Consider the following 56,943-nt stretch of genomic DNA (forward strand, 5'->3'; position numbering starts at 1 on the left):
TGGGATGTTCCCGCCTGAAAGCCTTCTGGCTGGTGACGATGCCGCTGTCCAAGCAGGGGATCATCGCGGGATCGTTCCTTGTGTTCATCCCGGCCATGGGTGAGTTTGTCATCCCGGCCCTTCTGGGCGGATCGAAAACCCTGATGATCGGTAAGGTCTTGTGGGAGGAGTTCTTCTCGAACCGCGACTGGCCGGTTGCCTCTGCGGTCGCCGTCGTCCTTTTGCTGCTTCTGATCATCCCCATCGTTCTGTTCCAACGGAACGAAGAAAAACAGCGGGAGGCCGAGAAATGAGGCGTCTATCCTGGTTCAACACCGTATCCCTGACGCTGGGCTTTGCGTTCCTCTATATCCCGATGATCATTCTGATCACCTATTCGTTCAACGCAGGCAAACTTGTCACCGTCTGGTCGGGCTTTTCGACCAAGTGGTATGGCGAGCTGTTCCGCAACGAGGCGTTTCTGGACGCGGCATGGGTCACGCTGAAAGTGGCTGTGATGTCGTCGTCCATTGCCACCGTTTTGGGCACCATGGCCGCTTATGTCATGGTGCGGGCGGGCCGCTTCCCCGGTCGCACAGTGTTTTCGGGCATGATCTATGCGCCCCTCGTGATGCCTGAAGTCATCACCGGTCTGTCGCTGCTTTTGCTGTTCATCGCAATCGGGTTGGATCGTGGGGTGCTGACGATCGTGCTGGCACACACCACATTCTCGATGTGTTTTGTGTCGGTCGTGGTGTCATCGCGCCTTGTGACCTTCGACCAGTCACTGGAAGAGGCCGCGCTTGATCTGGGCTGTACGGGGTTTGAGGCGTTTCGCCTTGTCACCCTACCCATCATCATGCCGGCGGTCGTATCGGGTTGGCTGTTGGCCTTCACCCTATCGCTGGACGATCTGGTGATCGCCTCGTTCACCTCGGGCCCAAGCTCGACGACTTTGCCGATCAAAATCTTCTCGGCGGTGCGTCTGGGGGTCAGTCCTGAAATCAACGCCCTGTCCACGATCATGATCGGCCTTGTGACAGTGGGTGTGATTGGTGCCTCGCTCACCTCGAAACGATCCATTGCCAAACGTCAGAAAGACGAACAAGAGGCCATCCTATGAGCGATTTTCTTGAGGAATACGCGCAGTATTGCAAAACCCATGGCCGACCGGACCGGCTTGAGCTGATGTTGTGTGACATCAATGCCGTTCTGCGGGGCAAATGGCTGCCGGGCGATGACGAAAAGAAGCTGACGGAAGGTGCCGTGCGCCTGCCCCATTCGACCTATGTGCCGAATATCTTGGGCGCAGAGGTGACAGAAACCGGGTTGGGCATCGTTGTCGGCGACCCGGACGGACGCATCGTGCCGATCCCCGGATCGCTGAAACCAGTGCCGTGGGCCAAAGGCAACATGGCGCAGGTTCAGGTCGAAATGCTTGACCCGGATACCGGCAAGATCAGTGAATTATCCTCGCGCAAGTTGCTGGCAAACATGGTTGACCGGTTCCACGACAAAGGTTGGCATCCTGTCTTGGCGAGCGAGCTGGAATTCTATCTGATCCAACCGCGCCAGAGCGAAGACGAACCCCCAACCCCGCCCGACCGCAGCCCGGACGCGCAGAACTATGACCTTGAGGTGCTGGAACGCACCCAAGATGTGTTGGACGACATTCTTGAGGTTTCGGCCATTCAAGGTATCGCCACCGACACACTGATCGCCGAATACGGCCCCGGTCAGTTCGAGGTGAACTTCCACCATACCGATGACGTGATGAAGGCCGCCGACACGGCGTTGTTGTTCAAGCGGCTGGTGCGCGGTGTCGCACGCAATCACGGGATGGAGGCCACGTTTATGGCCAAACCCTATGCCGACCACCCCGGCAATGGGATGCATCTGCACGCCTCGGTCGTGGATCGTGAGGGCAAGAACATCTTTGACGATGGCAGCGGAGAGGCGTCTGATACGCTGCGCGCAGCGGTGGGTGGGTCGCTTGACACCATGCGCGATCTGCAGGCCATCTTTGCGCCGCACCTGAACTCCTATCGCCGCTATCGCCCGATGAGCTTTGCCCCCTCGGCCCCCGATTGGGGCTATGACAACCGCGCCGCCGGTGTCCGCCTGCCCGAGATCTCGGGCCCCGGTGCCCGGTTGGAGCACCGCATCGCGGGGGCAGATGTGAACCCCTATCTGGTGATCACCGCCATTCTCGGCGGCATTCTGCATGGGTTGGAAACGAAACCAGACCTGCCGTTGCCCTTGGATGACCCAAACGCCGAGACCGCACCACGTTTGACCGCAGACTGGATCCGCGCTGTCGACCGGTTCTCGCAATCCGACATCGCCGCCGACATCTTTGGCGAACGCTACCGCGACATCTATTCCGCCGTGCGATTGGATGAAATCGACCAACTGACCAATGAAATCAGTCATGTTGAATATCGCGCCTATCTTGGCCGCCTCTAAGGCCCATGACGCGCCGTATTTACGAAGACTACGCGTATTCCGGCGCCGCACGGGCCGAATGTATCTGGCCCGTGCCGCAAGGGGATTGGCCGTCGCTGGAAGGTGATGCCCGCGCCGAAGTGGCGGTCATCGGCGGTGGCTATACCGGTCTCTCTGCCGCGCTTCACTTGGCGCAAGCGGGCGTTCAGGTCACTCTGCTGGAAGCGCATAGCCCCGGTTGGGGCGCGTCCGGTCGCAATGGCGGGTTTTGCTGCATCGGCGGTGACAAGCTGGGCCTTAGCGCGATCCGGAAGCGCTTTGGCGCGGACGCAGCACAGGCCTATTTCGACGCCCAGCGCGATGCGATTGATCTTGTGGCCCACCTTCTGGACACCCACGACATAGATGCCGACACCCATTCCAATGGTGAACTGCAACTGGCCCACCATCCCCGGATCATGTCCGATCTGCGCTCTGAGCAGGAAGAATGGGCAGCCTATGGCGTAAGGGCCACGCTGATCGAACGCGCTGAACTGGCCGCACGCGGCATGGCTGGCACCTTTCATGGCGGGCTTCATGTGCCGTTGGGCTTTGCCCTAAACCCCGGAAAATATGCGTCTGGCCTAGCTGACGCAGCCCGCAACGCCGGAGTAACCGTTCATGCAGATAGCCCGGTGGTGAACATCACCCGAACGGACAACGGTTATCTGCTTGAGACGCCAACCGGACGACTGACGACCCAAAAGCTGATCCTTGCCACGAACGGGTATGGCACCGACGGCCTGCCGGATTGGATGACCGGGCGATACCTGCCGTTGCAATCCAACATCCTCGTGACCCGTCCGCTGAACGAAGACGAGATCGCCGCGCAAGGCTGGACCACCGATCTGATGGCCTATGACAGCCGCCACCTGCTGCATTATTTCCGCCTTTTGCCCGACCGGCGTTTCCTGTTCGGTGCGCGCGGAAATGTGGGGGCAAGCGCGCAGGGGCAAGCCGCAATGCGCGCGCGCCTGAACAGAGAACTCGCGGCCATGTTCCCTGCTTGGTCCGATATCGAAACGCCTCATTTCTGGTCCGGCCTCGTCAGCCTTTCGCGCGATCTGTTGCCCTATGCTGGGCCGGTCGGCGATTGGAACAATGCTTGGGCTGGCATGAACTATCACGGCAACGGGGTCGCGATGGGCACGTGGGTGGGCGCACGGCTGGCGGATATGGCACTTGGGCGCGGGGTCGAGCTCCCCGTCCATACCCGCACCCTGCCCCGCTTTCCGTTCCCACGGCTGCGACGCAGCTATTTGCATGGGGCGGTGTTGGGTTACCGCCTGAAGGATGGTCCACCGCCCAAGCCTTAAGCTTTCAGCACATCCGCATAGGTCTGGCGCATCACGTTTTTCTGCACTTTACCCATCGTGTTGCGGGGCAGCTCGTCCACGATGATTACGCGCTTGGGCTGTTTGAACTTGGCAAGTTTGCCCGCAACGCCCGCCATGATTGCGGCTTCATCCATGGACGCGCCCGGCTGCGCGACGACCACGGCGACAACGCCCTCGCCAAAATCCTCATGCGGCACGCCGATGACGGCGCTTTCCAGCACGCCCGGCAGATCGTCGATGACGGCTTCAACCTCTTTCGGGTAGACATTGAAGCCGCCTGTGATGATCAAATCCTTGCCGCGCCCGACGATGGTAACATAGCCATCTGCGTCAATCATCGCCAGATCGCCGGTGATGAACCACCCATCAGGCCGCAATTCTTCGGCAGTTTTGTCGGGCATCTGCCAATAGCCCGCAAAGACATTGTCGCCGCGCACTTCAAGCACGCCAATTTCACCCTCGGGCAAGGTCGCACCAGTGTCGGGGTCACAGACTTTCACCTCGACCCCCGGCAGTGGCAGGCCCACTGTTCCCGCGCGGCGGTCGCCATCATAGGGGTTCGAGGTGTTCATGTTCGTCTCGGTCATACCGTAACGCTCTAGGATTGCGTGGCCTGTGACCTCGCGCCACCGGTCGTGGGTTTCCGCCAAAAGCGGGGCCGAGCCTGACACAAACAGCCGCATATTCTTTGACGCATCCGCCAAACGCGGGTCTTTCAAAAGCCGGGTATAGTAGGTCGGCACGCCCATCAACGCGGTCGCCTGCGGCATGGCGGCGATGATTGCGTCGGCATCGAACCCCGGCAGAAAAACCGCTGATCCGCCGCACATCAACGTCACGTTGGTCGCGACGAACAAGCCATGGGTGTGGAAGATTGGAAGCGCGTGGATCAAAACGTCTGTGTCGGTAAACCGCCAGTAATCACAGAGCGTTTCGCTGTTTGAGGCCAACGCCCGATGAGTCAACATCGCCCCTTTCGATCGCCCTGTCGTGCCCGAGGTATAGAGGATCGCGGCGAGGTCCAGCGGGTCGCGTGCGATGGGCGTGAACCCAGGGGCTTGCGCGTCTCGTGCGGCGACCAGCGTGCCTTGCTCTCCAGCCCCCAACGTCAGAATATGCGCCACGCCTGCGCCTTGGGCGACAGGGGTTAACGCCTCAAGCGCTTCAGGTGCGCACACGAAGACGCGCGGGGTGGCATCGCCCAGAAAATAGCTCACCTCGTCCGAGGTATAGGCCGTGTTCAGCGGTAAGAACACGCCCCCCGCCAGAACAGTGCCGACGTAAAGCTCCAGCATTGCAATCTCTTTCGGGGCCTGAACGGCGACGCGATCACCCGGCACCAAACCCAGCGCCACCAAGGCGGCCGCCATCCTTTCTGCGTTGGCCCAGAACGCCCCATAACTTTGGGGTCTGCCCATCTGCTGATCAAACAGAAAGATCGCGTCATGGCGCCCGTCCGAGGCCCGTGAAATAGCACGGGCCAGATAGTTATCGTCGTACATTGCGGTCCTCTTTGACGCGCGCGTGATCGCCACGCAGGCTGCTTCGTTTGCTCTTGCCCAAGTTAGCCATATCCACGCGCCCGATTAAAGCGCTTCGTCTTCAATGGGTTCAATCAATTGCGGCCCGGTCGCCCGGTTGGAATTCACCTTCGTCGAGACACGGCGCATGACAAGCACATCATCAGCCGGCGGCACCATCAGGACCGCCGCGCCGTGTCCGTCCTCGCCCAACCACTTGCCCCAGTGATCGCGGTCAATCACCACCGGACATCTGTGATGAATGCTGGACAAGGGGGCGGGGGCATCCGTTGTGACGATGGCAAAGCTCGACAGTGTTTCGCCGTCGTGGTCCCAGTCCTGCCAAATGCCAGCGCAGACCAAAGGCGCGCGGTCTTTTCGGGTGACGAAATAGGGCAGCTTCCGATCACCGTCTCGCAGCCATTCATAGAACCCGTCCATCGGGACAAGGCAGCGGCGGGTCCGGCAGGCTGCACGAAACGCGGGTTTTTCGGCGATGGTTTCGGCGCGGGCGTTGATCAACAACGGCCCATCATTGAGTGCCTTATACCAGCTTGGCACAAACCCCCAGCGCATCGGGGCCAAGCGCCGCGCGCCACCCATCAAGGACACAACCGAAACTTGCGTTGTGGGGCACACATTAAAGTTGGGCACCGACGGCAAGTTGTTCGATGGTTGCGCCGAGAAGAGCTGCGCCATCGCGTCGGGCGGAAGGGTCACGGCGATACGTCCACACATGGGGCGATCCTAGCTTGCCTTTGACTTCGCCGCCAGTTTCGTCATCTTGGCTGCATGAAAAACACTTTGATCTGCCTGCCTTATTTCTCGGGCTTTGGACACACGGAACGGATCGCTTCTGCCATCGCAGAGGGGATAGCCGCGAGCGACACCCAGCTTATCGACGTGGCGGATATGACAGCGCTTGATTGGCAAGCACTCGATCGCGCCGATGCCATCATCTTTGGGGCGCCCACCTATATGGGATCCGCTGCCGCACGGTTCAGCCTGTTCCTTGAGGACGCGGCTGAGCGATGGGAACACGCGATCTGGGTCGACAAGCTGGCCGCTGGGTTTACCACGGCGATCCATCCGTCGGGCGATAAGCTGGCGACCTTGCAACGGCTTTCGGTGTTTGCTGCCCAGATGGGCATGGTCTGGGTTGGGCAAGCCGAAATCGGCGCGCCCGCCAATCCTGACAAGCCCGGCGTGAACCGCGACGGAAGTTGGCTGGGATTGATGGTGACCGAGCAGCTTGGAGCGGAAGAAGACCTGCTCGAAGACGATCTGGACACCGCCCGTCGCTTCGGTGCACGGGTTGACGCGGCGACGCGCCGTTGGGCGCGGTAACCGCGCCGACACAGTGATGGCCAGCGCCGTTTCGCCGCGATCAGCGCGCGACACCGCGTGAAAAAGCCCCCGCCAGTTTCCCGACGGAGGCTTGGTCAGGTGATCAACCACCTTATTTCTTGGTGATGCGCCCATCAAGCACGGGTGCCATCGCTCCCATATTGGCCAGATACTCGGCCGTTACATCCGCAAGGTCTGGGCCGAAATCATAGGCGTTTTCTGCCGACCGGAACATCTTGTAGCCGTCTCCGCCGTTTCGAACATAGTTGTTGGAAACAACGCCATAGGTTTTGGCCGGGTCGATTGGTGCAAAGGCATCACCCTCCATCACCATCACGTCCGACACACGCTCGCCTGCCGGTTTCGCCGGATCAAAGGTGTATTTCATACCCGCCACTTGCGGGAAGCGGCCGGCGGCCTCTTCATACTGGCTTACGCCGTTTTCAAGCGCCTCAAGGATGGTTTCACCGCTGACCTGGAAGGTCGACAGCGTGTTTTGGAAGGGCAGCACCGTCAGGACTTCGCCCATCGTCACTTCGCCCGCGTCGATCGAAGCCCGGATGCCACCACCGTTTTGCAGCGCGATCTGGATGCCCTGATCCTTCACACGCGCCAGCATCGCATCAGCAATGAGGTTGCCCATCGCGCATTCCTGCGCGCGGCACGACCCCCGTTCGCCGTCGATCATTTCGGAGGTTTGGGCCACGACCTTGTTGCGGATCTCATCCAGCGGTGCCGCAGCTTCGGCAATGCGCGCAACGGTTGCTTCATCCTCAGTGACGGCGGCGTCCATGATGATCGGCTCACCCTTGGCCTCGGTGATGTTGCCGTCGTCGTCAAAGGTGACGTTCAGTTCGCCCAGAAACTTGCCGTAGGCATAGGCGGACACGATCGCGGTCGACCCGACCATGGTCGGATACGGCCCTTCGGCGCGCTCGTTGGAATTGGACAGCAGCGTGTTGGTGTGCCCACCCACAATGATGTCCACGCCCGTCGTGCCGGCCGCCACTTTCTGATCGACGCCATAGCCCGAATGGCTCAGCACGATAATCTTGTTCACACCCATTTCGGTCAGTTTATCGACCTCTCCCTGCACCGCGCCAACCGGATCAGTGAAGACGATCTTGTCTCCGGGGCTGGCAAGTTCGTCGGTGTCTTGTGGTGTCAGACCGATCAGACCCAGTTTTTCACCGCCGCGCTCGATCACGGTCGATTTCGCAAGTTCGCCCGCCAACAGCGGCTCACCCGAGACATCAGCGTTCGACATCAGGACCGGGAAATCTACCGCATCCATAAAGCCACGCAGAACTTCGGGGCCGTCGTCAAACTCGTGGTTGCCCACGGTCATCGCATCATAGCCCATCTTGTTCATCATTTCGGCGGCAAGCTTGCCCTTGTAATAGGTATAAAACAGCGTGCCCTGGAACTGGTCGCCTCCATCCACAAGGATCGAGTTGTTCGAGCGCGCGCGCGCCTCGGCGATGGCGCTGACAAGGCGTGCAGAGCCGCCAAAACATTCGCCCGCAGTGTTGTCTTCCGCGGAGCAGCCGGAATCGTATTTGCTGATCGGTTCGAAACGGGCATGGAAGTCATTCGTGTGCAGAACAGTCAACGTATAGTCTGCCGCCGCTGTGCCAGCCGTAACGGCCAATGCCGCAACCGTAGTCATGAAACGCGTAATCATGGGATCCCCCTGGTTTTAATGGTCTGCAAACAAGGTGACGCGAGTCGGGTCACCTTGTCAAAGATCACGATCTGCACAGCACGTTGACGTAACGGGAAGGATGCGGACAAAATGCGAGGCTTTTGTGCAGATCGACCAATGTTACTTGACGACGAAGCCCCTGCGCGGCACATGAAGGCCATGCAGATTTACAAAATTTTTCGCGCCGATGAATGGCAAATGTTTCAAGATACAGGCAAAACGCTGGGCGCCCCAGTCGATCTTGCCGATGGCTTTATCCATTTCTCGACCGCCGAGCAGGCCCAAGAAACCGCAGCAAAGCATTTTGCCGGTGAAGACGGGCTGATGCTGGTTGCCTTTGATGCACATGCGTTGGGCAGCGCTCTGAAATGGGAACCATCACGCGGTGGCGCATTGTTCCCACATCTTTACCGTGACCTCATGCTGTCCGAAGCCCTGTGGCACCGCGCCCTGCCCCTTGGCCCCGACGGGCACATCTTTCCAGAGACATTGGCATGAACCTGATCGAAAAAATCGCGCTGAAGGCGCTTCACCAAATCGACCCGGAACGTTCGCACGGATTGGCACTGATGGCGATGAAAGCGGGCGTTGTGCCTTTTTCTGGCTTGGTAACGACCGACCGTATCAAGACGACGTTTTGTGGCATGGATCTTCTCAACCCCATCGGGCTTGCTGCAGGCTATGACAAGAATGCCACTGTCGTCGACGCCTTGACCCAAGCCGGGTTCGGTTTTGTCGAAGTCGGCGCGGTGACCCCGCGCCCGCAACCCGGCAACCCCAAGCCTCGCCTTTTTCGACTGTCCGAGGACCAAGCCGTCATCAACCGCTTTGGCTTTAACAACGAAGGGATGGAGGCCGCAGCCGCCCGTCTGACCCGCCGGTCGCGTCGCCGTCCGGTGCCGGTTGGGCTGAACCTTGGTGCAAACAAGGACAGCGACGATCGCGCCGCCGATTTCGTGCGGGTGTTTGAAACGTGCGGACCATTCGTGGATTTCGCCACCGTCAATGTCAGTTCGCCAAACACCGAGAAACTGCGTGACCTGCAAGGGGCAGATGCGCTGCGCGGGGTGTTGTCCGCTGTACTGGGCGCACGCGAAAAGCAGGACAAATACACGCCAATCTTCTTGAAGATCGCACCCGACCTGACCGATGCGGAATTGGCCGAACTGGCCGCTGTGGCGCAAGAAGTCAACGTGGACGCCATCATCGCCACCAACACCACTTTGTCGCGCGACGGGTTGCAAAGCCGTCATAAAACCGAGGCCGGTGGTCTGTCTGGCCCGCCCTTGTTTGAGAAATCGACCCGCGTTCTGGCCCGTCTGTCCGAATTGACGGACGCCAGGATGCCCCTGATCGGGGTGGGCGGCATTGCGTCGGCCCAAGATGCCTATCAAAAGATCCGCGCCGGTGCCTCTATCGTGCAGCTGTATTCGGCGCTGGCCTATAAGGGGCTCAGCTTGGTGGAAGAGATCGCCTTGGGGCTCGATAAGCTTTTGGAACGCGACGGCTTTGATCATGTGTCAGACGCGGTCGGCACTGGTCGAAAGGACTGGCTATGACCGAGATTTGGCACAATCCGCGTTGCTCAAAATCGCGCCAGACTCTGGCGCTCCTTGAAGCGCGCGGCGAGGATGTGACCATGCGCCGCTATCTTGACGACGCCCCGGACGAAACAGCCCTGCGCGCGGTGTTGACCGCGCTTGGTGTCAGCCCAATCGGTATGATGCGCAAAGGCGAAGTGCTGTTCAAAGAGCTAGGACTGTCCAAAGACACACCCGCCGACGACCTGATCGCTGCCATGGTCACGCACCCCAAACTGATCGAACGCCCCATCGTGATCAAAGACGGCAAGGCCCGCATCGGTCGCCCGCCCGAAAGCGTGATCGACATTCTTTAAACCGCTGCCTCTAACGCCGGATAGCGCAAACCAAGTGTCACGCCACGTGCGATGAATGAAATCAGAAGCGCCAACCAAAGACCGTGATTGCCGAACAAGGGCATCAGGGTCAGCACCGCGACGATATAGATCACGGTGGACACCACCATCATGTTGCGCATGTCAGCCGTGCGGGTTGCACCGATGAATATCCCGTCCAACATCCATGACGGCCACCCCACCAATGGGGCCAACACCATATAGACAAGAAACACCCGCGCCATTGCCCGCACGTCTTCTGCGGTGGTCATCAGGTCAATTGCCATCCCGCCAAACAATAAAAACCCCAGCGCCAACACGCCCGATATGCCTGCCCCCCATTGGCTGGACATGATCGCGGCCCGGCGCAGCCCCGCCTTGTTGCGTGCGCCCAGCGCCTGCCCCACGAAGGTCTCGGCCCCGAAGGCGAACCCGTCCATCGCATAGGCGGCCACATTCAGGAATTGCAGTAAAATCTGATTGGCCGCCAGCTCTACGTCCGAGAACCGCGCACCGAAAAACATGAAGCTGGTGAAGATCGCGGTCAGCATCAGCGACCGGATCAGGATGTCCGAGTTGACCACCGCCATGCGCTTCAATGTCATTGTATCCAGCACACGCGCCCGATCACGCCATGCGGCATTGGCAAACACATCCCGGCACAGCCAAAGCGCCAGCACCGCGCCGCCAAGTTCGGCGATCAGGCTGGCAACAGCGACCCCTTCAATCCCCCAACCAAGCCCCAGGACAAACCAGAAATCCAAAACAAGATTGACGCCGTTCATTGCGACCTGCAGGACAAGCACAGATTTGGCACGCTCCAAAGCGATCAGCCAGCCGGTGAAGGCAAAGATCGCAATGGCAAACGGCGCGCCCCAGATGCGGATGGCAAGATAGTCCCGCGCCATGCGCTCGACCTCGGCTGAGGCGGGTGCCGCTTTGAACGCCGACCAGAACAACGGGACTTGCAGCACGATCAGCGCCAGTCCCGCTGTGGCTGCAATCAACAACGCGCGCGTCAGCATGGCTGACACCTCGCCCGCACGCCCCGCGCCATAGGCTTGCGCCGTCAGGCCGGCGGTGCCCATTCTCAGAAACCCGAACAGCCAATAGAAGCTCGACAGGACAACGGCGCCGATCCCAACTGCACCAATCGGTGCCGCTTGCCCCAACTGCCCAATGACGCCTGTGTCGACCACTCCCAAAATGGGCACGGTGACATTTGACAGGACAATCGGTCCCGCGACGGCCAGAATGCGACGATGCGTGATGGGCGAGGTTCGGGCAGCGGCCCCGTTCATTTCGTAGGCATCAGGAAATGGCCCGTGGCCTGCGCATAAAGCTTGTTGCGGTTGTCTTGCCACGCCTCGACATGGACGGACGCGTAACGTCGCCCCTGCCGCACGATCCGCGCCCGCGCATAGGCGTCGCGCGGCAGACCGGAGCGCAGGTAATCAATCGAGAAGTCGATGGTCTTGGGCAGATATGGCAGGTTGTCCGGCCCCAGCGTGCCGGGGTCCAACTTGCCCGTCTCCATATCCTCCCACAGCGAGACCCAGCTGAGTTCGATCACCGCCGCGGTTTCCAGAAACGCAGCCGTGACCCCGCCGTGAATAGCAGGCAGCAACGGGTTGCCGATCAGCTTGTCCGAAAACGGCAGGATCGCCGTCAGCTCGTCCCCGTGGCGTTCGATGCTGATCCCGAGGAAGGTCAGATAAGGCACGCTGTTGACCAGTGCAGACAAGGTGGCATCGCGGCGCTGCTTGACCACTTCAACGGGCTCGGGACGGGGGCGCTTAGGCGTGCCGCTCATGGCTTTTCGCCTCCGCTGATCTCGGCTGAGATTTCGGTGGAGCGCCGTCTTGGGTCGCCGTCCGCCGAAAATGCGCCTGTTGCGGTCGCGACCGGGCGACTTTCGTCTTCGTCCAGCGCCACCGCACGCACAAACGCGACCGAGCGCGTGACGTGGTAGCAGGTCGCACGGGCAGTGATCTTCTGGCCGGGTGTGGCAGGGCGCATATAGTCGATGCGCAGGTCAATCGTCGCGGTGATCGCAGGCGCGTCGGGATGGCTCATCACCGCAGATCCGCAGCAGGTGTCCATCAGCGCCGACACTGCACCGCCGTGGATCACACCCGAGCGTGGATCGCCGATAAAGCGTTCATCATAGGGCATGGACATCACCGCCTCGCCTTCGCCCAATGCGTCAAGCGTCATGCCCAAGGCACCGCAATGAGGGATCGCTTCGGTAAATTTCCGGGCAATTTCAGCCTTTTTCTCTGGCGTCAGATTCTTGATCATCCAAGTTCCCCTTTGGCGCTTCCTGCCTTTTATTGGCCCTTGCAATTGCCGCGTCCAGCCCCTACTTTCGCAATTAAGAATTATTCGCAACTAAAAGAGTAGTCATGACTGACGCAACAGCCATTACCGCCCCCGTGGGGACGTTTCGCCCTAGGCGCCTGCTGGTGCTGGCTATCATGGCTGTTCTGGCGCTTGCCCCCGGCCATCTGGGTGAATTGACACGCGAATTGATGACCGATGCCTATGTGCAGGTATCGGTTTTCGTCGCCGCCACGCTTTTGATCTTTTATGGCGCAGAGCGACTGTTCGATTTTGACATCGGTGAAAGCCTGTCCAGAGCACGCGGAGCACAGGTGCCGCTGGCGGCACTTCTGGGCACCACACCGGGCTGTGGCGGTGCCGTTGTCGTTGTCGCGGCTTATAGCTCGGGCCATGTTGGCTTTGGCGCCGTGGTCGCGACACTGACCGCCACCATGGGTGATGCGGCCTTTCTGTTGATCGCCACCCGCCCCGATGCAGCCCTTGTGGTGCTGCCTTTGTCTCTGGTCGTCGGCATCTTGTCGGGCTGGCTGGTCGACCACTTCCATAAAGTGGAATACCGCGCTGGAAATCTTGCCAGTTGCGAGCTTGCCCCGCTGATCGGGCGCACCCGCTTGCAAGACATCGCGTATCTGTTGCTCGCCATTCCGGGCTTCACGGTTGGCGCTGCGCAGTTGGCACAGGTCGAAATCAACGCAATCTTCGGGATACCGGTCCAGTGGCTTGCCCTGACCGGCACCTTTCTGGGCCTGACAATTTGGGCCACGTCGAAACTGGCCGCGATGACCAACGCCAAAGACAGCCCCATCACACGGATGGCCGAAGAAACCAGCTTCATCTCGGTCTGGGTGATCGGTGCCTACCTGGCGTATGACTATGTGGCGGAGTTCGCGGGTCTGGACATTGAATTGCTGTTCCAGTCAATTGCGCCGCTTCTGCCGCTCATGGCCATTATTGTGGGCCTGATCCCCGGTTGCGGTCCGCAGGTTCTGGTCGCTACGCTATTTCTGAATGGCGTCATTCCGTTTGCTTCGCTTGTCGGGAACGCCATTTCGAACGACGGAGACGCATTGTTCCCAGCGATTGCGCTGAACCCCAAGGCCGCCATTGTGGCGACGCTTTATTCTACCATCCCAGCGCTGATCGTCGCTTATACGTTCTATTTTCTGGCACCCGGTTTCATGAACTGACGGGCATGGGCGCGCGCCGCAGGTGGTTCTACGCAATTGCACCATGCGCGCGGGTCCATTACGCTTGCTGTTGAAAAGACCGCAAGGGAATCCTCATGGCCGAAGACCGCCTGACCTTCAAGGAAATGTGCGCCAAGTTCGACGTTACCCCGCGCACGCTCAGATACTACGAATACATCGAATTGCTGAGCCCCGAAAAGGAAGGCCGGTCGCGTTTCTACACCCCGCGCGAGGTTGCTCGCATGACGTTGATTCTCAGGGGGCGACGCTTCGGGTTTTCTTTGGAAGAGCTTCGACAGTGGCTTTTGATCTACGATGAAAAGGGAACCGAGGCCCAGAACCGCGCTTGGGTCGAGCTTGCTGACCGCCAGCTAACCGATCTGCGCGCGCAATTCGACCAGCTGTCTGAAAGCATCGAAGATCTGCAAAAGCTACGTGACGATGTTGCCAAAGCGCTGGGCTAGACCCGCCTGATTCCCTTGTTTTCCTGCTGCTCTGGCGGGTTTGTGCTTTTTTGAGCAGTTTTTGACTTACCTAGCGTAAGTTGATTTTTATATGAAAAACATACCGTTACGTCACCCTCGATTTTCGAGACGTGACGTTACGACAAGAAAAACCCTGACGCCACGTTACATTTACGTAAACGTAAAGCTACATTGTAAGAAGACCCGGTTAGATCATGTTGCCGGTGTCGGGTAGTGATTGGAGATAGTATGACCGACGAACTCATGACCATTCGCCAGATGTGCGAGGCTTTCAATGTCACCGCGCGCACGCTCCGCTTTTATGAAGCGAAAGAGTTGATCGCGCCGATCCGTGAAGGCCAGAAACGCTTGTTTACCAGGCGTGATCGCGCACGTTTGAAGCTGATCCTGCGCGGTAAGCGCTTTGGCTTTTCGCTGGAAGAAATTCGCCAGCTTCTGGACCTGTATCACCGCGGCGACCAACAAAAGCTGCAGCTTAAGCGGACCTACGACGTGGCTTTGGGTCATCTCGAAGACCTTAAACGTCAACGCGAAGAGCTGGATGATGCCATCGACGATCTGACAAAACAGTTGAATTGGGTGAACGAAAAGATCGCCACATTCGACGATGACAATTCAGACCCGAAATAAGGACGACCTCTATGCCCAGCTACACCGCTCCGACCAAGGACATGGCCTTCCTTCTGCATGAAGTGCTCAAGGCAGACAAACAAGACATCCCCGGATATGACGAACTGGAACCCGATTTCACGGGTGCTGTTCTGGAAGAAGCCGGCAAAGTCGCGAGCGAGGTTCTTACGCCCTTGAACATCACCGGCGACCATGAAGGGTGCCGTCTGGAAAATGGCGTGGTTTATACCCCCGCTGGCTTCAAGGCCGCGTTTGAGCAAATGAAGGAAGGTGGCTGGACTGGGCTGGACATGCCCGAAGAATTCGGCGGTCAGAACATGCCCGTTCTGCTGGGCACGGCTGTGGGCGAGATGTTCTCGGCCGCAAACCAATCCTTCACCATGTATCAGGGCCTGACTCACGGTGCCGCGTCGGCCATTTTGGCGCACGGCACGGACGAGCAGAAAGCGACTTATCTGCCCAAGATGGTCAGCTGTGAATGGACCGGGACGATGAACCTGACCGAACCCCATTGCGGCACCGATCTGGGTCTGATGCGGACCAAGGCCGAACCGCAGGATGATGGGTCCTATAAAATCTCGGGCCAGAAGATCTTCATCTCGGCCGGCGATCACGACATGTCGGAAAACGTCATCCACCTTGTGCTGGCGAAAATCCCTGGTGGGCCTGACGGCATCAAGGGCGTCTCGCTGTTCATCGTGCCGAAGTTCAACCTGAACGAAGATGGCTCGGTCGGGTCACGCAACGGCGTGACGGTCGGCAATATCGAGCACAAGATGGGCATCCACGGCAACGCGACCTGTGTCATGAACTACGACGAGGCGACGGGTTATCTGCTGGGTGACATGCACAAAGGCATGCGCGCCATGTTCACCATGATGAACGAGGCCCGTCTGGGCGTGGGCATGCAAGGTCTGGCGCAAGCCGAAGCGGCCTATCAGAACGCCGTGATCTATGCCAAGGACCGTTTGCAAGGGCGCGACGTGACGGGCGCGAAAAACCCGGACGGCCCCGCCGATCCGCTGATCGTGCACCCGGATATCCGCCGGTCGCTGATGGACCAGAAAAGCTTTATCGAAGGCGCGCGCGGCTTCCTGCTCTGGGGCGCGCTGCTGATCGACCAGGCGCATCGTTCGGGTGACAAAGAAGCGGACGGCCTGATCAGCCTGATGACACCTGTCCTGAAAGGCTTCCTGACCGATCAGGGCTTTGACATGACGGTGCTGGCCCAGCAGGTCTTTGGCGGCCACGGCTATATCGAAGAACATGGGATGAGCCAGTTCGTCCGCGACGCTCGTATTGCCCAGATCTATGAAGGGGCCAACGGCGTGCAGGCGCTGGACCTTGTGGGTCGCAAGCTGGCCGCAGATGGCGGCAAGCCGATCATGGCGTTCTTTGAGTTGATCAAGTCCTATTGCAAAGAACAGGACAGCGATGAAATGAAGGATTTCATCGAGCCGCTGAAAGAAGCGTCAAAGCACCTGCAAGCCGCGTCGATGTATTTCATGCAAAACGGCATGAAAAATCCCAACAACGCGCTCGCTGGCAGCTATGATTTCATGCACCTGTTTGGTCATGTCTGCTTGGGCTACGCTTGGGCACAACAGGCGCGCGCTGCGCTGGACGCCCTTGCAAACGGCGCAGCTGACGCCACGTTTTATGAAACCAAACTGGCCACCGCGCGCTACTATATGGCACGCCGCCTGCCCGCCACGGCCATGCATCTGTCCCGCATCGAAAGCGGCGCGGAGACCGTGATGGCTCTGGACGCTGACGCGTTCTGATCTGGGCAACCCAAGCAAGGAGAGACCATGCCGAAACGTTTCAAACTGACCCGCCGCTTCCCCTGTGCCATGACAGAGGATGGCTATCGTCGGCTCAGGCGTTTCGCGAAAGAGGCAGGGCTTGACGAAGGTGAAGCCCTGTCCTTCCTGTTTGAGCATTTCGACAGTGTAACGGACGAAGAAAACCTGACGGCCCGTTTGCGGCTGTTCAACTCTGAACTGGACGCACGCAAACGCTGATGCGGGCCACGTTCAACGGGAGGGAACGATGACGATCAAACTCTATTGCTTCGGTGAAAGCGGAAACGCCTACAAAGCCGCTTTGACACTGGAATTGTCCGAGCTGGAATGGGAACCCGTCTTCGTCGACTTCTTCAACGGCGAAACCCGCAGCCCCGAGTTTCGCGAACTGAACCCGATGGGCGAGGTGCCGGTAATGATCGACGGGGATGTGACGCTGTCGCAATCCGGCGTCATTCAGGACTATGTGTCCTCGAAATCCGGCAAGCTGGGCGGGCGTAGCGCGAATGAACGGCGTGAAATCCTGCGCTGGCAGTTTTGGGACAATCACAAGATGTCGTCGGTCGCGGGAAACACCCGGTTCTTGATGAACTTCCTGCCCGAAGACAAGCGCCCTGCCGAAGTGATCGCCTTCAATCAGGCTCGTTTGAAAGGCGCTTTCAAAGTGCTGGAAGACGAACTGAGCAAGCGCAACTGGCTGGTCGGCGACGCCATCACGCTCGCCGATATCTCGTGCTGTGGCTACCTGTTTTACCCTGAACCCTTTGGCTTTGACCGCGCCGAATGGCCCGCAATCGATGCTTGGCTGACCCGTATTTCGGAAACGCCCGGCTGGAAACACCCCTATGACCTGATGCCCGGCTCCCCTGCGGACCGCGCGTGATCTCGAAAGGACGAATGATGACCGACGCCTATATCTATGACGCCGTGCGAACCCCGCGTGGCAAAGGCAAAAAAGACGGCACCTTGCACGAGGTGACCGCTGTGCGCCTGTCCGCACTGGCGCTGAACGCTTTGAAAACCCGTAACAACCTTGAAGGCCATGCCGTCGAGGACGTGATCTGGGGCAACGTGACCCAAGTGGGTGAACAAGGCGCGTGTCTGGCGCGTTCCTCGGTGCTCTATTCCGACCTGGACGAACGTATTCCGGGCGTGTCGATCAACCGCTTCTGCGCCTCAGGTCTGGAAGCCGTAAACATGGCCGCGAACCAAGTCAAAGGCGGTGCGGGTGATGCGTATATCGCCGGTGGCGTGGAAAGCATGAGCCGCGTGCCGATGGGCATGGACGGGGGGGCAATTGCCGCCGACCCCTATCTGGCGATGAAGGCCTATTTCGTGCCTCAGGGCATCTCGGCCGACATCATCGCGACCGAATTTGGCTTCAGCCGTGACGACTGCGATGCCTATGCGGTTGAAAGCCAGAAACGCGCCGCTGCCGCCCGTGCGGACGGTCGGTTCAAATCGATCATTCCGGTGATGGACCAGAACGGCCTGACCGTCATGGCCGAGGATGAGATGATCCGCGAAACCACGATGCAGACTCTGGGCGGCCTGAACCCGTCCTTCAAGGCGATGGGCGAGGCGATGCCGGGCTTTGATGCCGTGGCATTGCTGAAATACCCGCATCTGGAAAAGATCAACCACGTGCACCACGCGGGCAACTCCTCCGGGATTGCCGATGGCTCTGCCGCCATCCTGATCGGCAACAAGGAATTCGGCGAACGCCACGGGCTGAAACCGCGGGCGCGGGTCAAAGCGACATCGAAAGTCGGCACCGATCCCACGATCATGCTGACCGGTCCTGTTCCGGCCACAGAACGCGTGCTGCAAGCCGCTGGCATGGATTTCGGCGACATCGACCTGTTTGAGGTGAACGAGGCGTTTGCCTCCGTCGTTCTGCGTTTCATCCAAGCCTTCGACGCCGACACCAACAAGGTGAACGTGAACGGCGGCGCAATCGCCATGGGCCACCCGCTGGGCGGCACTGGTGCGATGATCCTCAGCGCCCTGCTGGACGAAATGGAGCGCGCGGACAAGGAAACCGGTCTGGCCACGCTTTGCATCGGCTCGGGCATGGGTGCCGCAACCATTCTTGAACGCGTGTAAGAAGGAGACGTTATTATGGCTGATTTTCACTATTCCGTGGACGCCGATGGCGTCGCCACCATCACTTGGGATGTCCCCAACAAATCCATGAACGTGCTGTCCTATGACGCGCTTCGCGAGCTGGACGCCCATATCGACACCGTTCTGGCAGACGACGCCGTGAAAGGCGCGATCATCACTTCGGCGAAGAAGGACTTTGCCGGTGGAATGGACCTGAACGTCATCGCGCAGATGAAGAATGATGCGGGCGACAACCCGGCAAAGGGTCTGTTTGACGGTGTCATGGGCATGCACGGTGTGCTGCGCAAGATCGAACGGGCGGGCATGGACCCCAAGACCAACAAGGGCGGCAAACCGATCGTCGCCGCCCTGCCCGGCATCGCGCTTGGCATCGGTCTGGAAATCCCGCTATCCTGTCACCGCATCATTGCGGCGGACAATCCGAAGGCCAAGATCGGCCTGCCGGAAATCATGGTCGGCATCTTCCCCGGCGCAGGCGGCACCACCCGTCTTGTGCGCAAAATGGGTGCGATGGCGGCGGCGCCATTCCTTTTGGAAGGCAAGACTGTTTCGCCAGACAAAGCGAAAGCGGCTGGCCTGATCGACGAGGTTGTCGCGCCCGATGAACTGCAAGCCCGCGCGAAAGAGTGGGTTCTGAACGCCACCGACGCCGACATCGTGAAACCGTGGGACGCCAAGGGCTACAAGATGCCCGGCGGCGCACCCTATCACCCCGCTGGCTTCCAGACCTTCGTGGGGGCGGCTGCGATGATCCACGGCAAGACCAATGGCGTCTATCCGGCAGCCAAGGCTCTGCTGGCAGCCGTCTATGAAGGCGCAATGGTGCCGTTTGACGACGCGTTGCGCGTGGAATGTCGCTGGTTCGTGAACGTGCTGATGAACCCGTCATCCAGCGCCATGATCCGCTCGCTCTTCATCAACAAGCAAGCGCTTGAAAAAGGCGCTGTGCGTCCGAAAGACGTGGCTGACCAGTCGGTCCAGAAAGTCGGCGTGTTGGGCGCAGGCATGATGGGGGCTGGCATCGCGCTGGTATCCGCCATGGCCGGGATGGAGGTCGTTCTGATCGACCAAACCCAAGAAGCGGCCGACCGAGGCAAAGCCTATTCCGAGGGCTATCTGGACAAAGGCATCGCCCGCAAGAAAGCCACGCCTGAGAAGAAAGAGGCCGTTCTGTCGGCCATCACCGCCACCACTGATCTGGAGGCCCTCAAGGGTGCGGACCTGATCATCGAAGCGGTGTTCGAGGACGTGGGCGTAAAGGCCGAAATGACCAAGAAGGTCGAGGCCGTGGTGGGCCCAGACTGCATCTATGCCACCAACACCTCGACCCTGCCGATCACCGAGCTGGCAAAGGCGTCTGAACGCCCGGATCAGTTCATCGGCATCCACTTCTTCAGCCCTGTTGAACGCATGATGCTGGTCGAGATCATCAAGGGCAAAGAAACCGGCCCGCGTGCGGTGGCCAAGGCGCTTGATTATGTGCGCCAAATCCGTAAGACGCCGATTGTCGTCAACGACGCGCGCTTCTTCTACTGCAACCGCTGCATCATTCCCTACATCAACGAAGGGATGCGTATGGTTGGCGAGGGCGTCAGCCCTGCTCTGGTCGAAGGTGCCGCGAAACTGCTGGGCTTCCCGGTGGGACCGCTGCAGCTGGTTGATGAGACCTCGATTGATTTGGGTGTGAAAATTGCCAAGGCCACCAAGGCCGCGATGGGCGACGATTACCCCGACGGTGCCGTGGACGACATCATCTTCTGGATGGCGGACGAAGGCCGCTTGGGCCGCAAATCCAATGCGGGTTTCTATAACTACGACGAAAAGGGCAAGCGCACCGGACTGTGGGAAGGTCTTGAAGGGAAGTTCCCGCAGGCTGACGACCAGCCCGACCTGACTGAGGTGAAGCATCGCCTGATGATGAGCCAAGTCTTGGAGGCTGTCCGCGCGCTGGAAGAAGGTGTGTTGGAAGACATCCGCGAAGGCGACGTGGGCGCGATCCTGGCATGGGGCTTTGCGCCGTGGTCCGGCGGCCCGTTCAGCTGGCTTGACATGATCGGCGCGGACAAAGCGGTCGAGATTTGCGATGGCCTGACCGCCGCCCATGGCGCGCGGTTCACAACGCCTGCCCTTTTGCGCGATCTGGCCGACAAGGGCGACACGTTCTATGGCCGGTTCGACACCGCACAAGACGCAGCCTAACACGCGTAATCTTTAAGCACGAAACGGCCCGGATGCGACGTCCGGGCCGTTTTCAGTTCTGACTGGTGGTCACGCGGCCAGGTCAAAGGGCGACCCATGGATCAGCAAGCCGATCAAGGCCTGACCCTGGTCTAAGGTCAGATGTTTGTAGTAGCTGCGTTTTCCAGTATCAGCTTCAGCCCCATAGCAGCCCAACAAGACACCACTCTCGGCAAACACGACCTCTTCCTCTGCAAAGCCAAGTTCGATCACCTCGAGCGCCTTGGTGTTGCGATGGGCCAGTGAGACCCAGCTAATGCCGCGAAAACCCGCCAAGGCCGCGGCGGGCACCAAGACCATCGGCGCGCCAAACGCACCTTCGGCCAAGTCAGTTTCGATCAGAACGCCCTGCCCCGGCATCAAGACCATATCGGCACAATTGCCAAGCACACCGCCGGGCACATGCAGCGCACGGTCAACCGACAAGGTGCGGCGGTTCACCTGTTGCGCAACACGCAATCCGCCGTCCAACGTGTGCACTGCGTCGCCACGTGTCAGCGTCTCTACGGCGCGCCACCCGAAGGCGGTTTCGACCTTGGTGCCTGTGACAAACCCTGACAACTTGGTGTCTGCGGGGCGCATCAGCGCAGCCATTTCGACCGGCAGGGCATTGGCGAAGTCTGTTTGGGTATTCAGGAACATGGGGCTCTCCTATGGCTGTCATTGGGGTCAGAAAGCGCATCGGAACACAACGTTCTGGCCTCGTTTCAACGTGCCCAATCGGCGATTAACACTTTGGGCGATGAGACCAGAAGGTGCGGCGATTTCGCCATAAACCTGCCCATTCCAAGGAGGTTTGGTGTCATCATGCCACCCGCGCGCGCAATCGCATTTTGGGCGGGGCTTTAGCGTGAGTGGGGAAACAATCATTTACCACTTGGAAAGCATGGATTTTAACTGACCTGCTTTGTCCTGCCACAAGGTGGACACGTGGTTTTCATGATTCGAGGCCACCACACTTAAGCCATTAAAATTTATAGCTAAATCTTTGAATGTCCGGCGCACAAATTTGTGCCAACAGCGCCGCATCTGCATCCGAATAGTAAGGCCGGTAATCTGGGTCGCGATCTGACGCATTTTCATGGGTGAACGGTCCAAGGCGGACCCCCAGATGCGCCTCGAAAGGGGTGATATCAAGCGCAAGATGCTCAAGCCTGACGAACAGATCGCACCGCTCTTGCCCGCGCGCATCGGTGACATAGTCGCCAAATGGCGCGGCGGCAAAGCTGTCTGCAACAAACGGGTGGTTCAGAAACTCCGAAAAGGTCAGCACATGCGCAAGGTCGACCGCGGGGTGGTCGAAATGCTGACCCTTTAGCCAGTGGTAGTAGCTCACCATTCTGTCCCACGGGTTGCGCACCAAGGTAACGATGAAAAAGCGATCGATCTCGGCTTGTGTGACCAGACCCACGATATCGCGCAGGGTCGAGTGTTTCCAAAGGCGCCCAGCGGCAGTGATGTTCTTCAGCCGTCGCCGCCGTTTGACTGCCTTGGGCGTATCACCCAGCATGATGTCATCAGCCATCGCGCGATTTTCAAGCGCCAACGCCAGCGACGTGCCACCCGTTTTGGGCGGGTGAACAAAGATATACTTGCGGCCACGCGAAATGATCATGCAGAGAGCTTAGCGCGGTTTCACACCCCGCGCGAGCGCAGAGAGATGATGACACCAGAGATCACGATCATCGCCATACCCAACAGCATCTGAGCGCTGATCGGTTCACCGAACAGCACATAGCTCCAGCCCGCCGCAAAGGGCAACAGCACGTATTCGTAGATCGCGACCTGAGACGCATCGCCCCATTGGTATCCCTTGAAGACCAGCCCCATCGCAACAATCGATCCGACCGCTTGCATCACCGTCAAGGCAAGCGCCAGAGGCGTCGGCCAGACAGCAGCGCGCAGGATAAACCCTGCCTCACCGGGTGGAACAGCATGCGGCCAGACCGTCATGATCACGACGCCGATCAACCCGAATACACCAAGCGACATGAAGAAATAGAGAAGCATGGACAAGGCGCTTTCCCCGTCGCACCACTGGCGCGTGGCGATCCCACCGATTGCATAGAAAACCCCGGCGCTCACCGGGACAAGCGCGAACAGGTTCAATCCGTTCTCAAAGGGATCTAGCACGATCAAAACGCCGATGAACCCGATCACACCCGCTGCGATGCGGGTAGCACCCACCGGTTGCCCCAGAAAGAGCGCTGAAATCAGCATCACCCAGATCGGCGCTGTAAACAGCCCCGCCGCCACCTGCCCAATGGGCAGAAATGCAAGACAGCCGAAATAGATCAGCATGGCGACCCCGGCGAACCCGCCCCGCAGCATGACGGCCCAGCGGCGCCGAGGCGTCAGCTGTGCCCGCCCCATGCGGGCAAGAGCCAAAAGAATGGCGACGGCCAGCACCGCCCGCATCAGGTGAAACTGCCAAAGCCCCAGATCGCGCGCAATCACCGTTACAAAATTGTCCATAAACCCCAAAAGGAACATGGCCATGCAAATCGCACCCGCCGCCGCAATTGTCCGGTTTGAAGTCATGTCGTTTTTCACCTGTCATAGCGTCTTGAAGCCATTGACCGCGCCCAGCACGATCTGGTCTGCTCTAAAAACGACATACGCGGCAGGAATGCCGGGGCACAATCCAAGGAGACGCGACGGTGGGATGGATGAGTGACGAAACGGGCCTTGAAAAATGCGCGGCGAATTTCGTGCCGCTGACGCCGTTGTCCCACCTCAGACGGGCCGCACTTATTTTTCCAGACCGCGAAGCTTTGGTATATGGGCCGCGTAGATTGACCTATGCGGCTTATCATGACCGAGTGACGCGGTTCGCGTCGGTGTTGGAGGCGCGCGGGATCGCACCGGGCGACGTGGTGGCCACGCTTCTACCCAATGTGCTGGCACATGTGGAAGCAAGCTTTGCGATACCGGCCTGCGGCGCCGTGCTCAACACCATAAACACGCGGCTCGATGTGGATACCGTTGCTTATATTCTAAGCCATGGCGAAGCGCGCACCGTGCTTGTTGATACCGAACTTCTGCCGCTGGCCGAGGCCGCCATTGACCTGCTAAAAGCGAACGGCGCGCCCATCGAACCCGAAATCATCGAAGTCGCCGACGAGCACGCGGGTCATCCGGCGACAGGGCGCTATCCCGAATACGAGGCGCTTTTGTCGAAAGGTGATCCGGCATTCAGCTGGGTCATGCCAAAGGACGAATGGGAAAGCCTTGCGTTGAATTATACGTCTGGCACCACGGGGCGCCCCAAGGGCGTGGTCTATCATCATCGCGGCGCCTATTTGATGACCATGGGCACACCGATCAGTTGGGGCATGACACTTTACCCGCGCTATCTGACCATTGTGCCGCTCTTTCATTGCAACAACTGGAACCATTGCTGGATGATGCCAGTGCTTGGCGGCACGGTTGTCTGCTGCCGGGAAATCACTCCCAAGGCGATCTATGACGCGATCGCCGACGAAGGCGTGACCCATTTCGGCGGCGCACCGATTGTGCTGAACATGATCGTGAATGCTCCTGACAAAGATCGCCGTTCTTTCGACCACGTGGTCGAGGTCTTCACTGCCGGCGCCCCCCCGGCCGCCGCGACCCTGGCTGCGATAGAGCCGTTGGGGTTCAACATCACGCAGGTTTACGGGCTGACCGAAACCTATGGGCATATCACCGAATGCCTGTGGAATGGCCCGCAATGGGATCACCTGTCGCAGGCGGAAAAAGCGTCTCTCAAAGCGCGCACTGGCGTTGCGATGCCGCAGATGGAGGACATCACCGTCTTGAGCCCAGACACGCTGGAGCAGGTGCCAATGGATGGTGAAGCCATCGGCGAGATCATGATCCGCGGCAACTCGGTCATGAAAGGGTATCTGAAGGACCCGGACGCAACCCGCGCGGCCTTCGAGGGTGGGTATTTTCATTCCGGCGATATCGCCCATCAGACGCCAGACGGCTATATTCGCATCACCGACAGGTCCAAGGACATAATCATCTCGGGCGGTGAAAACGTCAGCTCGGTCGAAGTCGAGGGCACCCTGATGCACCATCCGGCGGTCAGCTTGTGCGCTGTGGTTGGCAAACAGGACGACAAATGGGGCGAAGTCCCCTGCGCGTTTGTCGAATTGAAAGACGGCGCCGATGTCAGCGCCGACGATCTGATCGCCTTTGCCCGCGAACGACTGGCCGGGTTCAAGACACCAAAAACGGTCGAATTCTGCGAACTGCCCAAGACGGCAACAGGAAAAATTCAGAAGTTTGAGCTGCGCAACCGGATCAAGAATGCAAACTGAACCGTTTGGCACATTGCCGGACGACCTTCGTAAGAGTATCCTGCCCCAAAGCACAACGAGCAGATGAGCCGCACCAAAACAATGACGGCCCTCACGAAATATCAACGGCTGGAAGCCCCCGGTTTGTGGCGTGCCTCGCCCGAGGCACAGCGCCGCAACGTCGTCTTGTCGCTTGGCGATGCCACCCTGACCATTTCTGACACGCATGACATGGCGCTGACCCACTGGTCACTGCCTGCCATCATCCGGCTGAACCCCGGCGAACGCCCCGCACTTTTCGCCCCTGGCACCGATGCCACCGAACAGGTGGAAACCGACGATGATACGTTGATCAAGGCGATCGAGAAGGTGCGCACCGTGGTCGAGAAACGCAGGCCCCATCCCGGCCGCCTGCGCCACTGGGTAACGGCCGGTCTGTTCGGAGGGTTGGTCGCATTGACCGTGTTCTGGCTGCCTGATGCGCTGCGCAACTACACGGTTTCGGTCGTTCCGACACCCACACGCGACGCAATCGGCCAACGGATCCTGAACCGGATCGGTCGCGTTGCGGGGCAGCAGTGCACAGGAAGCACAGGACGCGCAGCGCTGGACCAGCTGGGATTTCGCGTCCTGGGGTCAAATACGCCGCGCATGATCGTCCTGTCCGGAGGTGTGCAGACAACCACACACCTCCCCGGCCATATCACGTTGCTCAACCGTTCTTTGATCGAGGATTACGAAGAACCGGATGTCGTCGCAGGCTTTCTTCTTGCAGAAGATGCGCGCCGCCGCGCCACCGACCCGATCCAGGCCCTGCTGGACCATGCCGGGTTAAAGGCGACGGTCCGGTTGTTGACGACCGGAGACCTGCCTGACACCGTCATCGACAGCTACGCCGAATGGCTGCTGACCTCAACACCGGCGACGATTGACCGCGACACGCTGTTGGCACGGTTCAAGGCGGCCGGTGTCCGTTCGACGCCCTATGCTTATGCGCTTGATTTGACCGGGGAAAGCACACTGGATCTGGTCGAAGCCGACCCTGTGCCGCTCAGCGACGCCACCCCCCTGCTAAGCGATGCAGACTGGGTGCGCCTGCAAGGCATATGCGGCGAATGAACTGCCTCTGCGTTTGGCGTGGGCAGTGCCGATAATTTGCCCGGATGGTTGGCCCGGATTAATTGCGGGTAAAGGCGTCCGAAAAGCCCGATGCGCGCAAGCGCAACAGGGCCGACCGAAGATCTGACTGGGTCTGAAACGGTCCCGCCAGAACGGTCTTTACGGTCTTTCCGCCTCGTTTCGACGTGGCACTGGAAACGCGCAGCCCCAGCGCCCTCAGCTTGGCGATGGTTGCTTTGGCATTGGCTGGTGACGCATAGCGCCCAACCTGAACGTAGCGATGGCCCGTCGCCTGAGGCGTCGGGGCTGAGGGCTGTGCGCGCGTCGTTACGGTTTCTTGCATAGATGCAGATGATTTCGGGTTGGACCGGGCGGCTCCGGCTTTGGCCCCGTGCAACGTCACTGTGGTCTCCGACACAAGCCTGCGCGGCACAGTGTCAGTCCAAACCATTCGCGTCTGGCGCATCCCTTCGCCCGTCTGAACACCACGGTTCGGGTTCAGCCGGTCATCGTCCCAGACTTTACGATAGCCCGATGGCACGACGACTTTTGCGTTCGACGCCGGATAGGTCGGGGGGGCAACGCGAGTGCCCGCAGGGAAGCGATCGACATCTTCGCGTGCAACAACGCGGTAGCCACCGCGATAGCCCTTTACGGGTATCTCTGCCGATTGTCCCGCAGATGCCACGACAGGGTCGGTCAGGGGCTGGACGTCGACCATGGCGCCGGGCGGTGCAGCGATGACGCGGGTGCGCTCGGCGTTGTCGTGATCTACGAGATAGCTCACAGCTTCTGTTTGCCCCGGTGAACAATTCACCGGCACAGTTTGCCCGTTGCCCAGATCTACCTGCGTAACGGTTGAACCCTCTAGACAGTTCACCCTGACCACACGCGTGACTTCGCCACGGTTGGTCTGCGGTTCGACAGACACAACGGCAGAGCGCGCCGATCCAGCCGCCCAAGCGCCTTCGGTATGGCGTGCGCACATAACCTGTCGGTCCTGCGAAAGACGGGGCACCCAGGACACGGCACCTTCGTCACCAACCCGCAGATAGACACATCCGCGACTGTCGACATATTGATCGCCCGCGAAACTGGCAGGGGGGCGTTCAGCAGGTTCACCAGCTTGGGCAAGGCTCATGGCCTGCGCTGCAGTGCCAAGAAAACTGACGGTGACAACACATGTCGTGACGCGTTTGAAAGGGTTCATCTGTGCCTCTAAACGAAAACTAGAGGCGAGGATGAAACATACCCCACGGCAAGTAAAGGATATTTCCCCTACTTGGTTCCGAACATCCGGTCCCCGGCATCGCCAAGCCCGGGCACGATATAGCCCTTTTCGTTCAGCCTTTCATCCAGCGACGCGGTGATAATCGGCACATCGGGATGGGCCTCTTTCATCCGGGCCACACCTTCGGGGGCCGCCAGCAGGCACATGAAACGGATATCAGTCGCACCTGCCTGTTTCAGCAGATCAATCGCCGCAGCCGAACTGTTTCCCGTGGCAAGCATCGGATCAACGGCAATCACCAGCCTGTTCTCAAGCGAGTCCGGCACCTTGAAGTAATACTGCACCGGCTCAAGCGTTTCTTCGTCGCGATACAGCCCGACAAAGCCAACCCGTGCCGAAGGGATCAATTCCAACACCCCATCCAACAACCCATTGCCAGCCCGCAAGATTGATACGAGCGCCAGCTTGCGCCCTGCCAGAACCGGCGCGTCCATTTCCTGCATCGGAGTGCGGATGCGCTTGTTCTCCATCGGCAACTCGCGCGTCACTTCATAGGCCAGCAACTGGCTGATCTCGCGCAGAAGCTGGCGAAAGTGGTTGGTTGGTGTTGTCTCGTCGCGCATCAGCGTCAGCTTATGCTGGATCAAAGGGTGTTTCACGACGGTCAGATGGTCATACATCTTGGGTCTCCAGTTTTTTTCGCACGCGCGCGCGCGTCGCATCATCACAAAAAGCCGCGTCAATGGCCGTCAGGTTCAAGGCATTGAAATCAGATATCTCCCACCCGAATTGCCGCGACAGGTTTTCATACTCCGTCACCAGATCGGTGCGGAAAAAAGGTGGATCATCCGTCGACACGGTCACCTTCACGCCGCGCTCGCGCAGTTTGGCGATCGGGTGGGCTGACAGGTCGGGATAGACGCCCAGAAAGACGTTTGAACCGGGGCATACCTCCAGCGTGATGTCGTCTTCGACCAGACGTTCGACCAAGGTCAAATCCTCGATCGACCGCACGCCGTGACCGATCCGTTCGACCTTCAGATCGTCCAGCGCAGCGCGCACTTCATCGGGCCCGCGCCATTCACCGGCATGGGTCGTCAAGCGCAAGCCCGCCTCGCGCGCCATGTCGAACGCATAGGCAAAATCGCCTTGCTTACCAGCGTTTTCGTCGCCCCCCATACCGAACCCGGTGATGAAGTCCCCTGCGGTTTGCTGTGCACAGATCGCAGTTTCGCGGGCGGGTTCGGGACCGAAATGGCGGATGGCGGTAACGATCCCTCGCAACGTGATACCGGCATCGCGTTCGCATTCGGCGGCGGCTTCTTGAATGGCGGCCAGGTATTCGCGCCACGCGCCCACGTCGCGCCCACCACAAAAGTCCGGCGACAGGAAGGTTTCGGCATAGACCACGCCGGCCTCAGCGCAGTCTTCCAGAACGGCTTTGGTCAGGCGCCCGAAATCCTCGGGACTTTTCAGAACCGAGGTCGCCGCTTCATAGACCTCTAGAAAATGTGAGAAGTCGCGATACGCATAGCCCCCATCATCCGTAAAGATGCCTGACAGATCGACATGCTTTTCTTTGGCCAACCCTCGAATGAACTCCGGCGGCGCAGCACCTTCGATGTGCAGGTGCAGCTCGACTTTCGGCAACGCCTTGAAACTCATAGAAACGAACTCCCGGCGCCGCGCTCTTCCAGCCCCAAATGCGCCGCGACCGACGCTCCGATATCGGAAAATCCACACAGGCCGATTTCTCGCACGCCAAGCCCAGCGCCAACCACCGGAACGCGTTCGCGCGTATGATCGGTGCCGACCCAAGTGGGGTCATTGCCGTGATCGGCGGTAAACAAGACAAGATCGCCCGCGCGCATCTTGGCAAACACCCTTGGCAGTTCTGCGTCGAACCATTCCAGTGCGCGCGCATATCCAGATACGTCGCGGCGGTGACCGAATTGCGCGTCAAATTCGACGAAATTCGCGAACACGAGATCGCCGTCCTGTGCCGTGTCCATCGCAGAGACCAGATGCTCCATCAGGTCTGCATCAGCGCCTTTCTTCAGCGTATCAATGCCGCGATGGGCAAAAATATCCCCAATCTTGCCAATGGCATGGACCGTTCCACCCGCGTCCTGCACCCAATCGCACAGTGTCGGGCTGGGTGGTGTCATGGCGAAATCACGTCGGTTGGTGGTGCGCGAAAATCCTTCGGCTTCGGTGCCAAGAAAGGGGCGCGCAATGACGCGGCCAACCTGCATATCGTGCACCATTGGGGCAATCGCCTCGCACAGCGATATCAGACGATCAAGACCGAACCGTTCTTCATGGGCGGCGATCTGGATCACACTGTCGACCGATGTGTAGACAATCGGCAACCCGGTGCGCATATGCTCCGGCCCCAACTCCTCCAGAATTTCCGTGCCAGAGGCGTGCTTGTTGCCCAAGACACCGTCGACCCCGGCCACCTCGCAGATCTTTTGCGTCAATGCTTCGGGGAAAGCCGGTTGCGTATCAGGGAAATATCCCCATTCCCAGGGGACGGGAACGCCTGCAATCTCCCAATGGCCAGACGGCGTGTCCTTGCCCAGCGAAACCTCTTGGGCAGCGCCCCAAAGCCCTTGCGGTTCGGCCGCTAACCCCGGAGTTTCATCGCCAGAGGCAAGCCGTATGGCAGCGCCAAGGCCCAGCCCGTCAAGATGCGGCATTTTCAACGGGCCTGAACGTCCCTCTTCAGCCCGGCCATCGGCGCAGGCCATGGCGATATGCCCCAGCGTGTTGGCGCCGGTATCAGGCACGGTCTTGTCATTGAAAAACGCATGCGCGTCAGGGGCTCCACCGCAGCCCGCGCTGTCCATAACGATCAGAAAAGCGCGCGTCATGTGTTCACCATATGCTCGGTGGCAAAAGCGCCCGGAAGAAGTTCTGCCATGGTCATGACCAATGTGTCACCCGCCAAGGTCATCATGGTGATCTTGGCGTCCGCCGCGGCGAATTCCGCCAGCTTTTGCCGGCACCCGCCACACGGGGTCACCGGCAACGGCGCATCCGCAATCACCAGCGCCTCGACGATATCGCGATCCCCGGCGGCCGCCATCGCAGCTATAGCACCCGCTTCGGCACAGGTGCCTTCGGGATAGGCGACATTCTCAACATTGCATCCGCTATAGATGGCGCCGGTGGCGCAACGCAGCGCGGCGCCAACCTTGAAGTTGGAGTAAGGCACATATGCGTTTTCGCGCACGGCTTTCGCGGCATCCAGAAGCGACATGGGGCATCCTTCTTCGATCGGGTCTCTGTATCAAGACACCGTGGCGCGGCACGGGATCGGATGCAAGGGCAAACGCAGGTTGTAGATTTACAAAGCACTGCGGCACGATCATGCTATGAATACACCAGCAGACTTGATCGCCGTGCCACCATTGGTGTATGTCCGGCGCAAGATAGTTTAAGACTAAACTTTCATCAGGAGGCCATCGTGAGCGACGACAACTACCCCCGAAAGCGGGCTTTGGATTACCATGAATTCCCCAAGCCCGGCAAGCTGGAGATCCGCGCCACGAAGCCCATGGCCAACGGACGCGACCTTAGCCTTGCCTATTCGCCGGGGGTGGCCGAAGCCTGCACCGAAATCGCCAAGGACCCAACGGCGGCAAGCCGTTTTACCGCACGCGGCAACTTGGTTGCGGTTGTGACGAACGGCTCGGCAGTTTTGGGGCTGGGCAACATCGGAGCGCTTGCGTCGAAGCCTGTGATGGAAGGTAAGGCGGTGCTGTTCAAGAAGTTCGCCAACATTGATTGCTTCGACATCGAACTGGACCAAAGCGACCCGGAAAAGTTGGCGGAAATCGTTTGTGCGATGGAGCCAAGCTTCGGTGCGATCAATCTGGAAGACATCAAGGCGCCCGATTGTTTCATCGTTGAACAAATCTGCCGGGAGAAAATGAACATCCCCGTCTTCCATGACGACCAGCACGGCACGGCGATCGTTGTCGGCGCTGCCGCTACAAATGCGCTACAGGTGGCGGGCAAATCCTTTGACCAGATCAAGGTTGTTTCAACGGGTGGCGGGGCAGCCGGCATCGCGTGCCTGAACATGCTTTTGAAACTTGGCGTAAAACGCGAGAACGTCTGGCTGTGCGACATCGCTGGCCTTGTCCATGAAGGGCGCGAAGAAGATATGACGCCGCAAAAGGCGGCCTATGCCCAAGGCACCACACCCGCAACACTGGACGATGTGATCGAAGGGGCAGATCTGTTTCTCGGCCTGTCCGGGCCGGGCGTGCTCAAAAGCGAGATGGTCGCCAAGATGGCCGATCGCCCGATCGTCTTTGCGCTGGCCAATCCGACGCCCGAAATCATGCCCGACGAGGTGCGCAAGGTCGCGCCAAACGCGATCATCGCGACGGGTCGGTCAGATTTCCCCAATCAGGTCAACAATGTCCTGTGTTTCCCATTCATTTTCCGCGGCGCACTTGATGTCGGCGCGACGGAAATCAATGACGCCATGCAGCTTGGGTGCATCGAAGGCATCGCCGCCTTGGCGCGCGCCACCACCTCGGCGGAGGCGGCCGCCGCCTACAAGGGCGAACAGCTTAGCTTTGGTGAGGATTACCTTATTCCGAAGCCCTTTGACCCGCGCCTGATGGGGGTCGTGGCCAGCGCCGTCGCCAAGGCCGCAATGGAAAGTGGGGTCGCCATGCGCCCCGTCGAAGACCTTGAGGCCTACAAGGAACAACTTGACGGATCGGTCTTCCGCTCCGCCTTGATCATGCGCCCTGTCTTCGAGGCCGCTGCAACCGCTGAACGCCGCATCGTCTTTGCCGAAGGGGAAGATGAACGCGTGCTGCGCGCTGCAAACGCCATGTTAGAAGAAACCACGGATAAACCGATCCTGATCGGTCGCCCGGACGTGATTGCGCGCCGCTGCAAACGTGCGGGTCTGTCTTTGAAACCCGGCGAGGATTTCGAGATCGTGAACCCCGAGCGTGATGATCGGTATCGCGAATACTGGACCGCCTATCACCAGATCATGGCACGCCACGGTGTGACCCCTGATCTGGCAAAGGCCATCATGCGCACGAACACCACCGCCATCGGATCGATCATGGTGCAACAAGGCCATGCAGACAGCCTGATCGCGGGCACCTTCGGGCAATATTTGTGGCATTTGAATTATATCCAGCAAATTTTGGGCGATGAGACCCTGCACCCGGTTGGTGCACTTAGCTTGATGATCCTTCAAGACGGCCCGCTTTTCATCGCCGACACACATGTTCACAATATCCCGACCGCTCATCAGATCGCCGAAACGGTCTGCGCGGCGGCACGCCACGTGCGTCGTTTCGGGGTCGAGCCGAAAATCGCGCTGTGTTGCTATTCTCAATTCGGCAATCACGCCGGTGACAGCGGTGTGCGCACGCGCGGCGCGTTGGAAATTCTGGATAGCGCCCCGCGCGACTTCGCCTATGAAGGTGAGATGCACGTCGACGCCGCCCTTGACGAAGACCTGCGCAACCACATCTTCCCGAATGCCCGCTTTGCTGGACCGGCAAACGTGCTGGTCTTTGCCAACGCCGATGCAGCCAGCGCCGTGCGCAATACGCTGAAGGTCAAAGGCGGCGGGCTTGAGGTCGGGCCCATCCTGATGGGCATGGGCAACCGGGCACATATCGTGACCCCGTCCATCACGGCGCGTGGGCTTTTGAACATGTCCGCCATCGCCGGCACGCCGGTCGCGCATTACGGCTGACGGGCGAATCTCGGCCGTCAAAGTTTGCAAGGCGAGGTTTGCAGATTTGCAAATCTCGCCTTTTTCAAACTTTTGGCGCAGATTACACTACTGTTTGCAAAAGTTTGCAGTCTATTTCCAGCGCATCTGCAAATTTTTCGCGGTAAACTGCCGCGCAGGGCGACGTGGCGCTTGCCCCAAACCAACTTGGGCGCGTAACTCTTTCAACGAGGGAAATTGGAGGAAGTGCACCATGGCATACAATGACGTCTACGCCGCTTGGCAGGCAGACCCGGAAGGCTTCTGGATGGACGCCGCGAAGGCGATCAGCTGGGACACCCCCCCTTCGAAGGCGCTTTTCGACGACAACGCACCGCTCTATGAATGGTTCTCGGATGGCATGGTGAACACTTGCTACAATGCGGTGGACCGGCATGTGGAAAACGGTCGCGGCGATCAGATCGCGATCATCTATGACAGCCCGATCACCGGGCGGCAGTCCAAGATCACTTTTGCAGAGCTGAAAGAGCGTGTCGCCAAATTGGCGGGCGGGCTGCGCGACAAAGGTGTGCAGAAGGGCGACCGCGTCATCATTTACATGCCGATGGTTGCCGAAGCTCTGGTCGCCATGCTGGCCGTGACGCGCATCGGTGCGGTTCACTCGGTCGTGTTTGGTGGCTTTGCGTCCAACGAACTGGCCGTGCGGATCAATGACGCCAAGCCCAAGGCAATCATTGCTGCCTCCTGCGGGATCGAACCGGGTCGCGTCATCGCCTATAAACCGCTGTTGGACGGGGCGATCGACATCGCCACCCACAAACCAGACTTCACAGTGATCTTGCAGCGCGAAGAAAACCCTGCAGACCTGATCGACGGGCGCGACCATGACTGGAATACCTTGCAAGAGGCTGCGACACCTGCCGATTGTTTGCCGGTCGAAGGCAACCACCCCGCCTATATTCTTTATACTTCGGGCACCACAGGTCAGCCCAAGGGCGTTATCCGTCACACCGGCGGGCATCTGGTGGCGCTGAACTGGACCATGAAAAATATCTATAACGTGGATCCAGGCGATGTCTTCTGGGCCGCGTCAGATGTGGGTTGGGTCGTCGGCCACAGCTATATCACCTATGGACCTCTGGTGCATGGCAACACCACCATCGTGTTCGAAGGCAAACCCGTCGGCACCCCCGACGCGGGCACCTTCTGGCGGGTGATCTCGGAGCACAACGTCAAAAGCTTCTTTACCGCCCCCACCGCCTTTCGTGCCGTGAAACGCGAAGACCCCAAGGGCGAGTTTGTCAAGAAATACGACCTGAGCTGCCTCAAGCAGGTTTATCTGGCCGGCGAGCGTGCCGACCCTGACACCATCGTCTGGGCACAAGATCAACTGAAGGTGCCCGTGATCGACCACTGGTGGCAAACCGAAACGGGCTATGCGATTGCTGCCAACCCTCTTGGGATCGAGGAGCTTCCGGTCAAGCTTGGCTCTCCTTCGGTGCCAATGCCTGGATATGATGTGCAAATTCTGGATGAAGGCGGGCATCCGATGGCGGCAGGTGAACTTGGCGCGATTGCTATCAAGCTGCCGCTGCCTCCGGGCACGCTGCCAACGCTTTGGAACGCGGAAGATCGTTTCAGATCAAGCTATCTGACCACCTTCCCCGGCTATTACGAAACCGGCGATGCGGGCTACAAGGACGAAGACGGCTATCTGTATATCATGGCGCGCACCGATGACGTGATCAACGTCGCCGGTCACCGCCTGTCCACGGGCGGAATGGAAGAGGTGTTGGCCAGCCACCCGGACGTGGCCGAATGCGCCGTCATCGGCGTCACGGACCAGTTGAAAGGCCAACTTCCGTTGGGTCTCATTTGCCTGAACGCCGGTTGTGATCGTCCACATGATGAGGTCAGCGCTGAATGCGTCAAGCTGGTGCGCGAGAAAATCGGCCCCGTCGCTGCGTTCAAGCTTTGCGTGGTTGTGGATCGGTTGCCCAAGACACGATCCGGCAAGATCTTGCGTGCCACCATGGTGTCGATTGCAGACGGCAGGGACTACAAGATGCCTGCTACCATCGACGACCCGGCCATTCTGGACGAGATCAAGGACGCGCTTGCAGGGTTGGGGTATTCCTGACGCTGGCAGGCGCAGCTCAAGACAGTCACCTCCGGGCACATTACCGGGGGTGATTTTTTTTGGTCTTTCGCGTTGGTGAGGGTATAGACATCTACAGGTGCGCCAATTTCCGGCGATTGGGCCTATGTCAGGTGAATTTTTATGAATGAAACAGGTAAAGGTCGCGACGATCGCAGCGTGCCAGAAGCGCTCGTTTCGGCAGAAAATTCACACTGCAAGATCCTTATCGTCACCGCACTTGCGACGGAAGCCCAGTTCCCACAGCAGCTTTTTGACGACCTGCACTGCACCGCGACCTATACTTTTTCACTGACCGAAGCCGCGAAAAGCGTGGCCCGCGACTGTCCTGATCTGGTTCTGCTGTCCCTGACGATCGGCAAGAAAAGCACATTGCAGTTGTTGTCGGACCTTCGCAAACGAGCGCCCGAAACTGCGGTTGTGGCGATTTCGCAAAGCGATCAGATAAACGACGCGGCCGAGGCGATGCGACTTGGCGCGGTCGATTGCCTTTTCTTTCCTTTCACCCAGGAACGGTTGCGAAAGACCGTGACAGCAACGCTTCGCAACGCTGGTGCGATAGCCCCGCAAAGGCGCGCGCGCGGTCATTCGTCCGAAACACCCGACGACGACGACAAGGCTCCAACAAGATTTGCGGGACACAACATCAAACACGGGATGATCCTGTCCGATATCGCAATGGAGCCCGTCCTGAAGGCCTTGAATGCAGTTTCGGTCTCGGTCGCGCCTGTGTTCATCCAAGGCGAAACGGGCACTGGAAAAGAGCTTCTGGCGCGCGCCATCCATGCCGAAAGCGGCCGGGCGGAAGGCAAATTTGTCGTGGTCGATTGCGCGCGGCTTGATCCAGACACGCTTGGCTCTGAGATATTTGGCCACAAACGCGGGGCATTTCCCGCAGCCCATGCCGACAAGATCGGTGCCGCACAGGCTGCAGATGGCGGAACTCTGTTTCTGGACGAAATCGCGCATACCGACCTGCGAGTTCAGAAGCAGCTTATGCGGTTTCTGGAAGCCGGTGAGATTTTGCCATTGGGCGAAACACATCCCCTGAAAGTCGACACCCGTATCATCTGCGCTACCACGTCCGATGCGCAGGCAGAAATCAAAGCCGGGCGGTTGCGTGAAGACCTGTATTTCAGGCTCCATGTCGTGCCAATCACCCTTCCTGCACTGCGCAATCGTGGACAGGACATCGTGGCCATTGCCAACACCAAGCTCGTACAGATTGCCCAGGACGAAAACCGAAATTTTCGCAGATTTGCACCCGACGCGATGAACTTGCTTTTGTCACATCCTTGGCCTGGCAATGTGCGACAGTTGATTAACGTGATCTGGAACGTGGTCTTGCTGCATGACGGAGAGCAGGTAACAATTGATATGTTGCCGGCAGATTTTCAGGCCGCCGCCGGGCAGGCTTGGACCGGGCAAACGCCGCCCAACCTGTCCTCTCATCCTGACCTGATCGGGCGCAGCTTGGCTGAGATTGAACGGATCATAATCGAAGACACCATCCGCGCAGAAGGCGGATCTGTCCCCAAAGCCGCGCAGGTTCTGGGCGTGTCGCCATCGACGATCTATCGCAAACGCGAAAGCTGGTTTGATCACAAAGCCAGCGGCTAGACGAATTGCTCGCGGATCAAACGCTCTTCCAGCCCGTGACCGGGATCAAACAGGATCCGGTGGGAAATATCGTCCTTGGATTGAATTTCCACCGATACGACATTCGGAAACGACCGACCATCCGCGTCCGCCATCACCGGGCGCTTCTTGTGCTGAAGCACATCAAAGCGCACGACCGCTTGCTTTGGCAAGAGCGCCCCGCGCCAACGACGTGGACGAAAGGCAGACATGGCCGTCAAGGCCAGGACATCTGACCCGATCGGCAAAATGGGGCCGTGCGCCGAATAGTTATAGGCGGTCGACCCCGCCGGCGTGCTCAACAGCGCGCCGTCGCAGACGAGCTCATCCAACCGCACCCGGCCGTCGACGCTGATCTGCAAAGTCGCGGCTTGCGGACCAGCGCGCAGCAGGCTGACCTCGTTGATCGCAAGCGCATGGTGAACCTCTCCATCTGCGTTTTCTGCGCGCATGGCCAAGGGGTTGATCACCTCTTCTTCGGCTTCGATCAACCGCTCGATCAGGTTGTCCGGCGAATACTCGTTCATCAGAAACCCGACCGTGCCGCAGTTCATGCCATACACCGGCGCCAAAAGCTCTTGCGTGTCGTGCAAGGTTTGCAGCATGAACCCATCGCCGCCAAGGGCGACGATAACATCGGCCTTGTCACAGGCCACGTTGTCATAGCGCGCCGTCAATTCAGCCTGGGCGTCCTGTGCGATCGGCGCGTCGCTGGCAACAAATGCTATTTTCTGGCTCATATTTGGTTTCCTGCCCCTGACCCTTGGTTTCCGAAAGAAACACATGTTTCCCCAAGTTGCCAGAAATTGCCGCGTCTTTACGCACCGATGTCGCTTTCCGGTCTTTGCGATCCGCAGCGTTTCCGATAGGAAATCCAGACATCTGGCTTCCAACCCAAGGATTACGCGCATGACTGCCACCCGTGACCAAGGTTTTTTTACCGAATCCCTCGCCACCCGCGACCCGGAGCTGTGGGGCTCGATCACTGATGAACTGGGGCGCCAGCGCGACGAGATCGAGCTGATTGCCTCGGAAAACATCGTGTCCGCCGCCGTGATGGAGGCGCAGGGCACGGTCCTGACCAACAAATACGCCGAAGGTTATCCGGGCCGTCGCTATTATGGCGGTTGCCAGTATGTGGACGTGGCCGAGACGCTGGCGATTGATCGCGCCAAAGAACTGTTTGGATGCGAGTTTGCCAATGTGCAGCCGAATTCGGGCAGTCAAGCGAACCAGGGCGCGTTCATGGCGATGATCCAGCCGGGCGATACGATCCTTGGGATGAACCTTGCCTCGGGCGGGCACCTGACCCATGGGGCGGCCCCGAACCAATCGGGCAAGTGGTTCAACGCCGTGCAGTATGGCGTGCGCAAGCAAGACAACCTGATCGATTATGACGAGGTCGCGGCGCTGGCAAAGGAACATCAGCCCAAACTGATCATCGCCGGTGGGTCGGCCATTCCACGTCAGATCGACTTTGCGAAGTTCCGCGAGATTGCCGACAGTGTCGGTGCCTTCCTGCTGGTCGATATGGCCCACTTTGCAGGGCTGGTCGCAGCGGGCGAGCACCCCTCGCCCTTCCCCTATGCCGATGTGGCGACCACAACAACGCACAAAACCCTGCGCGGGCCACGTGGCGGGATGATCCTGACCAATCGCGAAGATCTGGCCAAGAAGATCAACTCGGCCATCTTCCCCGGCATTCAGGGCGGCCCGCTGATGCACGTGATCGCCGCCAAGGCCGTGGCATTTGGTGAAGCCTTGCGCCCTGAGTTCAAGACCTATCAGAAACAGGTCCGCGCCAATGCAGTGGCTCTTGCTGATCAGTTGATGAAGGGCGGTCTGGACATCGTAACCGGCGGCACCGACACGCACGTGATGCTGGTGGACCTGCGCCCCAAAGGCGTGACCGGCAACATCGTCGACAAAGCTTTGGGCCGCGCACATATCACCTGTAACAAGAACGGTATTCCGTTTGACCCGGAAAAGCCCACTGTAACCTCGGGCATTCGCCTTGGCACCCCGGCAGGCACCACCCGCGGTTTTGGCGAAGACGAGTTCCGCCTGATCGCTGATATGATTGTCGAGGTCGTCGACGGGCTTGCCGCCAATGGGGCAGATGGCAACGGAGACGTGGAAAAGGCGGTTCGGGCAAAAGTCGCAGATCTTTGCGCGCGTTTCCCGCTTTATCCGAACCTGTGAGCTTTCACTTTTCGAACCTTTTTTGATAGTTTACAGCCCCAGTCTTCCGATTGGGGCTGTATTTTCCAACAAACCTCAAGCTCACATGGTGCGCGCTGATCCTCGCGACAAAACGGTTGCATCCCGGCTTGTCACGACATCGCTTTCTGCAACCAGCCTAGAGATAATCGCGCCAGAACAGCACGCCAAGCGCCAATGCTGCAACCACCAGCAGCTTGAACAGAACGCTGGCCGCCCCCATCACGGCAATGCCACGCCGTCTGTCCCAAGGGTCGACATCAAGCAGATGGCGTTCAAGCGCATCTGCCGCGCGCGACAACCTGTCAATGTCCAACCTGCGTGCCAGCCGCGGATGCGCCGCCTGTCGCAGCGCTTCGACCAACAAAGCGCCTTCCTTCCGCACATAGCGCGGCAACAAACGGCCAGCTCTTTTGAGCTTCACCTCGAACCCAGCCCCGCGGATGTCCAGCCGGTGTTCCAGCAGCTGTGCCAACCGTTCTGTGCGTGTCTGTAAATCCACGAGGCCCCCGAAAAATTCGTCCTGATCATTGTGCCGACACTAGCGAAGGACGCCCAAGATGCGAAGCGAGATGTGGTGTGAAAAAGGGGTTCAAGCCTGCGTTCACCCGCGTTATGAAAACACATGCTTGAAACTCAGTCATTTGGCGATGATGATCGCCACCCGCCCATCTTGATTGCACATGGCCTTTTTGGGTCTGGCCGCAACTGGGGCGTGATCGCGAAACGCCTGGCAGACACCCGGCGTGTCGTGACCGTTGACATGCGCAACCATGGCGCCAGCCCATGGACCACATCGCACAACTACGCCGATATGGCAGATGATCTGGCGCAGGTCGTTGCCTCGACAGGTGGCGAAGCCGACGTGATTGGACATTCGATGGGGGGCAAGGCTTCGATGGTGCTGGCGCTGAACCATCCCTCAATGGTGCGCCGTCTTTTGGTCGCCGACATCGCCCCGGTGGCCTATACCCACGACCAGCAACGGATGATTGCGGCAATGCGCAGCATTGATCTGTCTTTGGTCAACACACGTGGCGACGCGGATCGTCAGCTTGCATCGGTTTTGGACGAGGCATCGGTGCGCGCCTTTCTGCTCCAGTCCCTTGATGTAAAAGAGCGGCGCTGGCGGCTGAACCTTGACGTGCTAGAGCGCGACATGGATCAGGTCGTAGGCTTTCCCGATGTCACGGGAGGGTTTGATGGCCCGACGCTCTTTCTGTCGGGCGCTTTGTCGGACTATGTCAAAACGGAACATCGCCCGCTTATCAAAGCCCATTTTCCGAACGCGAAGCTGGCCAAGATTCCAAAGGCAGGGCACTGGCTTCATGCCGAAAAACCCCGCGAATTCGAAGCGGCCGTGCGCAATCTTTTGAACACCTGAAGACCAAAACAAAAAAGCCCCGCGAAAGACGCGAGGCTGACTGTATTGGCCACTGTTAGGGGTTGAAAATCGGGGCAAAGTTGTCTCGATGTTTCAAAATTTTCCCTTACTTTACAATACCTTAATTTCTTCAAATTCTGAATAGGAGCAAAGATCCCGCGAAAATCGGGCAAAGATTTCGCGATCGAAGATAAAAACCCAACAAAAAAGCCCGCCAAAGCGAGCTTAGAACAACGCGGTTTTTTGGAAAATCAGGCAGATTATCTGCTGGCGATCAAGGCGCTGACATCGACATAGATGGACGAAATTCCTGTCCTTTCTGGATGCCGAAACCCTGGGCTTTTTCCGTCCAGAATGTTCTGAAAAAGCAGCTCGAACCGCCCTGCCCCTCGCTGACTTGCATAAGATAACTGGTGAAGCGTGTCTGAGGACAAATCTTCAAGGACAGGTAAATCACTGATGCGTGTCAGGATATCATCCAGGTGTTTTTTGCCGAAAACCACATTGCGAACAGAACCCCGCTCAGTCCTCGGAACTAACGGAAGGATTGCACCGATCCTATAGAGCGTTTCGACCTGCCCCTTCGATGCACCTAGATATGTGGGCACATCGTGAAGCGGAATCGCGCTCTTGAACGCTTCAATCAGGGGAACTGTCTTCTCTGCCTCGAAGATCATGTTTCCGGCATCGATTTCGGTCGCGTCCTCAGGTATCAAACCAAGCTTTTTTAGGAGGCGGGCAAGACGAGGGCGACGAATGCCGACTGCAAAGGACAGGCTATACAGCGTATGAAACTTCCGTTCAGAGATTTCCAAACCAAGCAACATTGTACCAGGCTCAACGGCGGTGTTCTTGACGATATGGTCCCGAAGAATGTCACGGATTGGACCGGGGTCAATGGAATTGCTCCGTCGGTCGAGCCAGTCATAAAGCTTGCCATAGTGGGCCAGTGGACCTGCCTGCACCGCCGTAGCTGGTGACTGCGCACGTATTGTGTCGAGTGCTTCTTCTACAGCGCCGCGGCCGTCGACATAGATCGAAAAACCGATATCTGTCGCCTCTTCCATCTGCGCCGAAGAGAGGTTCTTCAACGCAACCTTATGTCCATGTTGCAGAACTGCGCCGAGCATCTCTGATGCGCCGAGAACCTGCTCCAGTGATTGGCCTTCAAGCCATTTACTTTCATCAGGAAACCCAGATGTCAGACGCGCACGCAACCAGCTCAGGTACTCAGGAATTTCAGGCGTCGCTGGGCGCCGCGCCTCAATCCTATGCTGCCCAGTTGCGCGACGGACACTGGTTTCTCCGCGAAACGGGACGTCCTCCAGCCACAACGAATGCAGGTCGCAGCGGGCCACATGGCGAAAGCCCCAGATCACCCGAAACCGCCGATCAGCAATGTCTCCGTCTTCCTCCAAGCAGACAGGGCAGCACCGGGCCACGCGTGGGCTCAGAAAGTTCTTGGAGACCGGCTCTCCACGAAATGAAGCTCCGCGCTGCAAGACACGAATGGCCGCCTTGTGGGCTTCGACTTGGTGCAATCCCGTGGCCCCTGCAAAGGCTGAGACCGCGTCCTCGCGTCCGGATGTAAAATGCTCAATATTAATCCCAAGATCTTTGACCAGACGCTCCATACCGCAGCCTGTGTGCATCATCGACAACCGGTCTGCATACGACAGCAATGTTTCATCTCGATCAAAATTAAGGCTTGGCCAGAGGGTCATGACTGCCCCCAACCGATCGCCGTTAATTCTGTCCTCACAGCATCCCAATCGCCCCCATCGAATGGGGTCACATCGAGACCCGAGTTCGATTTACGGTAAACACGTTCGGCAGCGGCCAAAGTGATGGCGTCCTGTTTTCGCATCAGTGCGGCGCGTAAGATGTCCTTGCCCAAAGCCACGCTTTTTCCGATCTGACCCTGCTCAGCAAACAAGATACGCTCGGCAATCGCATCCTCTTCTGCGACCTTTACCCCCATAACCCCAGCACATTTCATAAAGTTCTTACCAAAGGTTGCAGCGCTACGAGAGCCGGGGCGAATTTTGCTCAGAGTGTACTCACTGAAACGACGGAAGGTCTCCCCACTTTCTTCTGACATGATCGCTGTTCTCAAGCTCGGAACACCCGCGATAATTAGGGCCACCCTGTGCTCGGATTGCACGATATGTTTCAGCGCCTGAATGGCGGCGGGCCTGTCTCGTCCTGCACCAGCGCGAAAAATGTGGTGACACTCATCAATGATCAGTGCTTTGATGCCGACGAGACCAAAGCGATGCCTTGCCATCTCCCAGGAATCCGCGGCACGCAGCTTTGGGTTTACTTTCTCATAGCCGGTCTTCGCCAGAATAATCTCCCCCAGTTTCTTGATTGTCGCCTCAGGCGGGACCGCGATGTAGAGTGCATTGCCACCCTCATTGACTTTGAATTCGGTCAAGACAGGGTCCACCCGGAGGGCCCGTTTCAACAACGCGGTCTTACCGTTCCCTGATTGACCAAGGACCATTAGCCCCTTAGTTTCATCGGTTAGCGGATCATGATGCGGTTCAGCTGTCCTTTGGCCGTCATCATCCATCTTAAAGATGTCGATCAGACTGTCTTCAAAATCGCGTTCAACTCCAAATTTCCAATATCTTTGGTCCAGCCAAGCTAATTTTTCGGTCAAAGAGACCGGGATGTTATTCTTCATTTCGTTCATTTTTACTCCATTGAATCGTCGTCATATTCGGGGTTGCCGTCGTCTAAATGGCTCGCCAAATTCGCTTTTGGTTCGGCCCTATTACGTGAAACCTGATCAGTACCGCTGTCCCGATCATCAAGTAGACCGCGATAGGGTCCAGCTTTGTGACGCCGCTCTGCCGTGTCAGCGTGACGGATGAACCTTTCAACGTCCTTGCGTAGCTCGGCAGGTGTCTTGGGGAGAGATATCAGCCCTTTTAGCCGTTTCAGCCGGACGGACTCAGCGGTCACATCCAAGAGAAAGTCGCGCCGAGCGCGCCGTTCTTCAGGGTCTTCACCTTCTTGTTCATCAAGCCATTCGAGCAAGTCTGTGTCGGTCTTGCCGATCCACCTTTCGTCTTTAGCCGTGACAGTGAACCAGGGTCCGTCGTCACAGCGGGCGCTGATGGTACCGATGTCTCCATCCCAACGGAGGAACTCAAAGTGCTCCACCTCGGTGTCCACGAACTTCTCCAGAAGAGCGTCAATCTGATAGTCGATGTGACAGATACGAAGACCATTGCGGCTCAGCTTCCGGCGACCGGGAACCCCGAAAACTTCACGCATTTCGTCGCTTGTCAGGGAACGGGGATGGCATTCATTGATCGCCTTCTCCCAAGCCTGTCTCGGCGACATGCCAAGCCCCTCATGTTTTTTGGTGTGATAGGCATCGACCGTCCAACGTGTCAGCCAGCCCAAAAAAGCCTCCAATGTCAGCGTTGCGCGCTCAGCGGGATCGTTATCTGCACGTTCGACCACGTTGCTGAAGGCACGTCCAGAAAAGCGAACCAATAGATCGCTGTGGATGGTGCGAAAGACGCGTTCAATGAACGGCTTCAACCAAGGCTTGCCCGCAGGTGCGCCCATGTTGGTAATCCCGAGGCTGCTCAGAATTTCGTAGGCATCGTCGGTGACGTATCCCGGGCCACGGTCCAACACGACCATTTCGGGAGCGCCAGACATTGGCCAGTCGAACTTGGCGCCGGCCGCGTCCGCGATCGAATTCTTATCCGAGTAGATCATTTCTAAGGTGTGACGCAGCGGACTTTCAGTGCCAGCTGGCACAATCTGAAGTGCAAGCAGGCAGCGTGTATGTACGTCAATTGCCGCAGATAGCGTCACCCGCCGCGCAGCCCCGTCTAGGCCAAGTATATCTTTGATCGATCTAGGCAAATGCTTGAATAGTTTGGTGCATTGCATGAGTACGAAGAGATCAACGGTATACTCGTCGATTTCGACACGTTGCAATGCACGAGATGTCTCGATCCCGACGCCAAGGCCGTGGAAATGATTATATGCCTTGTCCCAGCCATGCTTCCGTATCTTATGATCAAGCGGCGCATTTTCCTTGATCAGTTTAAGTACATAGTCATAGCCCGGCCGTGGCATTTTGGCTTCTGGGATAGGCTGGCGCTCACGCCGTTCGTTTTCAGCATCAATCCACGCTTGGACGCTTTCGACCACCGACTTTACCGTGGGTCGCTCTTCATCCAGCAGCTCGAGTATGATGCTTACAATCGTGGCACGGGTGGCGTCGTCATAACGCTGGTACTTCCCGCAGTTTCGATAATTGTCGAACAGGCCATCATCGCCATGATCACGCCATAGCCAATACCACTTCCACATCGTGTGTCCGCATTTGAAGCCGTGGTGAAAATCAATAGCTTTCTCGCGTTCTTTCTTAGACCTTTGAGATCGCGTGCCCCCGCGCTTGCTATCGCGGATTGCGAGCCCAGCGAGATATTTGTCATAACGAAATTTACCATGCGCGACGATGTCAATGATTTTGTCGTCGAAATCGTCGCGCACAGGACGCAACATTCCGGTATCAAGCATTTCCTGAATAGCCAGTACGTATTCTTTTCTAAATCGCTGTCTAGCGACTTCCCGGGCTAGTCTTTCAACACGTCGGATGTGCGTCTTCGGATCGTGTGCATGGGCGCGCGGGCGCCTCAGTATTTTCAGGGTGCCGAATTTGTTCTCCGTGACGATCGCGTCATAGGACATCACACCACAGTCTGAGGCGTGGCACTCGCCTGTATCCGGATTTGTCCACTCGTCCCAGAAAATCAGATAACCTTCATCGCGCAGCTCGAGGACTCTGCCTGACCGCACACCAATGGCAAACTCACAGTCCTTCTCCAAAAGGACTTTGACCTTTTTCTGGAAGGGGGCCGCCATTATGCAGCCTCTCCACGCTCAATGAGCGTCTTTCCACGGATCTTCTCGGGGGCGAACAGCCGTGCGTGACCGAAGCGAATGGCCCGAGCTACGCTGAAGAAACCGCGCCCACCGAGTCCTACACTTGCAAGGAATTCACTGATTGAAATCGTTGCGTCAAGCCGAGACAGGCCCTCTGTGACGATCTTATCGATTTCAGGTTCTGGTTGGCGGGCGGCGTGAAAGAGTTCTGCATTATGCAGCTCGACCGGGCTGATGTTGCGTTCCGTAACAGTCGCCACTGCATCGCAAATATTGCCAATCGCGGCACTCTTCACAGCGCCGATCGTTGCTTGGTAGGCATAAGTTGTGGCAATCCGTTCCGGTTTAACAGAGATGCAAATTCTTTGACCACCCTTTGTAGTGAATCTAAAATCGAAGAAATGCTCACTCGAGGTGCCTCTGGGATGGCTAAATGGCAGTGATGCCAACTGCTCTTCGATATCGGCAAAGTCGTCGCGATAAATTAGGCAGATCGCCGTCTTGAATTCCGTGTAGCTGGCAAATCCAATGCGCTGAGGTTTGCCATTGATATTGTTATAGACAAACTCACCGACGAAATGGCCTTTTGAAGATTTTGGAATCTTGCGGACAGCGCGGCTCTTCGCCGGCGTCAGCATCAAGTGCTTTCTGGCTGCGCTCATAACCCTGTGCCTCCAGCACCGTGGCGGCCGCCGAATGAACTTCCTTCAGAGCGTTTTCCCATGGCCTCGCAGCGCCCGTACGCAATGCGACAAACACCACATTTGGGTTGTCTGCCGGGCAAACACCTTGCACCTCGGTTACCACTTATTGACCTCGGGATCGCCGCTTGATATTTTGTCTCGTCACCCATCGGGCACGTCTCCACTGGTCCGCGCCATCAAGATCCTGGGCGGTTATTTTTATTTATGAAGTGATGAACAGGACTTACTTTCCAAAGGGCCTCGAGGACCTTTTCGGTGTAGCAATCAACGTCTGGGCCCAAGGGCCATCACTTCGTCACGCCACGTACACGACGCAGTATTTGTTTACGTCTCCGTGACTGGAGATCTGATCATGGCCCATAAAGGACCGTTCATTTCAAGACAGGCTCAAAATGCACTTTCGCATCGTTGAGTCGAGTCATTTTTTATATTCAATTCATGTACTTAGCGAAAATCTTGACTGCTATTAAAACCTCAAACACACAGGTGCCTCCGATTTTCAAAGCTTAGTTCGTTTTCGCATTCACATCAGACATGAACATCCTTTGACCGATACCTATGGTGAGGCTTTAAATCTGGGAATAGGTCAGCAGAAACGAGATGTGGACGGACTGTCTACTTTGTTCAAATGCCTGACTGACCGGTACCGTGTGTCTGAAGGGCTTCAAGCAGCCAGAAGAAATGATCACGTCCACCCAACTCAATATTTGGTGGTAGGTTGATTGCCTCTGAGCAGATGCAGCGGCCAATGTGACCACCATCTTCAAGCAGAAGTTCATCCGTCAACAATTTGAGAATACGGCGCGCAGTTTCATAGGCCAATCCATGGCGATCTTTGAAATCATGCGCCCCGATGATGTCGAAGCTGCTCATCGTTGCTTTGCGTTTTATGATGTCCTCGGCAGCTAAGAAATATGTGAGCAGTTTTTTGTTCGCGCCATGTGCAAAAGTTCCGGCTGTCGCGGAAAAATGGTAGGCACATTTTCGGCAGCGATATGTTTTTCGCGCACTTTTCGGTGCGATATCTTGTGCATCGCACCGCGGGCAGAACACCCCGGACTGCCACCGCACTGCCTCGAAATGATCAACACAAGAATCACTATCTTGAAACTTAGCTTTTACCCCGCCTTCAGGAAGGCGATGAGCCAGCGACATCCAATGGATGCGCTCAATATCGCGTATGGACAAACCAGACTGCATGCTCACTCCATTACGAGAGTTATTCAGGCTCTAAAAGAGCAGCAACCCCATTCCGTAAAGCAGCATTTCATGCAACGTGCGGCGAAGGTCGGCTGTGAGCCCTCTTCGACCTATGCTGCATTTAGTTCGAACGTCAGCTAGCTGCGATCTACTCTAGGGTATCCCGCCATGAGTGTTTTGGTTGAAAACCCACCACCTTCTTAGCCTTCTTGTTGGAAAAGAAGGTCTTGTTGGCGCCCATTTCGCCGCGCACTTCGACGCCCTGATAGAACTGCTGGATGATTTCATCCGACGTGATGCCAACCGACGTATCGTCATTTGCAACGTTGAACACTTCGTAGCCCAGCCCGTTTGCCTTTAGGCAGCAATCGACCATATGCCCCAGATCACGTGCATCAATATAGGCAAATATATTACGGCGGCGAAGGGCCGGATCCTCAACAAAGGCCGGGAACATCTCGGCATATTCGTGCGGTTCAATCACATTGTTGATCCGCAACCCATAGATGTCGGCACCTGTGCGTGCCTGAAAGGACTTTGCCGTCATTTCGTTGCAGACTTTCGACATGGCATAACTGTCATGAGGGACGGTTGGATGGGTTTCATCGACGGGTACGAAATCCGGTTTTAGCTCTCCGTCCGCAAAGCAGATGGCATAAGTTGTTTCTGAGCTGGCAAAGATCACCTTGGGAATGGCCAGCTTCGTTGCGGCCTCGAGCACATTATAGGTGGTCAAAGTGTTCTGGCGAAAACACTCGCCGTCTGTGCCTATCATGACGCGGGGGATGGCGGCGAAATGCACAACGGCGTCATAAGTGGGGACGCCGGTGCCCGCGTCCAGTTCCCCGAATTCGACGAATTGGGACATGGCCCCGATGACTTGCCCTGCGTCGCAAAGATCAATCAGCAATTCCGGACAGTCGAGCCCTGAAGGCGTTTGATCGACATTCACAACATGATGACCTTGCTCCAGTAAGTGCCGGATCGCCCATTTTCCCGCCTTGCCGCTGCCGCCTGTAAAGAGAACTCGCATATTAACCTCCGATTTGAACATGTATGTGCTGTCTTGATTTGATCGTGATGTATGCCTTTTGAACGATGGGCCTCACACGCAAACCGTTCAATCAGACCGTCATTCCAACGCTTGCCTGCATCATGAATTGCGCTCCGATGGGACGTGTGGCGGCCCCGATTGCACGAGCCTTGCCGCCGATGCTGCCGCCTTCGATACGGGGTTGGATCAGGCCTCGGGTGTCTTGGGTCAAAACGTATCGGCGGACGCGGCTGACAAGATCGTCACGAACGCTGGCAGGGAAGGCGCCGTCGATTAAGATCGCTTCGAAATCGATGACGGAACATGTGGACAAGGCCGCTTTGGCAAGTTCTTGGGCGGTTTGGCCCAGCCAGGGGTCAACATAGCGTGACAAGTTGTGCCAGCTTTCTGGGTCAGACCACAGCTGATGCGGATCAAGATCGACCTCGCGAAGGCGCAATTCTAATTGATGGATCGACGCCATATCGACCAACTGCATGCTTTCACCGTTAGGCCCGATGCTGCGCAGTGACCCAAGCGCGCCCGCATTGCCTTTGCGCCCTTCAAAGACCGAGTTGTTCAAGACAATCCCGCCGCCGATAAATGCGCCAATAAAGAAATAGGCGTAGTCCCGAAATTCTTTGCCGCGACCGTAGGTGTGTTCGGCCTGACAGGCTGCAGTCGCGTCGTTCAACAAGAGCACAGGCAGTTGCGTTCGCAACTGCGCTTCTGCCTTAAGGTCAATGCCTTCCCAAGGTGCGATTGCTGCTGACATGTCCATGGATGGGTCGGGCCAGTTCCACATCTCGAAGGGGGCCGCGATCCCGATGCCGCAAATGCGCTTGGCATGCTCGGCGTCCATCGCATCCGTTATGCTTCGCACACCGTCCTCAAGGAATGTAAAAATGTCGGCTGGAACGGGCACGGGGTATGTCAATTGCCGTTCTTCCCGCAACTCGCCATTCAAATCAATCAGCACCAGATCAGTCGACCTGCGCCCGATCTTGAGGCCAAACGAGAACACGCCATTCGAAGCCAATCGCATCGGGATCGACGGCTTGCCGACCTTGCCCCGCACAGGGTCCCCACGTTCGAGAATCCCTTCACCTTCAAGGCGTCGAAGGATACTTGAGACCGTAGGCGGAGATAGCGCGGCCAGCTTCGAAAGATCGCTTCCTGGCATCGGACCATTACGCTGCAACAGCGACAATAAGAGCCGTTCGTTGTGATCGCGAACGCCCTTCTGGCTTAGACCGGTGCTGATTGATCTGATGAGTCCATCTTCCATACCGTGCACCATAACAGCCATATAATGCAGGTAAACATATTAATAAGAAAACTTAACTAACTAATTGACAGATGATTGAGAATCACGTCTCTTAGGGTCAAGCGACGGGAAATACCGGTCGCAATAACGTCGGGGTGGAGGCTCTGACTCATTACTTGTCTGGGAGGACATCATGAAAAAGTTGCTCATCGGCACTGCTCTTGCTGCCATTACATCTGCTGGTTCCGCTATGGCTGACAGCCACGCCGTTTCCGCGTGCTTGATCACCAAAACGGACACCAACCCATTCTTCGTCAAAATGCGCGAAGGCGCAGAAGCTGCTGCTACCGAGGCTGGTATCACGCTTCGTTCCTTTGCTGGTCAGGTTGACGGTGACCACGAAACACAAGTGGCCGCGATTGAAACCTGCATCCTTGACGGTGCATCCGGTATCTTGCTGACGGCGTCCGATACATCATCCATTGTTGGCGCTGTTCAACAGGCACGTGACGCGGGCCTTCTGGTTATCGCACTCGACACACCGCTTGATCCGGTTGACGCGGCTGACGCGACATTCGCGACAGACAATTTCCTTGCAGGTGAGCTGATCGGCCAGTGGGCTGCGGCGCAGCTTGGCGACGACGCGGCAAACGCGAAAATTGCTATGCTTGACCTTGCTGTTTCCCAGCCGACTGTTGGCGTTCTGCGCGATCAGGGCTTCTTGCAGGGCTTTGGCATTGACCTTGGCGACCCTGACAAATGGGGCGACGAAGATGATGCGCGCATCGTCGGCAACGACGTAACAGCCGGTAACGAAGAAGGCGGTCGTACTGCGATGGAAAACCTCCTCGCCGTTGATCCAGAAATCAACGTTGTCTACACCATCAACGAACCGGCCGCTGCGGGCGCATACGAAGCACTCCGTTCCATTGGTCGTGAAGACGATGTTCTAATCGTATCCGTAGATGGCGGTTGCCCTGGTGTTCAGAACATCGCCGACGGTGTGATCGGCGCAACGTCACAGCAGTACCCACTGCGCATGGCGGCCCTTGGTATTGAAGCCATTGCGGCATACGCAGCTGATGGCACACTGCCTGAGAACACGCCTGGCAAGGACTTCTTTGACACAGGTGTTGCTTTGGTCACAGATCAGCCAGCCGACGGCGTGGAAAGCATTTCTGTTGCCGAAGGCACAGACCTTTGCTGGGGCTAAGCCAAACCTCCCGCATCTTTTCATAGGTGCAACACTAGGGGCGGGTAATTTTCCCGCCCCTTTTTCCAAAGCGGGATATGATCCTGCATGATATCCAATTCATCACAAGGGGATCGAACAATGTCTGGCAACGCCGACGATTTTGAAGCCGCAATCAAGCCACCCGCAGCAGATACAGTGGCTTCGTTCAGCGAACGCAAAGGCTTTCTCGCGAGGTTGCAACACGCCTTGCATGTGAACCCTGCACTTGTGCCGCTGTTCGTCCTCCTTGTTTCAATCATCCTGTTCGCGCTTTTGTTGGGGTCGAGGTTCCTCTCTCCCTTCGCGCTGACATTGATCCTTCAACAAGTGCAGATCGTCGGCATCGTTGCTGCTGCTCAGAGCCTCGTGATCCTGACCGCGGGTATCGACCTCAGCGTTGGGGCAATCGCAGTTCTGTCCAGCGTCATCATGGGGCAGTTTACGTTCCGATACGGTATTCCGGTTGAGATCGCCGTTGTAATTGGCTTGACGTTCGGGACGTTGATCGGAACGTTCAACGGCTGGCTTGTGGCGGTGATGAAGCTCCCGCCGTTCATTGTCACTCTCGGCATGTGGCAGATCGTTCTGGCTGCTAACTTCCTATATTCCGCTAACGAAACGATCCGTGCGCAAGACATCGAGGAAAATGCGCCTTTGCTTCAGTTCCTTGGGACGACTTTCAAAGTTGGCGCGGACGAAGCCGGGCGGGGCGGGGCCACATTTACCTTTGGCGTCATTGCAATGGTCCTGATCTTTGCCTTCCTCGCCTATGCTCTTAAGCACACCGCTTGGGGCCGCCACATCTATGCGGTGGGTGATGACCCAGACGCGGCACAGCTTTCAGGTGTGAACGTCAAATTCACGCTGATCTCTGTCTATGCTTTCACAGGTTTCATCTGTGCCATCGCAGGGTGGGCGCTGATTGGCCGCATCGGGTCTGTCAGCCCGACATCCGGCCAACTGCTGAATATCGAAAGCATTACGGCTGTTGTGATTGGCGGCATCTCTTTGTTCGGCGGTCGCGGGTCAATCATGGGGCCGCTGTTTGGTGCCCTTATCGTTGGTGTCTTTACCCTTGGCCTGCGCCTTGCCGGTGCTGACGCACAGTGGACATTCCTCCTTATCGGCGCGCTCATCATCGGTGCTGTCGCAGTAGATCAGTGGATCAGAAAGGTTTCAGCATGACTTTGATGGAAAACATCGCGAATGGGTCGATTGAACCCATCCTCAAGGGCCGCGGGCTGGTCAAACGCTACGGCAAAGTAACCGCACTGGATCACTGTGACTTCGATCTCTATCCCGGTGAAATCCTCGCAGTGATCGGCGACAACGGGGCAGGTAAGTCGTCACTGATCAAAGCCGTCTCCGGGGCCGTCATCCCCGACGAAGGGGAGGTGTTTCTTGAAGGCAAACCAGTCCACTTCACGTCCCCCATTGATGCCCGCAAAGAAGGGATCGAAACGGTCTACCAGACCCTCGCCATGTCACCTGCTCTGTCCATTGCCGACAACATGTTCATGGGCCGCGAAATTCGCAAACCCGGCTTTCGCGGCAAATGGCTGCGCCAATTGGATCGCCCCAAGATGGAGCAAGTCGCTCGTGACAAACTGTCAGAGCTCGGCCTGATGACGATCCAAAACATCAACCAAGCGGTCGAGACGCTATCGGGTGGTCAACGTCAGGGTGTGGCTGTGGCGCGAGCTGCCGCATTCGGGTCCAAGGTGATCATCTTGGATGAACCCACAGCGGCCCTTGGCGTCAAAGAATCCCGCCGTGTGTTGGAATTGATCCTTGATGTCCGATCGCGCGGCATCCCGATCATCCTGATCAGCCACAACATGCCGCACGTGTTCGAAGTCGCTGATCGCATCCACGTTCATCGCCTCGGCAAACGTCTGTGTGTGATCGATCCGAAAGATTACACCATGTCCGACGCGGTTGCGTTCATGACAGGCGCAAAGGAAGCGCCGGCCTGATTTCGATCAGACTTGGATCGCTCTGCGCCAATCGCCGAAACCGGTCATTGGCGCAGGTGCAGCGAAAGCCCGCAAAGTCCCGCACAACGGACAATCATACTCCCGACTATGAATGTCCGCTGCGAGAAGTGACATGCCGCTGACGACCCACAACGACCAGACAAGAAATGAACGACAATGTGTTATCACTCCCTCGACCCGATCAACCGAGAGCCGGTCAAATTCTGCTAACGGTTTCATTTGTTAAGGAAATCGACGCCCGTTAAATGCAACCACCAGCTGTCATACATATGTCAGTCTGAGCTTGTGCCATCTGATCTTTTTGCCATTTGATAGGAGACCATGCGATCAGCAAATTCTTGAAGCTTCTGCTCTTCCGCAGCCGTCAGCTTGACTTGAAATTTTGACGGTTGTGGCGGACCGATGAACTCGGTTCGATCTTCCATCAACTCTTCGTAAGTCATCATCTTCATCTCAATGGTGACCGGGCGCCGATCATGTCCTTGTTCATCAAACCATGGTTCAAAAACACCACACGATAATTCGTCAATCAGCTCGATGAGCAGCAAGCGTTCATCGTTGTGCATCATTTCATAGTTCACAAAGCGCCATTGGCGTTTGTACGCTTCAAGCGCGTGCCAGGGTGTGATGACGTCCGTTTTGTACCACAACAAGTAAAACAGCTGAGGGAACTTCACCGGGTCGATTTCATCTGAACGTCGTTTCATATCAAAAATCCAGGTCTTCATCGTTCCATTCAGTGCCATCAGAAGACAGTGGCGGTGTCAGGCTGTTCAGAAAGCCCTGCCATTCTTGCTTCAGCTCAAGAGCTGGCTTTTCAGCTTCACGAGCTTCAACAGCGGTAGGCCGCAGAGCTTTGATCACGTCCCAGAGGTTGAAGTAGTACATGGGCTGCCCACCCGGCAGTTTGTCGTAAATGAAGTCAGTAACCTCCGGCACCAGAGAGCTCTTGTGAATGCGGTCCTGGCCTTCGTCTAAGAGATCCAGCGCATGCCTGAGCGCGCTCGCACGCAGCACATCGAGCTTACGAGCTTCGTCAAATGTCGGTGCCAAGTTGTCGACAATGTCAGCATTCGTGAGCTGCGTTTTACGACCAGATCGCTCGCAGATCATCTGCATGAGGTGTGGCGGTGTTGTTGTGACGTTAGCCAGGTCGTATCGCGGCTGTTTGAGCGCGTACTCGTACAATTTGGCTCTGTATTCTGAGAATATGGGCATCATCTTCCTCCGTCACTTTCGCCATTTACAACAGACCGGAGAGGCATTCTGATGAAGTTCACTGATAACTACATCCATTGGCCAAGCCGATCAGCTTAGGATGGTGCAAAGAAACGATCCTCCCTGGCTGGGGGCTACGAAACAATCTTAAAAGCATGATTTTATGCGGCGACACCGCGGAGAGCTAGCTTTTTCGCAAGGCTCACATGTTCAGATTTCGCGTTATTTCATTAGGCTCTGCCTTCCATAACCGACATTCATTTACCAGTTTTTCGCAAACCGAAATGATTGAAGGAAATTGCAAATTTGCACCAGGGTGCATTTCTTTCTCACCGTATTTCGTTGGACTAAACTGTCTGCTGGAGGTCCAATTCTCGGGGGCGCCTCGTAGATGATATGGAGGGAGCTCAGGACTCACTTACGAAGTGAACCCTCTGTTCATGCCTGATCCAAGTCATACAGACAAATGCCTTTGCCGGTCCTGAGGATATTGGAAATCCTCGGGATCTAGGATCAGGCTTTGTTTGGTTGGTTTGCGGCGGCATATATGGTGACAAAAGCGCGGATGCGGTCATATGCGTTCTTGCGCCGCTTGTTACCTTCCCTTTGGCGCATGACTCGTACGTCTTGGTCGCGTCGATCGGCCCCAGCAGCCAAATCTATACCCGCCTGCCCGTCCTAACTGGTCTCGTTCAGCAATGCGATTTCCTCCGGTGTTTTTGCAAGATCGGCCAAGATGGGGCAGTTGGGTCGGTGATCTCCCGCGCAAGCATCCACCAGGCGCGCCAGCGTTGCGCGCATTTCTGTCAACTCGTTTATTTTCCCGTCAATCTGATCAAGATGCTCTTCGGCGATCTGCTTGACCTCAGCGCTGCTGCGATCATCGTCCTCGTAGAGCTTCAGCAGATTCCGGCAATCTTCAATGCTAAATCCGAGTGCTCGGGCTCGTCCCAAGAATGCCAACTTGTGTACGTCGCGGTCACGAAAGCTGCGATAGCCATTGGCGCTGCGCAACGGCGTTACCAATCCGATATCCTCATAGTAGCGGATTGTCTTGGCTGGTAATCCAGATCGGTTTGCGACATCTCCGATATTCATTTTGATATCCTTCTTATTCGGCTGGAACAGGGGAAAGGCTGGCTGCGGGGTGAACATTCTTAGTCTCGTCCATGGCGGGGCGAACGCTGCGAAGCCGCAATGCGTTGGTCAGAACAAAGACCGAGGAGAGCGCCATCGCTCCCGCAGCCAAGACGGGCGACAGCAACAGACCGGCTACCGGATAAAGGACACCCGCCGCCACGGGGATCAGCGCGACATTGTAGCCGAAGGCCCAGAACAGGTTTTGCCGAATGTTGCGCATGGTGCGGGTGGAGACTTCGAACGCATTAACCACACCGCGCAGATCGCCCGACATCAGCACAACGTCGGCGGATTCGATGGCCACATCGGTTCCGGTTCCGATGGCGATGCCTACATCTGCATGGGCGAGAGCCGGGGCATCGTTGATCCCGTCGCCGACGAAGGCGATTTGCCGCCCGTTCCCGCGCAATTCGTCCAGTGCTTCGACTTTGCCATCCGGCAATACGCCTGCAATCACGTGGTCGATGCCTGTTTCACGAGCGATTGCTTCTGCGGTTTCGCGTTTGTCACCAGTGATCATGGCGACCTTCAGCCCCAGATTGTGCAGCGCGCGGATGGCCGCTGCACTGGCAGGTTTTACGGGGTCGGCCACAGCAATCACGGCGGCCAAACGCCCGTCGATGGCTGCAAAAAGCGCGGTGCGGCCTTGCTCTGCGAGACGCCGTTCTTCATCGGCCAACAGGCCAATCTCAACCCCTTCGCGTGTCATCAAGCGGTCGGCTCCGACCAAGACGTCACGTCCAGCCACATCTGCACGTACGCCGTGCCCTGTGATAGATTTGAATTTTTCGATCTCATGTCGTGCGACGTTTTCAGCACGCGCGGCCCGAACGATAGCATCGGCGACAGGATGTTCCGACTGCTCTTCGACCGCAGCGATAAGCGCCAAGACCTCGGCCCTCTCAAACCCGTCGGACAAAACCAGATCGGTCAGTTCGGGGCGGCCCTCGGTCACGGTGCCGGTCTTGTCGACGGCCACGACGCTGACGTTGGACAATTGCTGCAGCGCATCACCCTTGCGAAACAGCACTCCCATCTGCGCCGCACGTCCGGTGCCGACCATGATCGAGGTCGGCGTGGCCAAACCCATCGCACAGGGGCAAGCGATGATCAGCACGGACACGCCGGCCACAAGAGCATAGGAAAGCGCTGGGGAAGGGCCGACGACCAGCCAGACCAGAACGGTCAGCGCCGCAAATACCATCACTGCAGGCACGAACCACAGCGTGATCCGGTCCACCATGCCCTGAATCGGCAGCTTTGCCCCCTGCGCCTCTTCGACCATGCGGATGATCTGCGCCAGTGTGGTGTCGGCGCCGACGCGGGTGGCGCGGAACTGAAAGGCGCCGGTGCCATTGACGGTGCCG

53 protein-coding genes (2 of these 53 only partly in view) are annotated in these 56,943 nt (G+C 57.7%); 26 read left to right on the top strand and 27 right to left on the bottom strand.

Going from position 1 to position 56,943, the window contains the following annotated elements; translation table 11 throughout:
- The 4 genes in view from ACXYMP_RS09080 to ACXYMP_RS09095 are tightly spaced (at most 5 nt apart) and all read left to right on the top strand, a layout consistent with a single transcriptional unit that may run on beyond the window.
- Positions 1 to 293: the 3' portion of an ABC transporter permease subunit gene (locus ACXYMP_RS09080; protein ID WP_458905798.1), read on the top strand. It extends 598 nt beyond the left edge of the window; the window shows 293 of its 891 coding nt (coding positions 599–891); its start codon lies off the left edge, out of view; the stop codon is at positions 291 to 293.
- Entirely contained in the window at positions 290 to 1,102 is an 813-nt protein-coding gene (locus tag ACXYMP_RS09085; protein WP_458905800.1) for an ABC transporter permease, read from the top strand. The genes ACXYMP_RS09080 and ACXYMP_RS09085 overlap by 4 nt, the downstream gene beginning before the upstream one ends.
- The gene (locus ACXYMP_RS09090; RefSeq protein ID WP_458905802.1) at positions 1,099 to 2,445 is read left to right on the top strand and encodes a glutamine synthetase family protein; all 1,347 of its coding nucleotides are present in this window, start codon (positions 1,099 to 1,101) and stop codon (positions 2,443 to 2,445) included. Before ACXYMP_RS09085 ends, ACXYMP_RS09090 begins: the two co-directional genes overlap by 4 nt.
- A 5-nt stretch (positions 2,446 to 2,450) precedes the next feature.
- Positions 2,451 to 3,779 (top strand): NAD(P)/FAD-dependent oxidoreductase, encoded by a 1,329-nt coding sequence (locus ACXYMP_RS09095; protein ID WP_458905804.1) that lies wholly within the window; start codon positions 2,451 to 2,453, stop codon positions 3,777 to 3,779.
- Here the strand turns inward: ACXYMP_RS09095 and ACXYMP_RS09100 are convergent.
- Both ACXYMP_RS09100 and ACXYMP_RS09105 read right to left on the bottom strand, forming a co-directional pair.
- Positions 3,776 to 5,302 (bottom strand): malonate--CoA ligase, encoded by a 1,527-nt coding sequence (locus ACXYMP_RS09100; protein ID WP_458905806.1) that lies wholly within the window; start codon positions 5,300 to 5,302, stop codon positions 3,776 to 3,778. The genes ACXYMP_RS09095 and ACXYMP_RS09100 overlap by 4 nt on opposite strands.
- 84 nt (positions 5,303 to 5,386) lie before the next feature.
- Positions 5,387 to 6,058, bottom strand: coding sequence for an SOS response-associated peptidase (locus tag ACXYMP_RS09105; RefSeq protein ID WP_298565371.1), 672 nt, complete (start codon positions 6,056 to 6,058; stop codon positions 5,387 to 5,389).
- 54 nt (positions 6,059 to 6,112) lie between these two features.
- Between ACXYMP_RS09105 and ACXYMP_RS09110 the strand changes: the two genes are divergently transcribed.
- Positions 6,113 to 6,667, top strand: coding sequence for a flavodoxin family protein (locus tag ACXYMP_RS09110; RefSeq protein WP_458905808.1), 555 nt, complete (start codon positions 6,113 to 6,115; stop codon positions 6,665 to 6,667).
- Positions 6,668 to 6,779: 112 nt separating this feature from the next.
- Here the strand turns inward: ACXYMP_RS09110 and ACXYMP_RS09115 are convergent, their stop codons facing one another.
- Positions 6,780 to 8,351, bottom strand: coding sequence for a bifunctional metallophosphatase/5'-nucleotidase (locus ACXYMP_RS09115; RefSeq protein WP_458905810.1), 1,572 nt, complete (start codon positions 8,349 to 8,351; stop codon positions 6,780 to 6,782).
- Positions 8,352 to 8,531: 180 nt separating this feature from the next.
- Here ACXYMP_RS09115 and ACXYMP_RS09120 point away from each other — a divergent pair, with 180 nt between their 5' ends.
- Genes ACXYMP_RS09120 through arsC form a run of 3 tightly spaced genes read left to right on the top strand, consistent with a single transcriptional unit; the run spans position 8,532 to position 10,269 of the window.
- A complete protein-coding gene (locus ACXYMP_RS09120) occupies positions 8,532 to 8,870 on the top strand; it encodes a DUF952 domain-containing protein (protein WP_298566165.1) in 339 nt (112 codons plus the stop codon).
- A complete protein-coding gene (locus ACXYMP_RS09125) occupies positions 8,867 to 9,931 on the top strand; it encodes a quinone-dependent dihydroorotate dehydrogenase (protein ID WP_458905812.1) in 1,065 nt (354 codons plus the stop codon). Before ACXYMP_RS09120 ends, ACXYMP_RS09125 begins: the two co-directional genes overlap by 4 nt.
- A complete protein-coding gene (gene arsC, locus ACXYMP_RS09130; protein ID WP_458905814.1) occupies positions 9,928 to 10,269 on the top strand; it encodes an arsenate reductase (glutaredoxin) in 342 nt (113 codons plus the stop codon). Before ACXYMP_RS09125 ends, arsC begins: the two co-directional genes overlap by 4 nt.
- Here the strand turns inward: arsC and ACXYMP_RS09135 are convergent.
- The 3 genes from ACXYMP_RS09135 to ACXYMP_RS09145 are packed head-to-tail and all read right to left on the bottom strand — an operon-like array spanning position 10,266 to position 12,588.
- Entirely contained in the window at positions 10,266 to 11,588 is a 1,323-nt protein-coding gene (locus tag ACXYMP_RS09135; protein ID WP_458905816.1) for an MATE family efflux transporter, read from the bottom strand. The genes arsC and ACXYMP_RS09135 overlap by 4 nt on opposite strands.
- A complete protein-coding gene (locus ACXYMP_RS09140; protein WP_458905818.1) occupies positions 11,585 to 12,100 on the bottom strand; it encodes a PaaI family thioesterase in 516 nt (171 codons plus the stop codon). Before ACXYMP_RS09140 ends, ACXYMP_RS09135 begins: the two co-directional genes overlap by 4 nt.
- Positions 12,097 to 12,588 carry a PaaI family thioesterase gene (locus ACXYMP_RS09145; RefSeq protein WP_298565358.1) on the bottom strand — a complete coding sequence of 164 codons (492 nt, stop codon included), beginning with the start codon at positions 12,586 to 12,588 and terminating at the stop codon, positions 12,097 to 12,099. Before ACXYMP_RS09145 ends, ACXYMP_RS09140 begins: the two co-directional genes overlap by 4 nt.
- A gap of 104 nt (positions 12,589 to 12,692) precedes the next feature.
- Here ACXYMP_RS09145 and ACXYMP_RS09150 point away from each other — a divergent pair, with 104 nt between their 5' ends.
- From ACXYMP_RS09150 to ACXYMP_RS09185, 8 genes are all read left to right on the top strand, one after another.
- Positions 12,693 to 13,817, top strand: coding sequence for a putative manganese transporter (locus tag ACXYMP_RS09150; RefSeq protein WP_298565356.1), 1,125 nt, complete (start codon positions 12,693 to 12,695; stop codon positions 13,815 to 13,817).
- 95 nt (positions 13,818 to 13,912) lie between these two features.
- Positions 13,913 to 14,281 carry a MerR family transcriptional regulator gene (locus ACXYMP_RS09155; RefSeq protein ID WP_298565354.1) on the top strand — a complete coding sequence of 123 codons (369 nt, stop codon included), beginning with the start codon at positions 13,913 to 13,915 and terminating at the stop codon, positions 14,279 to 14,281.
- A 249-nt stretch (positions 14,282 to 14,530) separates the two neighbouring features.
- Entirely contained in the window at positions 14,531 to 14,932 is a 402-nt protein-coding gene (locus ACXYMP_RS09160) for a MerR family transcriptional regulator (protein ID WP_298565352.1), read from the top strand.
- 11 nt (positions 14,933 to 14,943) lie between these two features.
- The gene (locus ACXYMP_RS09165) at positions 14,944 to 16,716 is read left to right on the top strand and encodes an acyl-CoA dehydrogenase C-terminal domain-containing protein (protein WP_298565350.1); all 1,773 of its coding nucleotides are present in this window, start codon (positions 14,944 to 14,946) and stop codon (positions 16,714 to 16,716) included.
- Between the two features lie 27 nt (positions 16,717 to 16,743).
- Positions 16,744 to 16,956 (top strand): hypothetical protein, encoded by a 213-nt coding sequence (locus tag ACXYMP_RS09170; RefSeq protein WP_248364151.1) that lies wholly within the window; start codon positions 16,744 to 16,746, stop codon positions 16,954 to 16,956.
- Between the two features lie 28 nt (positions 16,957 to 16,984).
- Entirely contained in the window at positions 16,985 to 17,620 is a 636-nt protein-coding gene (locus ACXYMP_RS09175) for a glutathione S-transferase family protein (RefSeq protein ID WP_458905822.1), read from the top strand.
- Between the two features lie 17 nt (positions 17,621 to 17,637).
- Positions 17,638 to 18,843: an acetyl-CoA C-acetyltransferase gene (locus ACXYMP_RS09180; RefSeq protein WP_458905824.1), complete on the top strand. Its 1,206-nt coding sequence runs from the start codon at positions 17,638 to 17,640 to the stop codon at positions 18,841 to 18,843.
- Positions 18,844 to 18,858: 15 nt separating this feature from the next.
- Complete coding sequence (locus tag ACXYMP_RS09185) at positions 18,859 to 21,063, top strand: 3-hydroxyacyl-CoA dehydrogenase NAD-binding domain-containing protein (protein WP_458905826.1); 2,205 nt, start codon at positions 18,859 to 18,861, stop codon at positions 21,061 to 21,063.
- A 69-nt stretch (positions 21,064 to 21,132) separates the two neighbouring features.
- On the opposite strand, the gene ACXYMP_RS09190 is transcribed toward ACXYMP_RS09185, so the two are convergent.
- From ACXYMP_RS09190 to ACXYMP_RS09200, 3 genes are all read right to left on the bottom strand, one after another.
- Positions 21,133 to 21,744, bottom strand: coding sequence for a Hint domain-containing protein (locus tag ACXYMP_RS09190; RefSeq protein WP_458905828.1), 612 nt, complete (start codon positions 21,742 to 21,744; stop codon positions 21,133 to 21,135).
- A 325-nt stretch (positions 21,745 to 22,069) separates the two neighbouring features.
- Positions 22,070 to 22,717: a sulfotransferase family 2 domain-containing protein gene (locus ACXYMP_RS09195; protein ID WP_458905830.1), complete on the bottom strand. Its 648-nt coding sequence runs from the start codon at positions 22,715 to 22,717 to the stop codon at positions 22,070 to 22,072.
- A gap of 20 nt (positions 22,718 to 22,737) precedes the next feature.
- The gene (locus tag ACXYMP_RS09200) at positions 22,738 to 23,643 is read right to left on the bottom strand and encodes a DMT family transporter (protein WP_458905832.1); all 906 of its coding nucleotides are present in this window, start codon (positions 23,641 to 23,643) and stop codon (positions 22,738 to 22,740) included.
- Positions 23,644 to 23,762: 119 nt separating this feature from the next.
- Between ACXYMP_RS09200 and ACXYMP_RS09205 the strand changes: the two genes are divergently transcribed.
- A complete protein-coding gene (locus ACXYMP_RS09205; RefSeq protein WP_458905834.1) occupies positions 23,763 to 25,409 on the top strand; it encodes an AMP-binding protein in 1,647 nt (548 codons plus the stop codon).
- Between the two features lie 63 nt (positions 25,410 to 25,472).
- A complete protein-coding gene (locus ACXYMP_RS09210; protein ID WP_298565335.1) occupies positions 25,473 to 26,507 on the top strand; it encodes a hypothetical protein in 1,035 nt (344 codons plus the stop codon).
- A 58-nt stretch (positions 26,508 to 26,565) separates the two neighbouring features.
- Here the strand turns inward: ACXYMP_RS09210 and ACXYMP_RS09215 are convergent, their stop codons facing one another.
- The 5 genes from ACXYMP_RS09215 to ACXYMP_RS09235 all read right to left on the bottom strand — a co-directional run bounded on the left by ACXYMP_RS09215 (position 26,566) and on the right by ACXYMP_RS09235 (position 31,003).
- Positions 26,566 to 27,717 carry an SPOR domain-containing protein gene (locus tag ACXYMP_RS09215; protein ID WP_458905836.1) on the bottom strand — a complete coding sequence of 384 codons (1,152 nt, stop codon included), beginning with the start codon at positions 27,715 to 27,717 and terminating at the stop codon, positions 26,566 to 26,568.
- A gap of 68 nt (positions 27,718 to 27,785) precedes the next feature.
- Positions 27,786 to 28,418, bottom strand: a complete 633-nt coding sequence (gene upp, locus ACXYMP_RS09220; protein ID WP_298565333.1) for a uracil phosphoribosyltransferase — start codon at positions 28,416 to 28,418, stop codon at positions 27,786 to 27,788.
- Positions 28,411 to 29,403: an adenosine deaminase gene (locus tag ACXYMP_RS09225; RefSeq protein ID WP_458905839.1), complete on the bottom strand. Its 993-nt coding sequence runs from the start codon at positions 29,401 to 29,403 to the stop codon at positions 28,411 to 28,413. The genes upp and ACXYMP_RS09225 overlap by 8 nt, the downstream gene beginning before the upstream one ends.
- The gene (locus ACXYMP_RS09230; protein ID WP_298565329.1) at positions 29,400 to 30,614 is read right to left on the bottom strand and encodes a phosphopentomutase; all 1,215 of its coding nucleotides are present in this window, start codon (positions 30,612 to 30,614) and stop codon (positions 29,400 to 29,402) included. The genes ACXYMP_RS09225 and ACXYMP_RS09230 overlap by 4 nt, the downstream gene beginning before the upstream one ends.
- A complete protein-coding gene (locus ACXYMP_RS09235; protein WP_298565327.1) occupies positions 30,611 to 31,003 on the bottom strand; it encodes a cytidine deaminase in 393 nt (130 codons plus the stop codon). Before ACXYMP_RS09235 ends, ACXYMP_RS09230 begins: the two co-directional genes overlap by 4 nt.
- Positions 31,004 to 31,210: 207 nt before the next feature.
- On the opposite strand from ACXYMP_RS09235, the gene ACXYMP_RS09240 reads away from it, so the two are divergent.
- From ACXYMP_RS09240 to ACXYMP_RS09250, 3 genes are all read left to right on the top strand, one after another.
- On the top strand, positions 31,211 to 33,484 hold the full coding sequence (locus tag ACXYMP_RS09240; protein ID WP_298565324.1) for an NADP-dependent malic enzyme: 2,274 nt from the start codon (positions 31,211 to 31,213) through the stop codon (positions 33,482 to 33,484).
- A gap of 232 nt (positions 33,485 to 33,716) precedes the next feature.
- Entirely contained in the window at positions 33,717 to 35,603 is a 1,887-nt protein-coding gene (locus ACXYMP_RS09245) for a propionyl-CoA synthetase (RefSeq protein WP_458905843.1), read from the top strand.
- Positions 35,604 to 35,744: 141 nt separating this feature from the next.
- Positions 35,745 to 37,241: a sigma-54-dependent transcriptional regulator gene (locus ACXYMP_RS09250; protein ID WP_458905845.1), complete on the top strand. Its 1,497-nt coding sequence runs from the start codon at positions 35,745 to 35,747 to the stop codon at positions 37,239 to 37,241.
- Here ACXYMP_RS09250 and ACXYMP_RS09255 read toward each other — a convergent pair.
- Positions 37,238 to 37,999, bottom strand: a complete 762-nt coding sequence (locus ACXYMP_RS09255; protein WP_458905847.1) for an NAD kinase — start codon at positions 37,997 to 37,999, stop codon at positions 37,238 to 37,240. The two genes, ACXYMP_RS09250 and ACXYMP_RS09255, sit on opposite strands and share 4 nt — an antisense overlap.
- Before the next feature lie 169 nt (positions 38,000 to 38,168).
- On the opposite strand from ACXYMP_RS09255, the gene glyA reads away from it, so the two are divergent.
- A complete protein-coding gene (gene glyA / locus ACXYMP_RS09260) occupies positions 38,169 to 39,461 on the top strand; it encodes a serine hydroxymethyltransferase (protein ID WP_298565315.1) in 1,293 nt (430 codons plus the stop codon).
- A gap of 157 nt (positions 39,462 to 39,618) precedes the next feature.
- Here glyA and ACXYMP_RS09265 read toward each other — a convergent pair whose 3' ends face one another.
- Positions 39,619 to 39,981, bottom strand: a complete 363-nt coding sequence (locus ACXYMP_RS09265; RefSeq protein WP_458905849.1) for a hypothetical protein — start codon at positions 39,979 to 39,981, stop codon at positions 39,619 to 39,621.
- A 123-nt stretch (positions 39,982 to 40,104) separates the two neighbouring features.
- Here ACXYMP_RS09265 and ACXYMP_RS09270 point away from each other — a divergent pair, with 123 nt between their 5' ends.
- Positions 40,105 to 40,863, top strand: coding sequence for an alpha/beta fold hydrolase (locus ACXYMP_RS09270; protein WP_458905851.1), 759 nt, complete (start codon positions 40,105 to 40,107; stop codon positions 40,861 to 40,863).
- Positions 40,864 to 41,123: 260 nt separating this feature from the next.
- Here the strand turns inward: ACXYMP_RS09270 and ACXYMP_RS09275 are convergent, their stop codons facing one another.
- From ACXYMP_RS09275 to ACXYMP_RS09305, 7 genes are all read right to left on the bottom strand, one after another.
- Positions 41,124 to 42,587: a TniQ family protein gene (locus ACXYMP_RS09275; protein WP_281502633.1), complete on the bottom strand. Its 1,464-nt coding sequence runs from the start codon at positions 42,585 to 42,587 to the stop codon at positions 41,124 to 41,126.
- Positions 42,584 to 43,561: a TniB family NTP-binding protein gene (locus ACXYMP_RS09280; protein WP_247034246.1), complete on the bottom strand. Its 978-nt coding sequence runs from the start codon at positions 43,559 to 43,561 to the stop codon at positions 42,584 to 42,586. The genes ACXYMP_RS09275 and ACXYMP_RS09280 overlap by 4 nt, the downstream gene beginning before the upstream one ends.
- 2 nt (positions 43,562 to 43,563) lie before the next feature.
- Positions 43,564 to 45,762: a hypothetical protein gene (locus ACXYMP_RS09285; protein ID WP_247034244.1), complete on the bottom strand. Its 2,199-nt coding sequence runs from the start codon at positions 45,760 to 45,762 to the stop codon at positions 43,564 to 43,566.
- Entirely contained in the window at positions 45,762 to 46,445 is a 684-nt protein-coding gene (locus tag ACXYMP_RS09290; protein WP_247034242.1) for a PDDEXK family nuclease, read from the bottom strand. Before ACXYMP_RS09290 ends, ACXYMP_RS09285 begins: the two co-directional genes overlap by 1 nt.
- 666 nt (positions 46,446 to 47,111) lie before the next feature.
- The gene (locus ACXYMP_RS09295; protein WP_247034239.1) at positions 47,112 to 47,687 is read right to left on the bottom strand and encodes a transposase; all 576 of its coding nucleotides are present in this window, start codon (positions 47,685 to 47,687) and stop codon (positions 47,112 to 47,114) included.
- A gap of 148 nt (positions 47,688 to 47,835) precedes the next feature.
- Entirely contained in the window at positions 47,836 to 48,720 is an 885-nt protein-coding gene (locus ACXYMP_RS09300) for an NAD-dependent epimerase/dehydratase family protein (protein ID WP_247033937.1), read from the bottom strand.
- Positions 48,721 to 48,811: 91 nt separating this feature from the next.
- Positions 48,812 to 50,008: an ROK family transcriptional regulator gene (locus ACXYMP_RS09305; RefSeq protein ID WP_247033935.1), complete on the bottom strand. Its 1,197-nt coding sequence runs from the start codon at positions 50,006 to 50,008 to the stop codon at positions 48,812 to 48,814.
- Positions 50,009 to 50,180: 172 nt separating this feature from the next.
- Between ACXYMP_RS09305 and ACXYMP_RS09310 the strand changes: the two genes are divergently transcribed.
- The 3 genes from ACXYMP_RS09310 (at position 50,181) to ACXYMP_RS09320 (ending at position 53,197) form a co-directional block, all read left to right on the top strand.
- On the top strand, positions 50,181 to 51,200 hold the full coding sequence (locus tag ACXYMP_RS09310; RefSeq protein WP_247033933.1) for a sugar ABC transporter substrate-binding protein: 1,020 nt from the start codon (positions 50,181 to 50,183) through the stop codon (positions 51,198 to 51,200).
- A 120-nt stretch (positions 51,201 to 51,320) separates the two neighbouring features.
- Entirely contained in the window at positions 51,321 to 52,406 is a 1,086-nt protein-coding gene (locus tag ACXYMP_RS09315) for an ABC transporter permease (RefSeq protein ID WP_247033931.1), read from the top strand.
- Entirely contained in the window at positions 52,403 to 53,197 is a 795-nt protein-coding gene (locus ACXYMP_RS09320; protein ID WP_247033929.1) for an ATP-binding cassette domain-containing protein, read from the top strand. The genes ACXYMP_RS09315 and ACXYMP_RS09320 overlap by 4 nt, the downstream gene beginning before the upstream one ends.
- Positions 53,198 to 53,490: 293 nt before the next feature.
- Here the strand turns inward: ACXYMP_RS09320 and ACXYMP_RS09325 are convergent, their stop codons facing one another.
- The 4 genes from ACXYMP_RS09325 to ACXYMP_RS09340 form a co-directional block, all read right to left on the bottom strand.
- Entirely contained in the window at positions 53,491 to 53,946 is a 456-nt protein-coding gene (locus tag ACXYMP_RS09325) for a hypothetical protein (RefSeq protein ID WP_247034235.1), read from the bottom strand.
- Complete coding sequence (locus ACXYMP_RS09330) at positions 53,927 to 54,436, bottom strand: hypothetical protein (protein ID WP_248364190.1); 510 nt, start codon at positions 54,434 to 54,436, stop codon at positions 53,927 to 53,929. Before ACXYMP_RS09330 ends, ACXYMP_RS09325 begins: the two co-directional genes overlap by 20 nt.
- Positions 54,437 to 55,114: 678 nt before the next feature.
- Entirely contained in the window at positions 55,115 to 55,534 is a 420-nt protein-coding gene (gene cueR, locus ACXYMP_RS09335) for a Cu(I)-responsive transcriptional regulator (RefSeq protein WP_247038660.1), read from the bottom strand.
- 13 nt (positions 55,535 to 55,547) lie between these two features.
- A protein-coding gene (locus ACXYMP_RS09340; protein WP_247034231.1) for a heavy metal translocating P-type ATPase crosses the window boundary here: on the bottom strand, positions 55,548 to 56,943 show its 3' portion. It continues 1,112 nt past the right edge of the window; 1,396 of the gene's 2,508 nt are visible here — the last part of the coding sequence; the start codon falls outside the window, past its right edge — the gene reads right to left on this strand; its stop codon occupies positions 55,548 to 55,550.

Source organism: Aliiroseovarius sp. CAU 1755, from assembly GCF_054482655.1.

Excerpts from the sequence above, each read along its gene's own strand:
- ACXYMP_RS09085 (WP_458905800.1), top strand. The coding sequence starts at position 290 with ATGAGGCGTCTATCCTGGTTCAACACCGTATCCCTGACGCTGGGCTTT.
- ACXYMP_RS09090 (WP_458905802.1), top strand. The coding sequence starts at position 1,099 with ATGAGCGATTTTCTTGAGGAATACGCGCAGTATTGCAAAACCCATGGC.
- ACXYMP_RS09095 (WP_458905804.1), top strand. The coding sequence starts at position 2,451 with ATGACGCGCCGTATTTACGAAGACTACGCGTATTCCGGCGCCGCACGG.
- ACXYMP_RS09100 (WP_458905806.1), bottom strand. The coding sequence starts at position 5,302 with ATGTACGACGATAACTATCTGGCCCGTGCTATTTCACGGGCCTCGGAC.
- ACXYMP_RS09105 (WP_298565371.1), bottom strand. The coding sequence starts at position 6,058 with ATGTGTGGACGTATCGCCGTGACCCTTCCGCCCGACGCGATGGCGCAG.
- ACXYMP_RS09110 (WP_458905808.1), top strand. The coding sequence starts at position 6,113 with ATGAAAAACACTTTGATCTGCCTGCCTTATTTCTCGGGCTTTGGACAC.
- ACXYMP_RS09115 (WP_458905810.1), bottom strand. The coding sequence starts at position 8,351 with ATGATTACGCGTTTCATGACTACGGTTGCGGCATTGGCCGTTACGGCT.
- ACXYMP_RS09120 (WP_298566165.1), top strand. The coding sequence starts at position 8,532 with ATGCAGATTTACAAAATTTTTCGCGCCGATGAATGGCAAATGTTTCAA.
- ACXYMP_RS09125 (WP_458905812.1), top strand. The coding sequence starts at position 8,867 with ATGAACCTGATCGAAAAAATCGCGCTGAAGGCGCTTCACCAAATCGAC.
- arsC (WP_458905814.1), top strand. The coding sequence starts at position 9,928 with ATGACCGAGATTTGGCACAATCCGCGTTGCTCAAAATCGCGCCAGACT.
- ACXYMP_RS09135 (WP_458905816.1), bottom strand. The coding sequence starts at position 11,588 with ATGAACGGGGCCGCTGCCCGAACCTCGCCCATCACGCATCGTCGCATT.
- ACXYMP_RS09140 (WP_458905818.1), bottom strand. The coding sequence starts at position 12,100 with ATGAGCGGCACGCCTAAGCGCCCCCGTCCCGAGCCCGTTGAAGTGGTC.
- ACXYMP_RS09145 (WP_298565358.1), bottom strand. The coding sequence starts at position 12,588 with ATGATCAAGAATCTGACGCCAGAGAAAAAGGCTGAAATTGCCCGGAAA.
- ACXYMP_RS09150 (WP_298565356.1), top strand. The coding sequence starts at position 12,693 with ATGACTGACGCAACAGCCATTACCGCCCCCGTGGGGACGTTTCGCCCT.
- ACXYMP_RS09155 (WP_298565354.1), top strand. The coding sequence starts at position 13,913 with ATGGCCGAAGACCGCCTGACCTTCAAGGAAATGTGCGCCAAGTTCGAC.
- ACXYMP_RS09160 (WP_298565352.1), top strand. The coding sequence starts at position 14,531 with ATGACCGACGAACTCATGACCATTCGCCAGATGTGCGAGGCTTTCAAT.
- ACXYMP_RS09165 (WP_298565350.1), top strand. The coding sequence starts at position 14,944 with ATGCCCAGCTACACCGCTCCGACCAAGGACATGGCCTTCCTTCTGCAT.
- ACXYMP_RS09170 (WP_248364151.1), top strand. The coding sequence starts at position 16,744 with ATGCCGAAACGTTTCAAACTGACCCGCCGCTTCCCCTGTGCCATGACA.
- ACXYMP_RS09175 (WP_458905822.1), top strand. The coding sequence starts at position 16,985 with ATGACGATCAAACTCTATTGCTTCGGTGAAAGCGGAAACGCCTACAAA.
- ACXYMP_RS09180 (WP_458905824.1), top strand. The coding sequence starts at position 17,638 with ATGACCGACGCCTATATCTATGACGCCGTGCGAACCCCGCGTGGCAAA.
- ACXYMP_RS09185 (WP_458905826.1), top strand. The coding sequence starts at position 18,859 with ATGGCTGATTTTCACTATTCCGTGGACGCCGATGGCGTCGCCACCATC.
- ACXYMP_RS09190 (WP_458905828.1), bottom strand. The coding sequence starts at position 21,744 with ATGTTCCTGAATACCCAAACAGACTTCGCCAATGCCCTGCCGGTCGAA.
- ACXYMP_RS09195 (WP_458905830.1), bottom strand. The coding sequence starts at position 22,717 with ATGATCATTTCGCGTGGCCGCAAGTATATCTTTGTTCACCCGCCCAAA.
- ACXYMP_RS09200 (WP_458905832.1), bottom strand. The coding sequence starts at position 23,643 with ATGACTTCAAACCGGACAATTGCGGCGGCGGGTGCGATTTGCATGGCC.
- ACXYMP_RS09210 (WP_298565335.1), top strand. The coding sequence starts at position 25,473 with ATGAGCCGCACCAAAACAATGACGGCCCTCACGAAATATCAACGGCTG.
- ACXYMP_RS09215 (WP_458905836.1), bottom strand. The coding sequence starts at position 27,717 with ATGAACCCTTTCAAACGCGTCACGACATGTGTTGTCACCGTCAGTTTT.
- upp (WP_298565333.1), bottom strand. The coding sequence starts at position 28,418 with ATGTATGACCATCTGACCGTCGTGAAACACCCTTTGATCCAGCATAAG.
- ACXYMP_RS09225 (WP_458905839.1), bottom strand. The coding sequence starts at position 29,403 with ATGAGTTTCAAGGCGTTGCCGAAAGTCGAGCTGCACCTGCACATCGAA.
- ACXYMP_RS09230 (WP_298565329.1), bottom strand. The coding sequence starts at position 30,614 with ATGACGCGCGCTTTTCTGATCGTTATGGACAGCGCGGGCTGCGGTGGA.
- ACXYMP_RS09235 (WP_298565327.1), bottom strand. The coding sequence starts at position 31,003 with ATGTCGCTTCTGGATGCCGCGAAAGCCGTGCGCGAAAACGCATATGTG.
- ACXYMP_RS09245 (WP_458905843.1), top strand. The coding sequence starts at position 33,717 with ATGGCATACAATGACGTCTACGCCGCTTGGCAGGCAGACCCGGAAGGC.
- ACXYMP_RS09250 (WP_458905845.1), top strand. The coding sequence starts at position 35,745 with ATGAATGAAACAGGTAAAGGTCGCGACGATCGCAGCGTGCCAGAAGCG.
- ACXYMP_RS09255 (WP_458905847.1), bottom strand. The coding sequence starts at position 37,999 with ATGAGCCAGAAAATAGCATTTGTTGCCAGCGACGCGCCGATCGCACAG.
- glyA (WP_298565315.1), top strand. The coding sequence starts at position 38,169 with ATGACTGCCACCCGTGACCAAGGTTTTTTTACCGAATCCCTCGCCACC.
- ACXYMP_RS09270 (WP_458905851.1), top strand. The coding sequence starts at position 40,105 with ATGCTTGAAACTCAGTCATTTGGCGATGATGATCGCCACCCGCCCATC.
- ACXYMP_RS09275 (WP_281502633.1), bottom strand. The coding sequence starts at position 42,587 with ATGACCCTCTGGCCAAGCCTTAATTTTGATCGAGATGAAACATTGCTG.
- ACXYMP_RS09280 (WP_247034246.1), bottom strand. The coding sequence starts at position 43,561 with ATGAACGAAATGAAGAATAACATCCCGGTCTCTTTGACCGAAAAATTA.
- ACXYMP_RS09285 (WP_247034244.1), bottom strand. The coding sequence starts at position 45,762 with ATGGCGGCCCCCTTCCAGAAAAAGGTCAAAGTCCTTTTGGAGAAGGAC.
- ACXYMP_RS09290 (WP_247034242.1), bottom strand. The coding sequence starts at position 46,445 with ATGAGCGCAGCCAGAAAGCACTTGATGCTGACGCCGGCGAAGAGCCGC.
- ACXYMP_RS09295 (WP_247034239.1), bottom strand. The coding sequence starts at position 47,687 with ATGCAGTCTGGTTTGTCCATACGCGATATTGAGCGCATCCATTGGATG.
- ACXYMP_RS09300 (WP_247033937.1), bottom strand. The coding sequence starts at position 48,720 with ATGCGAGTTCTCTTTACAGGCGGCAGCGGCAAGGCGGGAAAATGGGCG.
- ACXYMP_RS09305 (WP_247033935.1), bottom strand. The coding sequence starts at position 50,008 with ATGGAAGATGGACTCATCAGATCAATCAGCACCGGTCTAAGCCAGAAG.
- ACXYMP_RS09310 (WP_247033933.1), top strand. The coding sequence starts at position 50,181 with ATGAAAAAGTTGCTCATCGGCACTGCTCTTGCTGCCATTACATCTGCT.
- ACXYMP_RS09315 (WP_247033931.1), top strand. The coding sequence starts at position 51,321 with ATGTCTGGCAACGCCGACGATTTTGAAGCCGCAATCAAGCCACCCGCA.
- ACXYMP_RS09320 (WP_247033929.1), top strand. The coding sequence starts at position 52,403 with ATGACTTTGATGGAAAACATCGCGAATGGGTCGATTGAACCCATCCTC.
- ACXYMP_RS09325 (WP_247034235.1), bottom strand. The coding sequence starts at position 53,946 with ATGAAGACCTGGATTTTTGATATGAAACGACGTTCAGATGAAATCGAC.
- ACXYMP_RS09330 (WP_248364190.1), bottom strand. The coding sequence starts at position 54,436 with ATGCCCATATTCTCAGAATACAGAGCCAAATTGTACGAGTACGCGCTC.
- cueR (WP_247038660.1), bottom strand. The coding sequence starts at position 55,534 with ATGAATATCGGAGATGTCGCAAACCGATCTGGATTACCAGCCAAGACA.